57 protein-coding genes (1 of these 57 only partly in view) are annotated in these 55,863 nt (G+C 67.6%); 31 read left to right on the plus strand and 26 right to left on the minus strand.

Annotated features, from left to right (window positions below):
* Positions 1–124 precede the first annotated feature (124 nt).
* Positions 125–1,012, plus strand: coding sequence for a metallophosphoesterase (locus MUB46_RS00005; RefSeq protein WP_425256203.1), 888 nt, complete (start codon positions 125–127; stop codon positions 1,010–1,012).
* A gap of 353 nt (positions 1,013–1,365) precedes the next feature.
* Entirely contained in the window at positions 1,366–1,560 is a 195-nt protein-coding gene (locus MUB46_RS00010; protein ID WP_261613806.1) for a hypothetical protein, read from the plus strand.
* Positions 1,561–1,674: 114 nt separating this feature from the next.
* On the opposite strand, the gene MUB46_RS00015 is transcribed toward MUB46_RS00010, so the two are convergent.
* From MUB46_RS00015 to pdxH, 4 genes are all read right to left on the minus strand, one after another.
* The gene (locus MUB46_RS00015) at positions 1,675–2,526 is read right to left on the minus strand and encodes an FG-GAP repeat domain-containing protein (RefSeq protein ID WP_261613807.1); all 852 of its coding nucleotides are present in this window, start codon (positions 2,524–2,526) and stop codon (positions 1,675–1,677) included.
* Positions 2,523–2,987 carry a hypothetical protein gene (locus MUB46_RS00020; RefSeq protein WP_261613808.1) on the minus strand — a complete coding sequence of 155 codons (465 nt, stop codon included), beginning with the start codon at positions 2,985–2,987 and terminating at the stop codon, positions 2,523–2,525. The genes MUB46_RS00015 and MUB46_RS00020 overlap by 4 nt, the downstream gene beginning before the upstream one ends.
* Before the next feature lie 104 nt (positions 2,988–3,091).
* Entirely contained in the window at positions 3,092–3,844 is a 753-nt protein-coding gene (locus tag MUB46_RS00025) for an SDR family NAD(P)-dependent oxidoreductase (protein ID WP_261613809.1), read from the minus strand.
* A 24-nt stretch (positions 3,845–3,868) separates the two neighbouring features.
* The gene (gene pdxH / locus MUB46_RS00030) at positions 3,869–4,495 is read right to left on the minus strand and encodes a pyridoxamine 5'-phosphate oxidase (RefSeq protein WP_261614420.1); all 627 of its coding nucleotides are present in this window, start codon (positions 4,493–4,495) and stop codon (positions 3,869–3,871) included.
* A 195-nt stretch (positions 4,496–4,690) separates the two neighbouring features.
* Here pdxH and MUB46_RS00035 point away from each other — a divergent pair, with 195 nt between their 5' ends.
* The gene (locus MUB46_RS00035) at positions 4,691–5,074 is read left to right on the plus strand and encodes an RT0821/Lpp0805 family surface protein (protein WP_261613810.1); all 384 of its coding nucleotides are present in this window, start codon (positions 4,691–4,693) and stop codon (positions 5,072–5,074) included.
* Positions 5,075–5,185: 111 nt separating this feature from the next.
* Positions 5,186–6,202, plus strand: a complete 1,017-nt coding sequence (locus MUB46_RS00040) for a J domain-containing protein (protein WP_261613811.1) — start codon at positions 5,186–5,188, stop codon at positions 6,200–6,202.
* 73 nt (positions 6,203–6,275) lie between these two features.
* Here MUB46_RS00040 and MUB46_RS00045 read toward each other — a convergent pair whose 3' ends face one another.
* Both MUB46_RS00045 and MUB46_RS00050 read right to left on the minus strand, forming a co-directional pair.
* Entirely contained in the window at positions 6,276–7,151 is an 876-nt protein-coding gene (locus tag MUB46_RS00045) for an anti-sigma factor family protein (RefSeq protein WP_261613812.1), read from the minus strand.
* Positions 7,148–7,648, minus strand: coding sequence for a sigma-70 family RNA polymerase sigma factor (locus tag MUB46_RS00050; protein WP_261613813.1), 501 nt, complete (start codon positions 7,646–7,648; stop codon positions 7,148–7,150). Before MUB46_RS00050 ends, MUB46_RS00045 begins: the two co-directional genes overlap by 4 nt.
* Before the next feature lie 210 nt (positions 7,649–7,858).
* Here MUB46_RS00050 and MUB46_RS00055 point away from each other — a divergent pair, with 210 nt between their 5' ends.
* The 5 genes from MUB46_RS00055 to MUB46_RS00075 all read left to right on the plus strand — a co-directional run bounded on the left by MUB46_RS00055 (position 7,859) and on the right by MUB46_RS00075 (position 13,914).
* On the plus strand, positions 7,859–8,821 hold the full coding sequence (locus tag MUB46_RS00055) for an ABC transporter substrate-binding protein (RefSeq protein WP_261613814.1): 963 nt from the start codon (positions 7,859–7,861) through the stop codon (positions 8,819–8,821).
* Positions 8,822–8,864: 43 nt separating this feature from the next.
* Positions 8,865–9,560 carry a L,D-transpeptidase gene (locus MUB46_RS00060; RefSeq protein WP_425256210.1) on the plus strand — a complete coding sequence of 232 codons (696 nt, stop codon included), beginning with the start codon at positions 8,865–8,867 and terminating at the stop codon, positions 9,558–9,560.
* Positions 9,561–9,597: 37 nt separating this feature from the next.
* A complete protein-coding gene (locus MUB46_RS00065) occupies positions 9,598–9,924 on the plus strand; it encodes a hypothetical protein (RefSeq protein WP_261613816.1) in 327 nt (108 codons plus the stop codon).
* A 150-nt stretch (positions 9,925–10,074) separates the two neighbouring features.
* A complete protein-coding gene (gene dxs, locus MUB46_RS00070; RefSeq protein ID WP_261613817.1) occupies positions 10,075–11,994 on the plus strand; it encodes a 1-deoxy-D-xylulose-5-phosphate synthase in 1,920 nt (639 codons plus the stop codon).
* 219 nt (positions 11,995–12,213) lie between these two features.
* Positions 12,214–13,914 (plus strand): TadE/TadG family type IV pilus assembly protein, encoded by a 1,701-nt coding sequence (locus MUB46_RS00075; RefSeq protein ID WP_261613818.1) that lies wholly within the window; start codon positions 12,214–12,216, stop codon positions 13,912–13,914.
* Between the two features lie 75 nt (positions 13,915–13,989).
* Here the strand turns inward: MUB46_RS00075 and MUB46_RS00080 are convergent, their stop codons facing one another.
* Positions 13,990–14,658: an RBBP9/YdeN family alpha/beta hydrolase gene (locus MUB46_RS00080; protein WP_261613819.1), complete on the minus strand. Its 669-nt coding sequence runs from the start codon at positions 14,656–14,658 to the stop codon at positions 13,990–13,992.
* Between the two features lie 226 nt (positions 14,659–14,884).
* Between MUB46_RS00080 and MUB46_RS00085 the strand changes: the two genes are divergently transcribed.
* The 8 genes from MUB46_RS00085 (at position 14,885) to MUB46_RS00120 (ending at position 22,833) form a co-directional block, all read left to right on the plus strand.
* Positions 14,885–16,129, plus strand: coding sequence for a hypothetical protein (locus tag MUB46_RS00085; protein ID WP_261613820.1), 1,245 nt, complete (start codon positions 14,885–14,887; stop codon positions 16,127–16,129).
* Positions 16,126–16,710: a protein-S-isoprenylcysteine O-methyltransferase gene (locus tag MUB46_RS00090; RefSeq protein WP_261613821.1), complete on the plus strand. Its 585-nt coding sequence runs from the start codon at positions 16,126–16,128 to the stop codon at positions 16,708–16,710. The genes MUB46_RS00085 and MUB46_RS00090 overlap by 4 nt, the downstream gene beginning before the upstream one ends.
* A gap of 21 nt (positions 16,711–16,731) precedes the next feature.
* Positions 16,732–17,478, plus strand: coding sequence for a TlyA family RNA methyltransferase (locus MUB46_RS00095; RefSeq protein WP_261613822.1), 747 nt, complete (start codon positions 16,732–16,734; stop codon positions 17,476–17,478).
* Positions 17,471–18,715, plus strand: coding sequence for a class I SAM-dependent RNA methyltransferase (locus tag MUB46_RS00100; protein WP_261613823.1), 1,245 nt, complete (start codon positions 17,471–17,473; stop codon positions 18,713–18,715). Before MUB46_RS00095 ends, MUB46_RS00100 begins: the two co-directional genes overlap by 8 nt.
* 17 nt (positions 18,716–18,732) lie before the next feature.
* Entirely contained in the window at positions 18,733–19,797 is a 1,065-nt protein-coding gene (locus MUB46_RS00105) for a class I SAM-dependent methyltransferase (RefSeq protein WP_261613824.1), read from the plus strand.
* A gap of 86 nt (positions 19,798–19,883) precedes the next feature.
* Positions 19,884–20,186, plus strand: a complete 303-nt coding sequence (locus tag MUB46_RS00110; RefSeq protein WP_261613825.1) for a hypothetical protein — start codon at positions 19,884–19,886, stop codon at positions 20,184–20,186.
* Between the two features lie 53 nt (positions 20,187–20,239).
* Entirely contained in the window at positions 20,240–20,776 is a 537-nt protein-coding gene (locus tag MUB46_RS00115; protein WP_261613826.1) for an RNA polymerase sigma factor, read from the plus strand.
* Entirely contained in the window at positions 20,773–22,833 is a 2,061-nt protein-coding gene (locus tag MUB46_RS00120; protein WP_261613827.1) for a vWA domain-containing protein, read from the plus strand. The genes MUB46_RS00115 and MUB46_RS00120 overlap by 4 nt, the downstream gene beginning before the upstream one ends.
* 62 nt (positions 22,834–22,895) lie before the next feature.
* On the opposite strand, the gene ald is transcribed toward MUB46_RS00120, so the two are convergent.
* Positions 22,896–24,014 carry an alanine dehydrogenase gene (ald, locus tag MUB46_RS00125; protein WP_261613828.1) on the minus strand — a complete coding sequence of 373 codons (1,119 nt, stop codon included), beginning with the start codon at positions 24,012–24,014 and terminating at the stop codon, positions 22,896–22,898.
* Between the two features lie 180 nt (positions 24,015–24,194).
* Here ald and MUB46_RS00130 point away from each other — a divergent pair, with 180 nt between their 5' ends.
* Positions 24,195–24,662 carry an Lrp/AsnC family transcriptional regulator gene (locus MUB46_RS00130; RefSeq protein ID WP_261613829.1) on the plus strand — a complete coding sequence of 156 codons (468 nt, stop codon included), beginning with the start codon at positions 24,195–24,197 and terminating at the stop codon, positions 24,660–24,662.
* 17 nt (positions 24,663–24,679) lie between these two features.
* Here MUB46_RS00130 and ribB read toward each other — a convergent pair whose 3' ends face one another.
* The 9 genes from ribB to MUB46_RS00175 all read right to left on the minus strand — a co-directional run bounded on the left by ribB (position 24,680) and on the right by MUB46_RS00175 (position 33,754).
* Positions 24,680–25,786 carry a 3,4-dihydroxy-2-butanone-4-phosphate synthase gene (ribB, locus tag MUB46_RS00135; protein WP_261613830.1) on the minus strand — a complete coding sequence of 369 codons (1,107 nt, stop codon included), beginning with the start codon at positions 25,784–25,786 and terminating at the stop codon, positions 24,680–24,682.
* A 16-nt stretch (positions 25,787–25,802) separates the two neighbouring features.
* The gene (aroC, locus tag MUB46_RS00140; RefSeq protein WP_261613831.1) at positions 25,803–26,891 is read right to left on the minus strand and encodes a chorismate synthase; all 1,089 of its coding nucleotides are present in this window, start codon (positions 26,889–26,891) and stop codon (positions 25,803–25,805) included.
* Between the two features lie 74 nt (positions 26,892–26,965).
* Positions 26,966–27,568 carry a histidine phosphatase family protein gene (locus MUB46_RS00145; protein ID WP_261613832.1) on the minus strand — a complete coding sequence of 201 codons (603 nt, stop codon included), beginning with the start codon at positions 27,566–27,568 and terminating at the stop codon, positions 26,966–26,968.
* Positions 27,565–28,566 (minus strand): NADP-dependent oxidoreductase, encoded by a 1,002-nt coding sequence (locus MUB46_RS00150; protein ID WP_261613833.1) that lies wholly within the window; start codon positions 28,564–28,566, stop codon positions 27,565–27,567. Before MUB46_RS00150 ends, MUB46_RS00145 begins: the two co-directional genes overlap by 4 nt.
* A 4-nt stretch (positions 28,567–28,570) precedes the next feature.
* Positions 28,571–29,392, minus strand: coding sequence for an enoyl-ACP reductase FabI (gene fabI / locus MUB46_RS00155; RefSeq protein WP_261613834.1), 822 nt, complete (start codon positions 29,390–29,392; stop codon positions 28,571–28,573).
* 327 nt (positions 29,393–29,719) lie between these two features.
* A complete protein-coding gene (locus MUB46_RS00160) occupies positions 29,720–29,977 on the minus strand; it encodes an exodeoxyribonuclease VII small subunit (protein WP_261613835.1) in 258 nt (85 codons plus the stop codon).
* Positions 29,978–30,014: 37 nt separating this feature from the next.
* A complete protein-coding gene (locus MUB46_RS00165) occupies positions 30,015–30,941 on the minus strand; it encodes a histone deacetylase family protein (protein WP_261613836.1) in 927 nt (308 codons plus the stop codon).
* 87 nt (positions 30,942–31,028) lie between these two features.
* Entirely contained in the window at positions 31,029–31,895 is an 867-nt protein-coding gene (locus MUB46_RS00170) for an SDR family oxidoreductase (RefSeq protein ID WP_261613837.1), read from the minus strand.
* A gap of 77 nt (positions 31,896–31,972) precedes the next feature.
* Positions 31,973–33,754 (minus strand): acyl-CoA dehydrogenase, encoded by a 1,782-nt coding sequence (locus MUB46_RS00175; RefSeq protein WP_261613838.1) that lies wholly within the window; start codon positions 33,752–33,754, stop codon positions 31,973–31,975.
* Positions 33,755–33,889: 135 nt separating this feature from the next.
* Here MUB46_RS00175 and MUB46_RS00180 point away from each other — a divergent pair, with 135 nt between their 5' ends.
* Positions 33,890–34,885: an L-threonylcarbamoyladenylate synthase gene (locus MUB46_RS00180; protein WP_261613839.1), complete on the plus strand. Its 996-nt coding sequence runs from the start codon at positions 33,890–33,892 to the stop codon at positions 34,883–34,885.
* A gap of 50 nt (positions 34,886–34,935) precedes the next feature.
* On the opposite strand, the gene MUB46_RS00185 is transcribed toward MUB46_RS00180, so the two are convergent.
* The 3 genes from MUB46_RS00185 to MUB46_RS00195 form a co-directional block, all read right to left on the minus strand.
* Entirely contained in the window at positions 34,936–36,750 is a 1,815-nt protein-coding gene (locus tag MUB46_RS00185) for an adenylate/guanylate cyclase domain-containing protein (protein WP_261613840.1), read from the minus strand.
* Between the two features lie 116 nt (positions 36,751–36,866).
* Positions 36,867–38,597, minus strand: coding sequence for an adenylate/guanylate cyclase domain-containing protein (locus tag MUB46_RS00190; RefSeq protein ID WP_261613841.1), 1,731 nt, complete (start codon positions 38,595–38,597; stop codon positions 36,867–36,869).
* A 155-nt stretch (positions 38,598–38,752) separates the two neighbouring features.
* Positions 38,753–39,604 carry a sulfotransferase gene (locus MUB46_RS00195; protein ID WP_261613842.1) on the minus strand — a complete coding sequence of 284 codons (852 nt, stop codon included), beginning with the start codon at positions 39,602–39,604 and terminating at the stop codon, positions 38,753–38,755.
* Positions 39,605–40,062: 458 nt separating this feature from the next.
* Here MUB46_RS00195 and MUB46_RS00200 point away from each other — a divergent pair, with 458 nt between their 5' ends.
* From MUB46_RS00200 to MUB46_RS00210, 3 genes are all read left to right on the plus strand, one after another.
* A complete protein-coding gene (locus MUB46_RS00200; RefSeq protein WP_261613843.1) occupies positions 40,063–41,478 on the plus strand; it encodes an FAD-binding oxidoreductase in 1,416 nt (471 codons plus the stop codon).
* A 232-nt stretch (positions 41,479–41,710) separates the two neighbouring features.
* Positions 41,711–43,054, plus strand: a complete 1,344-nt coding sequence (locus MUB46_RS00205) for a ferredoxin reductase family protein (protein WP_315902695.1) — start codon at positions 41,711–41,713, stop codon at positions 43,052–43,054.
* A gap of 137 nt (positions 43,055–43,191) precedes the next feature.
* The gene (locus MUB46_RS00210; protein WP_261613844.1) at positions 43,192–43,629 is read left to right on the plus strand and encodes a GNAT family acetyltransferase; all 438 of its coding nucleotides are present in this window, start codon (positions 43,192–43,194) and stop codon (positions 43,627–43,629) included.
* A gap of 82 nt (positions 43,630–43,711) precedes the next feature.
* On the opposite strand, the gene MUB46_RS00215 is transcribed toward MUB46_RS00210, so the two are convergent.
* Complete coding sequence (locus tag MUB46_RS00215) at positions 43,712–44,470, minus strand: SOS response-associated peptidase (RefSeq protein ID WP_261613845.1); 759 nt, start codon at positions 44,468–44,470, stop codon at positions 43,712–43,714.
* 26 nt (positions 44,471–44,496) lie between these two features.
* Between MUB46_RS00215 and MUB46_RS00220 the strand changes: the two genes are divergently transcribed.
* The gene (locus tag MUB46_RS00220) at positions 44,497–45,012 is read left to right on the plus strand and encodes an NUDIX hydrolase (RefSeq protein ID WP_261613846.1); all 516 of its coding nucleotides are present in this window, start codon (positions 44,497–44,499) and stop codon (positions 45,010–45,012) included.
* Between the two features lie 54 nt (positions 45,013–45,066).
* Positions 45,067–45,492 carry a TIGR02301 family protein gene (locus MUB46_RS00225; protein WP_261613847.1) on the plus strand — a complete coding sequence of 142 codons (426 nt, stop codon included), beginning with the start codon at positions 45,067–45,069 and terminating at the stop codon, positions 45,490–45,492.
* Positions 45,493–45,496: 4 nt separating this feature from the next.
* Here the strand turns inward: MUB46_RS00225 and MUB46_RS00230 are convergent, their stop codons facing one another.
* Entirely contained in the window at positions 45,497–46,144 is a 648-nt protein-coding gene (locus MUB46_RS00230) for a LysE family translocator (protein WP_261613848.1), read from the minus strand.
* A 175-nt stretch (positions 46,145–46,319) separates the two neighbouring features.
* On the opposite strand from MUB46_RS00230, the gene MUB46_RS00235 reads away from it, so the two are divergent.
* Entirely contained in the window at positions 46,320–47,045 is a 726-nt protein-coding gene (locus MUB46_RS00235; RefSeq protein WP_261613849.1) for a hypothetical protein, read from the plus strand.
* 221 nt (positions 47,046–47,266) lie between these two features.
* On the plus strand, positions 47,267–48,826 hold the full coding sequence (locus MUB46_RS00240) for a hypothetical protein (RefSeq protein ID WP_261613850.1): 1,560 nt from the start codon (positions 47,267–47,269) through the stop codon (positions 48,824–48,826).
* Between the two features lie 21 nt (positions 48,827–48,847).
* On the opposite strand, the gene MUB46_RS00245 is transcribed toward MUB46_RS00240, so the two are convergent.
* Together MUB46_RS00245 and MUB46_RS00250 are read right to left on the minus strand one after the other, a co-directional pair.
* The gene (locus MUB46_RS00245) at positions 48,848–49,330 is read right to left on the minus strand and encodes a GNAT family N-acetyltransferase (protein WP_261613851.1); all 483 of its coding nucleotides are present in this window, start codon (positions 49,328–49,330) and stop codon (positions 48,848–48,850) included.
* Between the two features lie 27 nt (positions 49,331–49,357).
* On the minus strand, positions 49,358–50,692 hold the full coding sequence (locus MUB46_RS00250) for a dihydroorotase (protein ID WP_261614422.1): 1,335 nt from the start codon (positions 50,690–50,692) through the stop codon (positions 49,358–49,360).
* 137 nt (positions 50,693–50,829) lie between these two features.
* Here MUB46_RS00250 and ygfZ point away from each other — a divergent pair, with 137 nt between their 5' ends.
* The 3 genes from ygfZ (at position 50,830) to MUB46_RS00265 (ending at position 52,999) form a co-directional block, all read left to right on the plus strand.
* Positions 50,830–51,762, plus strand: a complete 933-nt coding sequence (ygfZ, locus tag MUB46_RS00255) for a CAF17-like 4Fe-4S cluster assembly/insertion protein YgfZ (RefSeq protein WP_261613852.1) — start codon at positions 50,830–50,832, stop codon at positions 51,760–51,762.
* A complete protein-coding gene (locus MUB46_RS00260) occupies positions 51,759–52,358 on the plus strand; it encodes an HD family hydrolase (RefSeq protein ID WP_261613853.1) in 600 nt (199 codons plus the stop codon). Before ygfZ ends, MUB46_RS00260 begins: the two co-directional genes overlap by 4 nt.
* Before the next feature lie 116 nt (positions 52,359–52,474).
* Entirely contained in the window at positions 52,475–52,999 is a 525-nt protein-coding gene (locus MUB46_RS00265; protein ID WP_261613854.1) for a tyrosine phosphatase family protein, read from the plus strand.
* Between the two features lie 13 nt (positions 53,000–53,012).
* Here MUB46_RS00265 and MUB46_RS00270 read toward each other — a convergent pair whose 3' ends face one another.
* Positions 53,013–53,459 (minus strand): MarR family winged helix-turn-helix transcriptional regulator, encoded by a 447-nt coding sequence (locus MUB46_RS00270; RefSeq protein WP_261613855.1) that lies wholly within the window; start codon positions 53,457–53,459, stop codon positions 53,013–53,015.
* A 118-nt stretch (positions 53,460–53,577) separates the two neighbouring features.
* Here MUB46_RS00270 and MUB46_RS00275 point away from each other — a divergent pair, with 118 nt between their 5' ends.
* The gene (locus tag MUB46_RS00275; RefSeq protein WP_261613856.1) at positions 53,578–54,081 is read left to right on the plus strand and encodes a PaaI family thioesterase; all 504 of its coding nucleotides are present in this window, start codon (positions 53,578–53,580) and stop codon (positions 54,079–54,081) included.
* 149 nt (positions 54,082–54,230) lie between these two features.
* Here MUB46_RS00275 and acuI read toward each other — a convergent pair whose 3' ends face one another.
* Positions 54,231–55,223: an acrylyl-CoA reductase (NADPH) gene (acuI, locus tag MUB46_RS00280; RefSeq protein ID WP_261613857.1), complete on the minus strand. Its 993-nt coding sequence runs from the start codon at positions 55,221–55,223 to the stop codon at positions 54,231–54,233.
* Positions 55,224–55,445: 222 nt separating this feature from the next.
* Between acuI and MUB46_RS00285 the strand changes: the two genes are divergently transcribed.
* A protein-coding gene (locus tag MUB46_RS00285) for a 2-keto-4-pentenoate hydratase (RefSeq protein ID WP_261613858.1) crosses the window boundary here: on the plus strand, positions 55,446–55,863 show its 5' portion. It continues 377 nt past the right edge of the window; the window shows 418 of its 795 coding nt (coding positions 1–418); its start codon is at positions 55,446–55,448; its stop codon lies beyond the right edge, outside the window.

Here is a 55,863-nt window from a genome sequence, read left to right on the forward strand (position 1 = left end):
ATTCGCCGGCCGGCCACACATCCGCCCAACCGCCCGTTAATCCTGTGGCGCTAAGGGTCGATTTCAGTCCGGCATTTCATGATATGGACCCGCCGACCGGGGGCTGGTCGATGGAGGTTTCTGCATGCGGATGACCCGCAGGCAATTGCTGATCGGCGCCGGAACCACCGCCGCCGCCGGCGTCGGACTGTCGAGCTACGCTTTCGCGATCGAGCCCGGCTTCCGGCTGGTCGTTGCAAAACACACCGTGCGCAGCCCTGCCTGGCCGGCGCGGCACCCGCCGATCCGCATCGCGATCCTCTCCGACCTGCACGCCTGCGAGCCGTGGATGTCGGTGAACCGCATCGAGCAGATCGTGGCGCGCACCATGAAACACGAACCCGATGCGATCGTCATACTCGGCGATTTCGCGGCGGGTCTGCGCAATTTTCGCACCCGTGCAATCGAGCCGGAGGAATGGGCGATCCCTCTGTCGCGCCTGCGCGCGCCGCTCGGCGTGCATGCGGTGCTCGGGAATCACGACTGGTGGACCGATGTCGATGCCGTGCGCTTCGGCCTGTCGCGCGCCGGCATTCCGCTGTTCGAAAACGACGCGATCCGTCTGAAGAACCGCCGGCGCGAATTCTGGTTCGCCGGAATCGGCGACCAGATCGCCCATCGCACCGACAGCGGATTCCGTGGCGTCGACGACCTGCCCGGCACGCTCGATCTGGTCCATGACGACGCGCCGGTGATCCTGCTTGCCCACGAGCCGGACATCTTCGTCAACGTTCCCGACCGGGTGGCGCTGACGCTTGCAGGGCACACCCACGGCGGCCAGATCCGCCTGCCGGGGATCGGCAGCCCCGTGGTGCCGTCGGCCTACGGCCAGCGCTTCGCCTACGGCCATATCGTCGAGGACGACCGGCACATGGTCGTCTCCGGCGGGCTGGGGTGCTCGATCCTGCCGGTGCGTTTCGGCGTGCCGCCGGAGATCACCCTGGTGACGCTGCGCTCGGCCGCCGAAGCCTGACATTACTTTTTCGGATGATCCCTGTCCGAATGGCGGAGACCGGCGCCGTTCGGAACCTGTGGCTTGCGCCTTAGCCTTCGGGCGGGGCTTTGTCCCGGACTGCGCGTCAATCCGTCGCGCCCGCAACGCCGCGATTTATCGGGCGTTAACCTTTTGAGCGCTGCAATTGACGAATGGATTGTGGTTTCGGCGTCATCTGCGTCGCGACTCCGTTGTCGAACTGTCGTGAACGCGCAACAGATGTCGCAAACTCGGCCTTTCAGTCCGAATATCGGATTGCGATCGCCGTAGATACGCCACAGTCTCTCACGATATGCCGCGCTCATGGAGACAGCGGTGCATAGAGAGTGATCATGATGCCCAGGAATTCGTCAGAAGACCCGGTCGAAGGACAATCGAAACCGCTCGCGGAAGCGAACTGGTGCGGTATCGGCATCAACGCGGTCGCTGCCGCGCAGATGTGCAAGCCCCACGATCACGACCGTCGCGAACGGGAAACGGAGCCTTGCTGCTTCCCGTTCGTGGAGACCGAGTTCGCGACCGACTGAGGTCGCCGTCGAGTAGGTTCGCGTATCGGGCGCCCCGGTGACGGGACGCCCGCGAAGGCGATGGCCGATCGCGCCGGCGATGATCAGTCCCGGCGATGGCCAGTCCCGGGATGGTCAATCGCGGAAGGCCGCGAACGAGACCGTGCCGCGTCGGCCGCCGGCCAGGCTGGCCGAGACGCGCTCCCCCGAAATCGACACCGTCCCGACGACCGGCGCCGGCATCGCGGCCCGGCCGATGATCCGCGCGCGACCGCCGGCAAGCGTGACGGCCACCAGCGCGGTGCGGCGCGCATCCGGCAGGACGAGATCGGCGACGCCGTCGCCATCGACGTCGCCGACCGCGGCAAGGCCCAGGGTCCGCGAGCCGATAACGTGGTTGGAAAAACCGTCCAGCGCGGCGAGACGGGACAGGCCGCCGGCCCGCAGCCGCCAGACCTCGAGCCGCCCGCCGATATGCGGCGTCCGGACGATGGCGACCTCGAGCCGGCCGTCGCCGGTGAGGTCGGCGATCGCCGCCGGATTGAGCCAGCGCCCCGGCCGGCCGATCGGCGCCGTCTCGGCGATGTGCACGAACGCATCCCCGCGCATCCCGTACACCGCCAGCGCCGAGCCGCGCGCGAGATAGCTGCGCACCGCGATCACTTCGGCACCGCCGTCGCCGTCGAGATCGGCGAGCCGGGGCGTGATGTCCTCGAAGACGGAGTCCCCGGACAGCATGAGGACATGCCGCCGGCCCGCCGCGTCGCGCACCGCAAGGCCGCCGGCCTCGATCGCGTCGCCGAGCACGCCGTGCGCGTAGCGAGCCGTCGGCGCGACATAGTGGGCCTCGACGACGCCCGAACCGCCGGCCCGCGCGGTGCCGCCGTCGGGCAGGCGCGCCTGGGCGTGGGCCGCCTGGGCATAGACTGTTGCGGCGCCCGCCAGGAGCGCCGCCAGAGCCGCGACGGGGGCCAGGCGGCGCGTCATACCGCCCTCCCCAGGATCAAAAGCGCGGCGCCGGCGAAGGCGCAGAGGCCGCCGAGCAGCCGGTCGGTCTGACAGGCCCACGCTCCACCGCGCAGGGAGGCCCACAGCGTGAGAAGCATCGGGGCGGCAAGCGCGAGGAGCAGAAGGAAAAAGGCCCCCGAGCGCCAATCGGACGCAAAGAGCGACGGCCCGAACGCCAGCCCGAGGATGAAGGCGCTCACGGCGATGACGAGCTGGCTCACCAGACCGCCGGGCCGCGCACCGGAATAAACGACCACGCCAACTCCAAGCGCAGCGGCCGGAGCCCCCCACCACGGCAAGGAGATCGCCCGGATCGAGGCCGCTATGGCGACAATGAGCGGCACCGGCAGGGCGAGCGCAAGCCACCGCGACGCCGGCGACTTGCCCGCCAGAGCGCCGAGCGCGACGGCCAGGGCGATGACATCGATCGGCAACAGCAACGGCAGCCCCCCTTTATCGGGCCGCTTCCACGGCTCAGGGTTTTCTGCCGGAAAACCAGCGCCGCACGCCAGTCAAAGCTTCGTGTGACGCGAACGACCGTGCGTCACACGTGCTGGCCGCCGTTGATGTGGATCTCGGCGCCATTCACGTAGGACGAGGTCTCGGTGCACAGGACATAGATGATCTTCGCGACCTCCTCGGGCGTGCCGAGACGGCGCATCGGGATCTGCTCGACGATCTTCTCGGTGCCGGGCGAAAGGATCGACGTATCGATCTCGCCGGGCGCGATCGCGTTGACGCGCACGCCGAGCGGGCCGAAATCGTTCGCCATCTCGCGGGTAAGCGCGGCGAGCGCCGCCTTCGACGTGGCATAGGCGGAGCCGGCGAAGGGGTGGACGCGGCTACCGGCGATGGAGGTCACGTTGAGGACCGCCCCCCGCGCCGCGGTGAGCTCGTCCAAAAGGCCGCGCGCCAGCATGATCGGCGCGAAGAAATTGACGTTGAACACCGTCTTCCAGTCGTCGGCGTCTGTGTCGAGCGTGCCCATGCGGCCGCCGCCGGCCTGCTTCGGCGATATGGCCGCGTTGTTGACGAGCGCATTCAGGCGCGAGCCGTCGGCCTTCAGACGCTCCTTCATCTCGGCGATCGCCGCGACGGTGTTGTGCTGGTCGGCGAGATCCACCTGGATGTGGTCCTCGGGGCCGGCCTCCCAGGGGCAATCCTCGGGGAAGGAATGGCGCGAACAGGTGATCACCCGCCAGCCGGCGGACGAGAAGCGCTTCACCGTTGCGTGGCCGATACCGCGGCTGGCGCCGGTCAGGATCAGTGTCTTGCGCGGTTCGTTGGATAGCGTCATGTCGGTTTCCTCTGGCGCCCTTGGCTACGGATAGAGCCGGTCAACGGACCACGGCCCCTCGGGCGCGGGGCGACGGTAGACGTGCCGATCGTGCAGGCGGAACGCGCCGTCGCGCCAGAATTCGATCTCGACGGGGCGAATGCGGAAGCCGGACCAATAGGCCGGACGCGGGATCTCGCTGACGCCGAACTTCGCGGTATAGCGCGCCACCGCCTTCTCCAGCGCCATCCGGCTTTCCAGCGGTCGCGACTGCTGCGACGCCCAGGCACCGATTCGGCTGCCGCGCGGACGCGAGGTGAAATACGCGTCGGCTTCCTCGTCCGAAACCGTCTCGACCGGGCCGCGAACGCGCACCTGGCGGCGCAGGCTCTTCCAGTGAAACCCCATCGCCGCCTTGCCGGCCGACAGGATCTCGCGCCCCTTGGCACTTTCGAAATTGGTGAAGAACACGAACCCGGCCTCGTCGTAACCGCGCATCAGCACCATGCGCACGTTGGGCAGGCCGTCTTCGTCGACGGTCGCCAGCGCCACGGCGGTCGGATCGTTGGGTTCGCTCTTTTCGGCCTCCGCCAGCCATTCGCCGAAGCGCTTGAACGGCTCGCCGACATCGGCAGCGTTACCGGAATTTAACCCTTCCACGGTCGAATCCATAACCAAGATCGCACTCCCGCCGGCTCTTGCCGGCTGCAAAATGGCGTTTCGGCATCAATGCCTGGTAAATCGATATATCGGACGAACCCCTGCTTGACGAGATCAAGCGGATCCCGCCGTCTCCGAAACGCGGCCTTCGCACGCATCGCAGCCATTGCGCTGGCCGCAAGCCTGTCCGCGGCGTGCTCGCTTCCCGTGGAGTTGCCCCTGGCATCACTCACTGAGAGCAACGAGCCGCTCGAAATCACCGGATCGGTCCCCACCGAGGTGGTCGACGACGGCGTGGAGGAGCGCGTGGGAACCAGGGCCTGGGCCGCGCTGAAGGCGGCGCTGGTCTCGGCAGCCGAAAACGGCGAGGATGGCGAAGCCTTCGCCTGGAAGAGCCCCGCAGCCGGCGAGGAACTGCAAATGGAGGGCACCGTGACCGCCGTCGATGCCTTCTTCGACGACGACGGCGCCGTCTGCCGCCGACTCGCCATCACCGCGATCGCCTATGCCCGGGAACAGGCCATCGCCGCCAAGGCGTGCCAGCGCGACGGCGGCGGTTGGAACGTGAAGCCGATCGGCGACGGGCGCTGACGGACTGGTCGTCTGGCCCCCGGGCCATTCGCAGGGCTTGCGTTTTCGCTATAAATCCCCACATGGCATGGGAATAAATTCTTCCAATGTCCGAATCCCCGGTAGCGATAGATGGCGCGTGATCCTTACGAGATTCTTGGCGTGTCCCGCTCGGCGAGCGCCGGCGAGATCAAGAAGGCGTATCGCAAGCTCGCCAAGCAATACCATCCCGACACCAATGCCGACGATCCGAAGGCCAAGGAACGCTTTTCCGAGGCAACGGCGGCCTATGACCTCCTGAACGACACGGACAAGCGGGCCCAGTTCGACCGCGGCGAAATCGACGCGGACGGCAATCCGCGCTTCGCCGGTTTCGAGGGTGTCCACCCCGGCGGCGGGGCGCGTCGCGGCCCGGGCGGCTTCAGCTGGAGCTATACGAGCGGCGGGCCCGGCGGTACGGGCGCGGGCGGCATCGATCCCGACGACCTGCTCAGCGAGATCTTCGGCATGGGCGGAGGCGGCCGCGGCGGTTTTGGCCCGGGAATGGGTGGTGCCGGAATGGGGGGCCCCGGAATGGGCGGCGCGGGAACGCGCCAGCGCGCGCGGCGCGGCACCAAGGGCGAGGACGTCACGCTGGCGGTTTCGATCGACCTAGCCGACGCGGCCACAGGCGCGACGCGCCGGGTGCGGCTGCCAAGCGGCAAGGACGTCGACGTCAAGATCCCCGCGGGTATCGAGGATGGCAAGCAGATCCGCCTGCGCGGCCAGGGCCATCCGGGCCAGTTCGGCGGAAAGGACGGAGACGCCCTCGTCACCGTCAAGATCAAGCCGCATCCCCTGTTCAAGGTCGACGGTCACGATCTCAGGCAAGAATTGCCCGTGTCGCTCTACGAGGCGGTGCTGGGCGGGATCGTGCGCGTGCCAACGCTCGGCGGAGCCGTGGAGCTGAAGATCCCGCCGAACTCGTCGGGCGGCCGGACGCTGCGGCTGAAGGGCAAGGGCCTGCCGAAGCCGGGCCATACCGATGGGCACGGCCACGGCGACCTTTACGTGACGTTGCGCATCGTGTTGCCGGAGACGCCCGACCCGGATCTCGAGGCGCTGATGACGGCGTGGCGCGAAGGCAAGCCCTACGACCCGCGCAAGTAGGCGGCGTTTACACGCCCCCGAAGATCCCTACTCCGGAAGTCCATTCCCAGAATGTCCATTCCAGGGATGTCGATCACCCTGCGTGATCGGTGTCGCGCGCGCCCTCGTAGGCGTCGTAGACCCGGTTGGCGATCGCCTGCAGGCGATCGCGATCGGCCGGTCCGTTGACGACCACCGCCACGCCCCTGTCGAGCCAGTAGCACGCGCCGATATCGCCGTTCAGGTCGAAACGGAACGCCGTTTCGTCCGCACGCGCCGCCCGGGTCACGTAGACGGTGTAGCGGTCGCCATTGCCGGCTTCGAACATGAACAGGGCCGCGGGGCCGCGACCGCCCGTCGTCAGCCGGCCTCCCACCAGCGTCAGGCCTTCCGCTTCGAGATCCGGCAAGGCGAGCCGGGTCTCGAGCCGGTTCGACAGCCACTTGACCAGATGCTCGCGTTCGTCCGGGCCGACCTCGACGGGATGGCGCTTCTCGACGGTGTAGACGCGGTAGGCCGTCTCGGCCTGGGCGGCGATCGTCGGCGCCTCGGGGCGTAGGCCAGGCGCGTATGTACCGATGCCGATGCCCGCGCCCAGGCCGATGGCGAAGGTCGCGATCGACGCGGCAATCGCCATGCGCCAACGCGGGCGGCCCGCGGCCGGAACCGGGCCGGTGTCGGCCGCATCCGGCGAAAGGGCGTCGACGTCCGCTTCCCTCTCCCGGGCGACGGCGTCGGGGGCGCGCGCCTCTCGAGCGCCCTCCTCCGGTCTGCCTTCTGCCGGGCTGCCCTTTTCCGGGGCGAATACCGCGCGGATCAGCGCATTCTGACGGAGCCAGGCGGCAACGGCAGCGGCCTCCTCGGGATGGCCCGCCAGCCAGGCCTCGACACGCGCGACGTCCTCGGGCGCCAAGGCGCCGTCGACATAGGCGTGCAGCATGTCCTCCGAGACGGTCTTCTCGTCCGTCACTTCACTCTCCTCAATTGCGGCCGGGGCCCGCCCTCGAGCGCCACCCTGAGCGCCGCGCGGGCGCGCGACAGCCGCGACATCACCGTACCGATCGGAACATCCTGCACCTGCGCCACCTCGCGGTAGCTCAGACCTTCGAGCGCAACGAGCAGCAGGACCTCGCGCTGCTCCGCCGGCAGCGCGGCGACACCGCGCTCGATGGCGCGCCGGGCCAGCGCATCGCCCGCCGGCGTGCCGAACCGGCGCTCGTCGAACTCGTCGGTCCCCGGCCTCGCCGCCAGCGCCCTGCGCCGGTTGCGGTCTAGGTTGGTCAGAATGGTGAACAACCAGGCCCGCAGGGAACCGCCGCGCCACAGGTGTTCGCGCGAAAACGCCCGCGCCAGCGTGTCCTGAACAAGATCATCGGCGAGGTCGCGGTCGCGGGTGAGCGCCAGCGCATAGCGCCTGAGCGACGGCGCCTGCGCCGCCACGTCCGCCTTGAATGCGTCGCTCGACACGCCCGCTCCCGCTCCTTTCGCCGGGATTCCCGGCCGTCAGCCAGACTTCACGCGAATGTGAACACCGACGACTTGGTGTTTATTCCGCAAAATATTTCACTGCGAACTCTTGAACCGTTTAACTAAGATAGCGCTGCGGGGATGCTTTCGCACGGTAAGCGCGGAGCGTCGCGATCATGGGGTGACCATCGTCTTCGGGGTACGGGACGGATGAACAGGTTGAGGAAACTACTCGCGGTTTCGGCACTGCTGGCCTCGTGGACCGGCTCGGCAGCGGCCTCCGACGTCGTCATCGGGGTGCCCGACTGGTCGTCGGCAACCGTCACCGCCCATATGCTGGGGGCGCTTCTCAAAGACGAGTTCGATCTCGACGTCGACCTCGCGGAGGGCACCAACGAAGCGATCTTCGCGGCCATGGATGCCGGAACCGAGGATGTTCATCCCGAAGTCTGGCTACCCAACCACACCGCCCTCAACGCCGAGTACGTTCTGCGACGCAAGTCCGTGGTCATGAGCCCGAAGGGCGTGCCCGCCCGGCAGGGCATCTGCGTGACGCAGGCGACCCGCGAACGCGGCATCCGGTCTGTCACCGACCTCGCCGACCCGGAGAAAGCAGCCCTGTTCGACACCGACGGCAACGGCAAGGGCGAGATCTGGATCGGGGCGCCGGACTGGTCGTCGACTCGGATCGAGAGAATTCGTGCGCGCAGCTACGGCTACGACCAGACCATGGACCTGCTCGAAGCCGATGAAGAGGTGGCGGTGACCGCGATCGACGCGGCGATGGCCTCCGACAAGCCGCTCGTGTTCTTCTGCTACGAGCCGCATCACACCTTCGAACTGCACGATATCGTGTTTCTGGACGAGCCGGCCTACGACCCGCGCAAGTGGACCGTCGTGACTCCGGAACAGGACCCGGACTGGCTGGAGAAGTCGAGCGCCGCCGTCGCCTGGCCGCCGTCCTTCTTCCACATCAACTATTCCGCCAAGCTGGCGCAGGAGCGGCCCGACGTCGCCGCGTTTCTCGACGCGATCCGGCTCGACGTCGATACGGTGTCGGAGATGACCTACGCCCTGATCGTGGAGCGGCGCGACCCGGACGATTTCGCGGCGGAATGGATCGCGCAGAACGAGGACCGGATTTCCGGCTGGCGTAACGCGGCCAAGCAGTAGGGAGTGGCATATGCAGGGGACGACCAAGGGGACGACCAAGCGGATGGGGCTTCTTTCGCGACTCCTCCGGACGCGCATCTTTGGGGCGCGGGCCGGCCGCTACGCCCTGGCCGGGCTGGTGTTCGCGGCGGGATCGGCGGCCGCGCTCAACGTCAATACGCAGATCTACAATCCCGATACCCGCAAATGGGAAGACTACGATCCGCGCCGGGCGATCCTGTATTTTCAGCGCCATGGCCAGACGCCGGCCGCCTTCCAGCGCAAGATCGTCACCTTCCGCACCGCCGAGAAGCCCGGCACCATCGTCATCGACGGCGACAAGCACTTCCTGTACCTGGTGCTGCCCGACTTCCAGGCCGTGCGCTACGGCATCGGCGTGGGCCGCGAGGGCTTCGGCTGGGCGGGCATCGTCAATGTCGGGCGCAAGGCGGAATGGCCGGTGTGGACGCCGCCGGCGGAGATGGTGGCGCGCGATCCCAAGGCCGCGCAGTACGCCAACGGCATGCCCGGCGGCCCCGACAATCCGTTGGGCCCCAGGGCGCTCTATCTCTACGAGGGGAACCGGGATTCAATCTATCGCATCCACGGCACCACGGAACCCTGGTCGATCGGCCTCAACGTGTCGTCCGGCTGCATCCGCCTCAACAACGACGACATCATCGACCTATACGGGCGCGTCGAGGTCGGCGCGAAGGTCATCGTCCTGATGCAGGGCGCGGCTCTCTACAAGGGCGTCTGAGGCGCCATAACCGGACAGCGCGGGGGGAGAAACCAGCATGAACGAAGCCTATCCCAGGGCCGGGGCGTGGATCGCGCTCGCCGGCGTCGCCTTGTTGAGCCTCGGTTGCTCGCAGGGACAGCAGGTCGCCGCACCGCAGGCGAACAGCGTGCGGGCCGCGGTGGAGACCGCGCCGGCCGACCTGCAGCTTCTGTGCGCGGCGGAAGCGGCGAACGTCTATTCGACGCCGGCGGAGAAGATACTCCCGGTGTCCTCCGCCCGGTCCGGCCAGAGCAGCTACGACGTCGAGCTCGACGTCGCCGGCAAGCGGGCCCGCTGCACCATCGACGAGAGCGGAACGCTGGTCACGGTGGTCGACGCCTGACGTTCCGGCGACCCGGATCGCGACCGTTCGCCACGGGCAAGCCCGGTTTCGGACGTTGCGGCCTTGGCACCCTATATAAAGCTGGTGTAACGCTTGGGGTCCTGGCGTAACCTCAACGGACCCCATTCAACACCGGACCCCTTCGCTGTCATGACGTCTCCGAACACGCCGTTGCTCGACACAGTCCACCTGCCGGAAGACCTGCGCAGGCTCGATGAGTCGCAGCTGACCCAGCTGGCCGACGAACTGCGCAAGGAGATGGTCGACGCGGTTTCGGTAACCGGCGGGCATCTGGGCGCGGGGCTCGGCGTCATCGAGCTGACGGTGGCGCTGCACTACGTGTTCAACACGCCCGACGACCGGCTGGTGTGGGACGTCGGCCACCAGGCCTATCCGCACAAGATCCTCACCGGGCGGCGCGACCGCATCCGCACGCTGCGGCAGGGCGGCGGCCTGTCCGGCTTCACCAAGCGGGCGGAAAGCGAATACGACCCGTTCGGCACCGCGCATTCGTCGACCTCGATCTCGGCGGGCCTGGGCATGGCGGTGGCGCGCGACCTCGGCGGGCGCGACAACAACGTCATCGCCGTGATCGGCGACGGGGCGATGTCGGCCGGCATGGCCTACGAGGCCATGAACAACGCCGGCGCCATGGACAAGCGCCTGATCGTCATCCTCAACGACAACGACATGTCGATCGCCCCGCCGGTGGGGGCGATGAGCGCCTATCTGGCCCGCTCGATCACCGGCCATACCTACATGACGATCCGGCGGCGCGGCAAAAAGCTGACCTCGCACCTGCCCAAGCAGGTCGACCGGTTCATCACCCGCTGGGTCGAGCACATGCGCGGCTTCGTGACCGGCGGAACCTTGTTCGAGGAACTTGGCTTCTACTATGTCGGTCCGATCGACGGGCACAATTTCGACCATCTGCTGCCGGTCCTGAAGAACGTGCGCGACGCCGAGGAGGGACCGATCCTCGTCCACGTCGTCACCAAGAAGGGCAAGGGCTACGAGCCGGCCGAGAAGTCCGACGACAAGTATCACGGCGTCTCCCGCTTCAACGTCGTCACCGGCGAGCAGGCCAAGGGCGCGGCCAAGGCGCCGAGCTACACCAAGGTCTTCGCCGAAAGCCTGGTCGAGGAGGCGCGCAAGGACGACAAGATATGTGCCATTACCGCGGCGATGCCGTCCGGCACCGGCCTGGACCTTTTCGGCAAGGCGTTCCCGGACCGCACCTTTGACGTCGGCATCGCCGAACAGCACGGCGTCACCTTCGCGGCGGGGCTATCGACGGAAGGCTACAAGCCGTTCGCGGCGATCTACTCGACGTTCCTGCAGCGCGGCTACGACCAGGTCGTCCACGATGTGGCGATCCAGTCGCTGCCGGTCCGCTTCGCCATCGATCGCGCAGGCCTGGTGGGTGCCGACGGGCCGACCCACGCCGGCGCCTTCGATGTCGCCTATCTCGGCTGCCTGCCCGGCTTCGTCATCATGGCGGCGGCCGACGAGGCGGAACTGAAGCACATGGTGGCGACCGCGGTCACAATCGACGACCGCCCCTCGGCCTTGCGTTACCCGCGGGGCGAAGGCGTCGGCGCGGAGATGCCCGCGGCCGGCGTGCCGCTCGAGATCGGCAAGGGCCGGATTTTGCGCGAAGGCGGCAAGGTGGCGATCCTGTCGCTGGGCACGCGCCTTGGCGAGGCGCTGAAGGCGGCAGACGAGCTTGGCTCCTACGGCCTGCCGGCGACCGTGGCCGACGCCCGTTTCGCCAAACCGCTGGATCACGCCCTGATCCGCCAGCTGGCCAACAACCACGAAGTGCTGATTACCGTGGAAGAAGGCTCGATCGGCGGATTCGGCAGTCATGTCCTGCAGTTCCTTGCAGAGGACGGACAGCTCGACCGGGGGCTGAAGGTACGGGCGATGGTGCTGCCCGATACCTTCATCGATCAGGACAGTCCGGCCGCGATGTACGCCAAGGCCGGACTCGATGCGCAGGGCATCGTCGCGAAGGCCCTTGAAGCGCTCGGCCGCGACGCAGCCAGCGAAACGACCCGGCTGGCCTGAGTTCCTCTCCTGTCCCGTTGACGATAGTCCGGCGTTTCGCGACGGCCGGAAAGGCAAGCATTGCGTGCTCAAACGACACTATCGGCACAGTGCGCGACGGGCCCGGTAGCGTAAAGCCCGATAGATCAATTTGAAATCAAATCGACAGGACCGATTAGTCCCCCGTTGAGACGACGTACCTATCTTGCTTCCAAATCTGGGAGCAGTGAGGCAACAACCGTGTTCACGTCGTTAAGCCGCAGATTTCTGCACGACCGTCGGGGCAATGTCGCGATCATCTTCGCGATGGTGCTTCTCCCCATCGTCGCAATGATAGGCGCCGCAATCGACTACAAGCGCACGACTTCGGCGCGCGCACAGCTGCTCTCGTCGCTCGACGCCGCGCTGTTGGCGCTAGGCAGTTCGCCGCCGCGCGGCGACGCCGCTGCCCAGCAGTTCCTGAAGTCGTTTATCGACGCGCAACTGGAGAAACTCGGCTTTCAGGGCACCTGGACCATCACCGGTTTCAAGCAGTCCGGCAGCCGTATCTCCGCCGATCTCGCCGGCAGCCTGCCGACGACCCTGATGGGTCTGCTCGGCATCGAGCTGGTCAGCTTCGACACGTCGAGCGCGGTGGTTCGGGAACAGAAAAAGGTCGAACTGGCCCTCGTCCTCGACAATACCGGCTCGATGGGCAGCAAGGGCAAGATGGAAGCGTTGCGCGCCGCCGCCTCGTCCCTGGTCGATATCATGTATGAAGGCGAGCGTGCCGCAGAGCGGGTCAAGATCGCTCTCGTTCCCTTCGTTACCGGGGTGAACATCAAGGCGCCGGGCAAGTTCTCCTCGACCTGGATGGATGAGAAGGGCCAGTCGCGTTATCACGGCATCAACTTCGACGAAACGCTCACCAGCAACGGCGACGGGAACGGCTACAGCGGCGGCAACGGCGGCTGGGGCAGCGGCGGATCCGGTGGCGGTGGATCCGGTGGTGGATCCGGCGGCGTCGGCTGGTGGGGCGGCGGCTGGGGCGGCGGCGGCGGATCCGGTGGCGGTGACGACGGCGGCGGCACCAGCGGCGGCTCAGGCCCCGAACCCCTCCCGGCCAATCATTTCAAACTGTTCGAAGGCATGCCGAACGTCGATTGGAAAGGCTGCGTGGAAGCGCGTCCCGAACCCTATGACACGAACGATACGCCTCCGAGCAGCGCCAACCCGGATACTCTCTGGGTGCCGTGGTTCTGGCCGGACGAACCCGATCTTTCGTCGAACTTCCACAACGACTATCTGGCCGACCAGATCGCCGGCAACGACGAGCGCCAGCTCTTCACCGGCAAGTACAACGGCTTCAATGCCGATATCGACGATACGCCACCGGAGACAACCGGCCCCAACAAGTCCTGCGGCCAGCCGATCCTTCCGCTGACCAACGACACGCAGGCGCTGCAAAGCGATATCGCCGACATGTCGCACTGGAGCGGATCGGGCACGAATATCGCGCAAGGCCTGGTCTGGGGCTGGCGGGTGCTTTCACCGTCCGTGCCCTTCACCGAGGGTGTCGGCTACGAAGAGAAGGACACGCTAAAGGCCATCGTGCTCCTGTCGGACGGCGAGAACATCGTCTCAAAACAGTCGAACAACCTGAACTATTCGGACTACAATCCGTACAACTATCTCTCTCGCAACCGGCTCGGCACGACGCATCACCTGCGCGCGGCCGACGAGGTCGACAACAAGGTCGCGGAAATCTGCCGGGCGGTGAAGGACAAGGAAATTCGGGTTTACACGATCCTGTTCGACCTGAAATCGCAGAGCCTGCAGACCCTGTTCCGCGATTGCGCGACAAGCCCGAACCTGTACTTCGACAACCCCTCGCCCAGCGAGCTGGAGACGGTATTCGCCGAGATCGCCTACGACCTCAGCAAACTTCGCCTCGAACGATAGACTATATCCGGTAGCCCCAGCACCCCGCGCCGTCGAAAGGCGGTGTGGGGCGCTGTCAAAACCGATCGAGGCAGGTCAACCTGCACTCCCGCGCCGGATCGGCCGTGACAGCCGCATCATCTCGGTGATGACCTTGTCGTGAAGGAAGCTGGCCTTGTCCAGGCTGACATGGCCGAGATCCCTTCGATCCTTCAGGTCCATATTGACGAGAGCGGATCGAAAGCCGGGGCCGGGCTTGATGGCAGCTCCGAAGCCGTTGTCCGATTGAAAGAAATTCACGCAACGCCGGATGTTGGCCGGTGCCGGCCGCGGATGGACCGGATCGAATGTCACGGCCAGTGCGACGGGAATTTCATGATCCTTCAGCCGCTCGGCGACAAGGATCACCGCGTCGGCGCCGAGCGAATGACCGATCAGGAACACCGGCTCGGGGTTGCGGACGTCCTTTCGACGCGCGGCGATCTCTGCGGCCACCGTGCTCCAGCTCGAGTGGTTCAGCACCCTGACCTGAAACCCCTGGTCTCGAAGACGCGCGCCGAGCCTGTCCATTCCCTGCGAAAACACGTTCAGGATTCCGCGGAACAGATAGACCTCCCCGGTGCGGTCGCTGGCCTTGGCCATCCGCGGTTGCGTCTGTGTCGCCCCGGCCGCCGCCGTATTCGGAAGCGGTGCGACCGCGCCAAATGCGAGACCGACGGCCAACACGGTTGCCGGCAACGGAGATTTCAGGATACCAAGCAACATGTTCAGTCGCTCCGACGTTGGACACCCGGTATAGTCAGTCTCCTACCCGACTCGGCGAGCAGTACCCGGTGCACATGGGGCCCGTCTATTTTTAACGTGACCGTCAGCGATTCGATCCCGCATGCCTTGGCCCCAGCACTTTCCTTTCGCGGTACGTGAACGATTGCGCCAGTCCGGTTCGGCATTTATCGATTGGGCCCGGTAACCCACGTTAGTTTGCGAAGCCATGGCAGCGACCTCCGACACCGTCAGCAAACGCTGCGTCATATTCCTTGGCGGATACGAGCACGTTTCGGCGAGTGGGCAGTATAACCGGTTCGCCCGGGAGATCGGACGATTCGATCGTACCTGGAATTTCGCGACGACCGTCGGAGAGCCGATTGTCCACTCCGATCCCGCTGTTCAGGTTTGGCCGGTGGTCGCACAGGGGCCGAACTGGCGCGTCGAGACCGAGCTTCGCTACTATTCCTGGAACGATCTGATCGAGGAGGACTTCGCCCGGCCCGACTGGCGCGCGATCCCCGCCGGCATCCTCGCCCTCGCCGACTTCATCGTGACCGGCACCGCCCTTCGCTACATCGTCGTCGCCTGGCGATACTGGCTGTTTTCCTTCTACCCGTTCGCGCTGTCGGTGCTGTTTGCCGCCATCGCCGCGTCGATCGTCTACGGTATCTCCAGGCTTGGCGTGCCGATGCCGTGGTTCGCGGGCATAGTGCTCGGCATCGCCATCTTCTGGGGGCTGGCGCGATGGCCCGGCGACAGGCTGCGCTATCGCTACATGCTGAACGACTGGAGCTTTGCCAGCGCCATCGCCTGGGGGCGGCGGCGCAGCTACCGCGCGCGGCTCCGGGTCTTCGCCGAGGACTTCGGCAGAACCGTCCGGGAGACCGATGCCGACGAGGTGCTCATCGTCGGGCACAGTCTCGGCGCGGTGCTGGCGGCGGAGACGCTGTCGGCGGCGCTGAAGCGCGATCCCGGTCTCGCCAGGGCGGGGCCGCCGATCACGCTGATGACCGTCGGCTCGTCTCTTCTGAAGGTCGCGCTGCACCCGGCCGCGCGCGGCCTGCGCCGGTCGATCGAGCGCGTACTGAACGCCGTCGACATCGCCTGGATCGACTACACCGCGCTGGTTGATCCGCTCAATTTCTACCGGACCGACCCGGGCAAGGTTCTCGGGCTGAAGGCGCCGCGCGCGCCCGTGATCCGCACAGCCAGGATCCGATCGATGCTGGGCGAGGCGTCCTACAAGCTCTTCAAGGGTAATTTCCTGCGGCTACACCGCCAGTTCGTCATGGGCAACGGGGCACGCTACCACTATGACTTCTTCATGGCCTGCTGCGGGCCGATGACCCAGGCTGCGCGCATCGACGACATGACCGCCTCGATCGACAACTTCGCCGAAGACGGCCGTTATCTTCCGAACGCGGAGGGCCCCGCGAGCGATTCCAGGACCGTGAGGCCGGCACCATGACCCCGGACATCGCCGAAATCATCTGGGTGGTCGGGGCCGTGGGCTGGTACGTGATCCGGTACCCGCACGAACGCCGCTCGCGACGGACCGCCGTCAGCCGCGACCGGGCCGACCGGGTCGAGCTTCTGTTGATGACGATCTCGGCGACCGGCCTCGGCGTCGTGCCCTTCGTCTACGTCCTGTTCGGCTTCGGCGGGGTCGCGGACTACGGCTTCAGCCCGGCGCAGGGTTGGATCGGGACCGCCCTTTTCGCCGGCTCGCTCTATCTGTTCTACCGCACGCATCGCGATCTCGGCCGCAACTGGTCGGTGACACTCAAGGTGCGCGAGGCACATCGGCTGATCACGCAGGGCGTCTACGCCTATGTGCGCCATCCGATGTACACCGCCTTCTTCCTGTGGGCCCTGGCGCAGGCGTTCCTGCTGCCCAACTGGATCGCGGGCCTGTCGGGGCTCGCCGGATTCGGTACGCTCTATCTGTTCCGCATCAAACGCGAGGAAGCGATGATGCTGGAAACCTTCGGCGACGACTATCGCCGCTACAGCGAGCGGACGAAGCGGCTCGTCCCGTGGATTTACTGATCAGCTGAAGGGATCACCGCCATGCCTCGCGTTCGGCTGGACGAGGTTCTGGTGCGGCGCGGGCTGGCGCCGAGCCGGGCGCGCGCGCGCGACGCGATCCTGCGCGGGCGGGTCAGCGTCGACGGCCGCCCGGCCGTCAAGCCCGGATCGGCGGTCCCCGACGACGCGGCCATCCACGTCGACGACCCCGCCCTCGAATGGGTCTCGCGCGCCGCGCTGAAGCTGGTTTCGGGTCTCGACGCCTTCGCCTTCGATGTCGCCGGCAAGACCTGCCTCGATATCGGCGCGTCGACCGGCGGCTTCACCCAGGTCCTGCTGGCGCGCGGGGCGGCGCGTATCCACGCCATCGACGTCGGCCACGGCCAGCTCGCCCCCGAGGTCGGCGAGGATCCGCGCGTGGTCAGCCACGAGGGCGTGAACGCGCGGGCGCTGACGGCCGCCGATATCGCCGATCCGATCGCCGTCGTCGTCTGCGACGTCAGTTTCATCTCGCTGCGGCTGGCCCTGCCCCCCGCGCTGGCGCTCGCCGAGCCCGGCGCGATGCTGGTGGCGCTTGTCAAGCCGCAGTTCGAGGTCGGCCGCGAGGCACTCGGCAAGGGCGGCATCGTCCGCGATCCGGCCGAGGGCAAGCGGGTCGCGCACGCGATCGCCGACTGGCTGGCCGCGCAGGGCTGGACCGTCCTCGGCCTGATCGCCTCGCCGATCGCGGGCGGAGACGGCAACCAGGAGTTCCTGCTCGGTGCGCGGAAGGGAGCAGGCCATGGCTAAATCGACTGTCGAAACGGTCACGATCACCCGGCTCGGCCATCTCGGCGACGGGATCGCCGAGACGGAGACGGGCACGGTCTTCGTGCCGTTCACGCTGCCCGGCGAGCGCGTCGAGATCGAGCGCACGGGCGACCGCGGCAGGCCGCTGAAGATCCTGGAGACAAGCCCGGCGCGCACCGCGCCGACCTGCAGGCATTTCGGCGCCTGCGGCGGCTGCGCCCTGCAGCACATGAAGCCGGAGGCCTATCTCGCCTGGAAGCGCGAGCAACTCCGCGTGCCGCTGGCCCAGCGCGGCGTCGAGGCCCCCGTCGCGCCGGTGGTGCCGGTGTCAACCGGGTCGCGGCGGCGCGCGGTCTTCGCGGCGCGCCGCGTCGGCAAGCAGGCGGTCTTCGGCTATCACGCGCGCCACAGCCATCGCATCGTCGCCATCGAGGAATGCCCGATCCTGCGGCCGGAGATCGCCAATGTGCTGCCGGGGCTCGCCAAGCTCGCCGGCCCGCTGACGCCGTTCAAGGGCGAGATCCGCATCGGTGTCACCGCGACCGATACCGGCCTGGACGTCGCCTTCGAAGGCCCGCGCCCACGCCCGCCCGCGCTGGCGCCGCTCGCCGCACCGTTGCTGCAGCAACTGGGGATCGCACGGCTCTCGATCGCGGGCGAGCCGGTCATGACCTTCGCCGAGCCGACGGTGACCGTCGACGGGATGCAGATCGCCCTGCCACCGCTCGCCTTCCTTCAGGCTGCCGCCAGCGCCGAGACGGTCATGGGCCGGCTGGTGGGCGACGCGGTCGCCGGCGCCGGCCGCATCGCCGATCTCTATGCCGGCATCGGCACCTTCGCGCTCAGGCTGGCGCGGCAGGTGCGCGTGCTGGCCGTCGAGGGCGACGGTCCGGCGCTGACGGCGCTCGCCGAGGCGGCCCGGCGCGCCAGGGGCGTGAAACCGATGGAAACGCTCAAGCGCGATCTTGCCCGCATGCCGATGAGCGCGGGGGAACTGTCGGCGTTCGACGCGGTGGTGTTCGACCCGCCGCGTGCCGGCGCCGACGCGCAGGCGCGCGAGATCGCCGCCGCGAACGTCGCGAAGGTCGTCGCCGTGTCCTGCAATCCCGCGACGCTGGCGCGCGACCTCAAGACCCTGGTCGACGGCGGCTATCGGGTCGACCGGATCACACCGGTGGATCAATTCCTGTACTCACCCCATATTGAGGCCGTAGCAGAACTGTCGCGCGATACCTGAACATCAGGAGCACAGGCATGGCGACCGCGATCGAACGGATTGGGCTGCGGGCCGGCTACGGCCTTCGTCAGGGCCCGCGCATCGCCTGGTATCTGGCCCACGGCTATGCCATGGGGCGGCTCAGGCGAATGGCCGAGGAGAAACACCCGGACGCCCGGCGACAGAGCAGCGCGACGAAGCCGACACCGAACCGCGACCGGCTGTGGCGCGACCTCGCGGCCCTGTTCGCCCGCGATCTCGCCAATGTCGAGGCCGGTATCTATCCGATGCCGAACGACCATGACGGCGCACTGCCGGAGCGGTTCGACCGCAGCCGCGCATTCTTCCTCGACCTGCCGGAGATTTTCACGCGCCGCCGCGAGGAGGCACACCAGGAGGTGTTCTCGGAGGAATTCCGCGGCCGCTTCCCGCGCTACTACCTGCAGAACTTCCATTACCAGTCGGGCGGCTACCTCTCGGAAGGGTCGGCGAAGATCTACGACCTGCAGGTCGAGGTGCTGTTCAACGGCACGGCCAACGCCATGCGCCGCCAGGCGCTGGTGCCGATCCACGCCGCGCTGAAGGGCCGCGACCAGCGCACCGTCGCCCTGACCGACGTGGCGTGCGGCACCGGGCGCTTCCTGCGCGCGCTGACCGACGCCTTTCCCGGCGTGCGGCCGACAGGCTTCGACCTGTCGGAGCCCTATGTCGAGGAGGCCCGCCGCCACTTCAGGCGCCGCGGACGCGCCCGCTTCGCCGTCGCCAACGCCGAGGCGCTGCCGCTGCCCGACGACAGCCAGGACGTGGTGACGACCATCTTCCTGTACCACGAACTGCCGCCGAAGGTCCGCCGCATCGTGGCGCGCGAGTTTGCCCGCGTGCTCAAGCCCGGTGGCACGCTGGTCTTCATGGATTCGCTGCAACTGGGCGACGTGGCCGACTACGACGGCCTGCTGGAGATGTTCCCGAGCGGCTTCCACGAGCCGTTCTACGAGAGCTATACGCGGGAAGACCTCACCGCCCTGTTCGGCGAGGCTGGCCTGGAGCCGGTCTCCGCGACCCCGGCCTTCGTGTCGAAGGTCATGGCGTTCAAGAAGCCGTAACAGAACGGCCGCACGGCCTTCACATTGCCGACGCATAGTCCGCAAATCGCCAACGAGATCTCCGATATGGCGAACGCGGTCACACGATGCTCTACGCGCTCGTCCTCAAGCCATTCGCCATCCTGGCGCTGATCGCCGGCGCCATCACCGTGCCGACCCCGCTGCCGACGGGCGCGCCGCTGATGGCGCTCGGGCTGGCCCTTCTCGTCGCGACCAGCTCGACGGCGCGTCGCTGGCTCAGATCCGTCCGACGACGATCAAACCACCTCGACAGGCTGATCCGTATCGCCGAACCGCGGTTCGGGCGGCGGCTCGGGGTCGCGCTCAGGCGGACACGGCCGATCGTTCCGGCGGCTGCGAGGCGGGACCGGTCCACGGCGCCGGAATAAATTCGCCCCGCCCGCCAAGGATTTGCCAAACGCCGTCGTCTAATACTGTCGAGATGGCCGAAACGAGCGACGCGACTCTGGTGGAACAGGCGGCGCAGGGCGACCGCGACGCGTTCGCGGCGCTGCTGGCGCGGCACTATCCGTTCATCTTCCGCGTCGCCTACAAATGGTGCCGAAACGTCGGCGAGGCCGAGGACCACGCCCAGGACGTCTGCGTCAAGCTCGGCAAGGCGATCCGCTCGTTCGACGGGCGCTCGGCGTTCACGAGCTGGCTCTACCGGGTGACGCTGAACACGGTGCGGGACGCCGCGAAGTCGCGCGCCCGGCGCGAGAAACGGGCAGCGGACTTCGCCATCATGGCCGAGACGCAGGCGCAAGCCGCCGATTGCGACGCGCCCGCCGATGCCCTCTGGGACGCCGTGGACCGGCTGCCGGACGCGGAGCGCGACGTGGTGCTGCTCGTCTATTCGGAGGGGCTGAGCCACGCGGAGGCCGCCGGCGTGCTCGGCTGCGCGGAAGGCACCATCGCCTGGCGCATCTCGAAAGCGAAGGGGCGCCTGAAAACGTTGCTCGAAGGCGAACTGCAATGACCGACGACCTCGACAAGCTGAAACACGTGACCGTGCCGGAGCCGTCGGCGGACGCCCGTTCGGCAGCGATTCAGGCCGGTCTTGCCGCATTCGACGCTTCGCGTGCGGACGAAAAATCGCGCGAGCGCCAAGGCGCGGGCGACAGGCGTCGTCTCAAGGGTGGGGCTTGGAGCAACCCTTGGAGATGGCTCATGGACCACACCCGCATTTCCGCGCCCGTCGCGGCCTCGCTACTGATCCTGCCGGCAGCGGCGCTGCTCGCCTATCAGGTCTTCGAAAACTATCCCTTCGCCCCGACGGGGCCGCACACGATCGTCAGCGGAGACCGCGACGCCGGGGGTCGGGTCTCGGAACGCAAATCGGCGCCGACCGTCGGGCAGCCGAGCCCGCCGCCGGCGCCGGACAGGACCGACCAGCTCGCCGATGTCGGCGTCCCCGCCCCGGAGCCGGGGCAGCTGCGGGCCGTCACCGCGAACGAAGCGGCCCACCCGGCTCTCACCGGCAGGCCGGCGCCGGCCGGCGGATCGGTGCAGGCCGAGAAGCGGGCACCCGGCATCCTGCCGCAGGCGCCGGCGGACCAGGTGATCGCCACGCAGGACGCCGCGCGCGACAGCTTTACGGCCTTCGAGTCCAATCCGGTGAAATCGGTCAAGGCCGAGCCGGTCTCGACCTTCTCCGTCGACGTCGACACGGCAGCCTATTCGTTCGTGCGGCGCATGCTGACCGAGGGACGGATGCCGCCGCGCGACGCGGTGCGGGTCGAGGAGATGATCAACTACTTCCCCTACGACTATCCGCTGCCGGCGGACGCGGAGACGCCGTTCTCCACCAACATCGCGGTCTATCCCACGCCCTGGAACGCCGACACCAAGCTCCTGCATGTCGGGCTGAAGGCCTATGACGTCGTGCCGACGGCACGGCCGGCCACGAACCTGGTGTTCCTGATCGACGTGTCGGGCTCGATGAACGCGCCGGACAAGCTGCCGCTGCTCAAGACCGCCTTCCGCATGTTGCTCGACCAGCTCGGGGCCGACGACACCGTGTCGATCGTCACCTATGCCGGCGAGGCCGGGACGGTGCTGGAGCCGACGTCCGCGAGCGAGAAGACCAAGATCCTCGACGCCATCGACACGTTGCAGCCCGGCGGCTCGACGGCCGGCGCGGCCGGTATCGAGGCGGCCTACAGGCTGGCCGAAGAGGCCAGGCGCGAAGGCAGCGTCAATCGCGTGCTTCTGGCCACCGACGGCGATTTCAATGTCGGCCTGTCCGACCCCGAGGCGCTGAAGACCTTCATCGCGCAGAAGCGCCAGAGCGGCATCTTTCTGTCGGTGCTCGGGTTCGGTCAGGGCAACTACCAGGACAGCCTGATGCAGACGCTGGCGCAGAACGGCAACGGCGTGGCGGCCTATATCGATACGCTCAACGAGGCGCGGAAGGTGCTGGTCGAGGAAGCCGGGGCGGCGCTGTTCACCGTCGCCAAGGACGTCAAGGTGCAGATCGAGTTCAATCCGGCGACCGTCAGCGAGTACCGGCTGATCGGTTACGAGACCCGGGCGCTCGCCACCCAGGACTTCAACAACGACCGGATCGACGCCGGCGACATCGGATCGGGCCACACGGTGACGGCGATCTACGAGATCACGCCGGCGGGCAGCCCGGCCCAGCTCGTCGACGACCTGCGCTATGGCCCGGCCGGCGAACCCGCCCCGGACGCGGCGACGGCCGCCTCACCCGACACGTCCGGCGACACCTCCGGCGAGTACGCCTTCCTGAAGCTGCGCTACAAGCTGCCGGACGAAGACACCTCCACACGGATCACCGTGCCGGTGACGACGGCGATGGAGCGCGACTCGATCGGTGCGCTGTCCGACGACTATCGTTTTGCGGCGAGCGTCGCGGCCTTCGGCCAGGCGCTGCGCCACGACCGGTTCGTCGACGACTATGGCTACGACGCGATTGCCGACCTGGCGGCCGGTGCGCGCGGCGCCGATCCGTTCGGCTATCGCAGCGAGTTCGTCGGCCTCGTGCGGCTGGCCAAGACGCTCGACCGGAACTGATCGCACTTACGAAAGGGCGGCCCTGTCGGCCGCCCTTCGGATCGCCGCGCTCAAAAAGCCCGTCAGAGCTTCAGCGCGGCTTCCGGCTTCACATATTCGCGGCCCTGGGCATCGGCGACCGGCTTGCAGGTCACCATGCCCTCGATGACGTTGAGGCCGTCGCGCAGGTACTGGTCCTCGGCCAGCGCGACCCGATAGCCCTTGTCGGCGATGGCGAGCGCGAAGGGCAGCGTCACGTTGTTGAGCGCGAAGGTTGAGGTGCGCGCAAGCGCGCCCGGCATGTTGGTGACGCAATAGTGCACCACGCCGTCGACCACGTAGGTCGGCTCGGAATGGGTGGTAGGCCGGCTGGTCTCGCAGCAGCCGCCCTGGTCGATCGCGACGTCGACGATGACCGAGCCGGTCTTCATGCCGGCGACCATCTCGCGGGTCACCAGCTTCGGCGCCTCGGCGCCCGGCACCAGCACCGTTCCGATCACCAGGTCGGCGCCGGTGACGAGCGTCTCGATGGCGTCGCGGGTGGAGAACATGGTGCGGATCGAGGTGCCGAACTCGGCGACCAGACGGCGCAGCACGTCGGCGGAGCGGTCGACTACGGTCACCGTCGCGCCCATGCCCAACGCGATCAGCGCGGCGTTGGTGCCCGCGACGCCGCCGCCGAGGATCACCACGTCGCCCGCCGGCACGCCCGGCACACCGCCGAGCAGGACGCCACGGCCGCCGGCCTCCTTCTCCAGGCAGCGGGCGCCGACCTGCACCGACATGCGGCCGGCGACCTCCGACATCGGGGTCAGCAGCGGCAGCGTGCGGTTCGGGCTGGTCACGGTCTCGTAGGCGATGCAGATCGCGCCGGACGCGATCAGGTCCTCGGTCTGTTCGACATCGGGCGCCAGATGCAGATAGGTGAACAGGACCTGGCCGGGCCGCAGCTTCTTGCGCTCCACCGCCAGCGGCTCCTTCACCTTCACGATCATGTCGGCCCGGGCGAAGATCTCGTCTGCGGATCCGGCGATCGTCGCGCCCGCGGCGACATAATCCTCGTCGGACTGGCCGGCGCCGACGCCGGCACCGGTCTCGACGACGACGTCGTGACCATGATGAACGAGTTCGCGAACGGACGAGGGAACGAGACCCACGCGATATTCGTGGTTCTTTATCTCCTTCGGCACACCGACCAGCATTGCGGATTCTCCCGAAATTGGTTGTCACGACGCCGATGCGCTGCCCAACGGGCGGGCGGCCTGTCCGTCGCTATTGAAAAAAGCATGCCACGGGCGTTACGCAAGGTGATTGAAATATCACCCGTGGATTGTTTATTTTGCGCAACGTTCCGCCACGTTTAGAGAGAAGGCTCGAATAATATGCCACATATCGAGCTCGACGCCCGCGACCGTGCGATCCTGCACGCCCTGCAGGAGAACGGCCGGCTGACCAACGCGGAACTGGCCGACCGGGTCGGCCTGTCGCCGTCCGCCTGCCTGCGACGGGTGCGCCTTCTCGAGGACTCCGGCCTCGTCGCCGGCTACGCGATGATCCTGGACCAGAAGGCCTGCGGCCTGCCCGGGACGGCCTTCGTGTTCATCACGCTGGACCAGCAGGGCCGGCAGGCGCTCGATGCCTTCGAAGCCGCGGTCAGGGCCGTACCGGAGATCCCGGAGTGCCACCTGCTCGCCGGCCAGTCGGACTTTCTGGTCCGCGTCGTCTATCGCGACGCCGCCGACCTCGAGCGGATCCACACGGACGTCCTCACCCGCCTGCCCGGCGTCATGCGGGTGAACTCGACGCTGGCGCTGCGCGAGGTCAAGCGCACGACGGCGCTGCCGGTCTAGGGCGCCGACCGGCCGCCCTAGCCCTCGAAGATCTCGGTGTCCTCGATCTCGATGCCGAAGCCGCCGAGGCCGACATAGTGGCGGGCACGGGTGGCGGTGACCAGGCGAATGGTGGAGATGCCGAGGTCGCGCAGGATCTGCGCGCCGAGCCCGACTTCAAGCCATTGCTCCTCGCGGGACTGGGCGGTGGCGTGCGCCTCGTCCTCGTGGCGGGATCGCAGGCTGCGGCCGCGGGCCACGCCCACCGATCCCTCGCGCAGGTAGACGACGACGCCCCTGCCGCCTTCGGCGATGTGCTTGACCATGTCGTCGAACTGGGAGTGGGCGCCGAACACGTCGTCGAGCACCGTCTCCAGATGCAGGCGCACCGGAACGCTGCGGCCATCTCGGATATCGCCGAAGACGACGGCCAGATGCTGCATCGGATCCCACGGCGTCGCATAGGTGATCGCGGTCGCCGGGCCGGCGAAGGTGTCGATATGGACTTCCTCGATGCGCTCGACCAGCCGCTCCTGGCGCTGGCGGTAGGAGATCAGGTCGGCGACGGAGACGAGCTTCAGGCCATGCGTCTCGGCGAAGGCGGAAACCTGCTCGCCGCGGGTCACCGAGCCGTCGTCGTTGACGAGCTCGCAGATGACGCCGACCTGCGGAAGTTCGGCAAGCCGACACAGGTCGACGGCCGCCTCGGTGTGGCCGGAGCGCATGAGAACGCCGCCTTCCTTTGCGATCAGCGGGAAGATGTGCCCGGGGCGGACGAAATCCGCCGGACCGGCGTTCGGATTGGCGAGCGCGCGCACGGTGGCGCAGCGGTCCTCTGCCGAAATTCCGGTGGTGGTGCCGAATTTGTAGTCGACAGAGACCGTGAACGCCGTACCATGCGGAGCGTCGTTGTCGGAGACCATCGGGTCCAGCCGCAGCTTGCGGGCTTCTTCGCGCACCATCGGCGTGCAGACGATGCCGGAGGTGTGGCGCACGATGAAGGCCATCTTCTCCGGTGTCGCATGGACGGCGGCCACGACCAGATCGCCCTCGTTCTCGCGGTCGTTGTCGTCGGTGACGACGACGATCTCGCCCCGCTCGAAGGCGCGGATCGCTTCAGCGACGCGGCGCATGTCTTCTGTCATTTACGCTCCTCGAAACTCAGGCGCCGACCTGCGCCCTATGACGCAGATAGTGGTCGGCAATCGTTATGGCCAGCATCGCCTCGCCGACGGGCACGGCGCGAATGCCGACACAGGGATCGTGACGGCCCTTGGTGGAAATCTCGGCGTCCGTGCCCGCACGGGTCACGGTCCGGCGCGGGGTCAGGATCGACGAGGTCGGCTTGACGGCGAAGCGGGCGACGACGGGCTGGCCCGTCGAGATGCCGCCGAGTATCCCGCCGGCGTTGTTGGACATGAAGCGGACCGATCCATCGTTGCCCATCCGCATCTCGTCGGCGTTCTCCTCGCCCGACAGCGCGGCGGAGGCAAAGCCCGCGCCGATCTCGACGCCCTTCACCGCGTTGATCGACATCAGCGCGGAGGCGACGTCCTGGTCGAGCTTGGCATAGATCGGCGCGCCCAGGCCGGACGGCAGGCCCTCGGCGACAACCTCGATCACCGCGCCGGTGGAGGAACCCGCCTTGCGGACGGCGTCGAGATAATCGGCCCAGATCGCGGCGGTGCCGGCGTCGGGACAGAAGAAATCGTTGTTGTCGACCTCGTCCCAGTCCCAGCGCGCGCGATCGATGGCATGGGGGCCGACCTGCACCAGCGCGCCGCGCACCGTCAGCCCCGGCACGACCTTGCGCGCAACGGCGCCGGCGGCGACCCGCATCGCGGTTTCGCGGGCCGAAGACCGGCCGCCGCCGCGCGGATCGCGGATGCCGTACTTCGCCTCGTAGGCGAAATCGGCGTGGCCGGGCCGGTAGCTCTCGGCGATCGCCGAATAGTCCTTGGAGCGCTGATCGACATTCTCGATCATCAGCGAGATCGGCGTGCCGGTCGTCACCTGCTCGCCGTCGGCGTCGGTGAAGACGCCCGAAAGGATCTTCACCGCGTCGGGTTCGCGGCGCTGGGTCGTGTATTTCGACTGGCCGGGCCGGCGCTTGTCCAGCCACGGCTGGATATCGGCCTCGGTCAGCGGAATCCGCGGCGGGCAGCCATCGACCACGCAGCCGATCGCGGGCCCGTGGCTTTCGCCCCAGGTGGTAACGCGGAAGAGATGGCCGAACGTGTTGTGTGACATTGCCGAAGCGGTCCGAATGTGGCCGAAACGTTCTAGAAGGCGGCCGCGGCGGCGTCAAACGACCCGGCCACGGCTCAAATCCACTCCGCCCGGCCGTCGCGCCAGACGTAAATCTTGTCCTGCGGAATGAGCGTGACCGGAATCTCCGTGCTCGGGATACCTTCCAGCATACCGCGGACGACGCGGGTGATGCCGCCATGGGCGACGCAGACCGTGTCGCGGCTCAGACCGTAGAGCCAGGGCCGGATGCGCGCCGACAGCATCTCGTAGCTCTCGCCGCCGGCGGGCACATAGGCCCATTTGTCGGCCTTGCGGGCGGCATGGCCTTCCGGGTCGCGGACCTTCACTTCCTTCAGGGTCTCGCCCTCCCATTCGCCGAACGACACCTCGCGCAGGGTCGGATCGGCGCGGTAGTCGGCGGGATCGAGGCCCATCTCCCGGCGGAGGATCTCCATGGTGTCGCGGGCGCGCCTGAGCGGGCTCGCCACCCAGTCGACATCGGTCTCCCCAAGCCCGTCGGTCTCCAACAGCCCGGCGAGCACCGTGCCATTGCGGGCTGCCTGGGCGCGGCCGCGGGCGTTCAGGTCGATATCCTTGGTGCCCTGCAGTCGGCCCTCGACGTTCCAGTCCGTCTCGCCGTGGCGGATCAGGTAGAGAGACGCCTTCAGTTCGCTCACAGCTTGAGGACCAGCTTTCCGAAATTGCCGCCGGTGTAGAGCAGGTTGAGCACGTCCGGAAAGGCTTCGATACCGCCCTCCCGCACGTCCTCGCGCATCCTCAGCCGCCCTTCGGCGTGCCACTGGCCCAGCTTCTCGTTGGCCTCGGCCATCCTGTCCTGGAAGTCGAAGACGATCAGGCCGCGCATCGTCAGGCGGTTGACCAGGATCGAGCGCAGGTTCTTCGGGCCAGGCTGTGGTTCGGTGGCGTTGTAGGCCGAGATCAGCCCGCAGACCGGGATGCGTCCGAACAGGTTCATCATCGGCAGCACGGTATCGAGGATCTCGCCGCCGACATTCTCGTAATAGACGTCGACGCCGTCCGGGCAGGCCGCCTTCAACTCCTCGGCGAGGTTACCGCCCTTGTAGTCGGCGCAGGCGTCGAAGCCGAGCTCCTCGACCACGTAGCGGCATTTCTCCGGTCCGCCGGCGATACCGACGGCACGGCAGCCGACGATCTTGGCGATCTGGCCGACGATCGAACCGACCGCGCCCGACGCCGCGGAGACGACGACGGTCTCGCCGGGCTTCGGCTTGCCGACCTCGAGCAGGCCGAAATAGGCGGTCTGGCCGGGCATGCCCAGGCCGCCGATCCAACGCTCGAGCGGCGCCTTGGTGGGATCGACCTTGAAGCAGCGCTCGCCCTTCGACACCGCATAGTGCTGCACCCCGAGCAGGCCGGCGACGGCATCGCCCACCTTGTAGTCGGGATGGTTGGACTGATCGACGTGGCCGGCGGCGAACCCGCGCATCACCGCGCCGATCTCGACCGGCGGCACGTAGGACTTGCCGGCGGCGATCCAGCCGCGCATGGCCGGATCGAGCGACACGTACTCGATCCTGACGCGGAACTCGCCCTCGCCGGCGTCGCGTGCGGGCTCGTCGACGATCTCGAAATCGTCGCGCCTGACCATCCCGACGGGACGGCTCCTCAGCCGGACGAGGCGGTTCGTTGTCATGGCGTCATTCGTCCTTGACGACCGAGATATCCGGGGCGTCGACCGACTTCATGCCGACGACGTGGTAGCCGGAATCGACGTGATGGACCTCGCCGGTCACCGCGCGGCCCATGTCGGACAACAGATATAGGGCGGACTGGCCGACCTCGTCGATGGTAACGGTGCGCTTCAGCGGCGCGTTGTATTCGTTCCACTTGAGGATATAGCGGAAGTCGCCGATGCCCGAGGCGGCGAGCGTCTTGATCGGGCCGGCGGACAGGGCATTGACGCGGATGTTCCTGGCGCCGAGGTCGACGGCGAGATAGCGCACGCTGGCCTCCAGCGCCGCCTTGGCGACGCCCATGACGTTGTAGTGCGGCATCACCTTCTCGGCGCCGTAGTAGGTCAACGTCAGCATCGAGCCGCCATCTCCCATCAGCTTCTCCGCGCGCTGCGCGATCGAGGTGAAGGAGTAGCAGGAGATGAACATCGTCTTGTTGAAATTGTCGGCAGTGGTGTCGACGTAACGGCCGTCGAGCTGCTCCTTGTCGGAGAAGGCGATGGCGTGAACCAGGAAGTCGAGGCCGCCCCACAGCTTGCGGCATTCCTCGAAAACGGCGTCCAGGCTCGCCTCGTCGGTGACGTCGCAATGGCCGACAACGGTCGCGCCGAGCTCCTGGCTGAGCGGATCGACGCGCTTCTTCAGCGCCTCGCCCTGATAGGTCAGCGCCAGGCTCGCGCCTTCCGACGCGCACGCCTTGGCGATGCCCCAGGCGATCGAACGGTTGTTGGCGATCCCCATGATGAGACCACGCTTGCCGGCCATCAGACCCCGGGATTCGCTCATATTCTGCCCTCTACTCAAAAATCGTGCCGCCGCGCCGGTTCCTATGGCATGGCGGTCGGAATACCGCAAGGCGCAGGCGGGTGCCCGCGCCTGCGCGTGGGGACAGGATCACGTCCGGCCCCATTTCCGCCGACGCAGGCTTAGACCGCACCGGATTTCAGCTAAGAAACTGAGAAAATAGGCGTAATCCGGGCGATGGCAGGAGATGCCCGGTGCCGGTCCGGGCCAGACGGGAAACGGCGAGGCCCTGCCATGCGCCCCCGGGCCCTGGATCAGGTCCAGGGCACGCGGGTCGGGGCGCCCAGCTCCGGCCCCCGGGACGCGCGGCTAGTCGACGTCGAGCGGCTCGGTGCCGGCGGCCCCGCCGTCCTTGACGACGATCTTCTCGACCTTCGCTTCCGCCGACTTCAGCAGCCCCTCGCAATGCTTCCGCAGCGCATCGCCGCGCGTATACATCTCGATGGACCTCTCCAGCGGAACGTTGCCGCCTTCGAGCTGCTCGACGATTTCCTCGAGCTTCTTCAGCGCGTCCTCGAAGGACAGATCGGCAATATCCTGCGGTACCGGGGCTACTCGCGACGTCATTCTTTTCCTCTTCTACCTCTTGTCGACACTTGCCCCGTCACGCTCTCATCAGCGCGCGCACATGCGCGGCGGCCGAAAGCGCAAGCCCCTGGAGATCGTAGCCGCCTTCGAGCAGCGAAACGACCCTGCCGTTGCAGGAGGTGTCGGCGATTTCCATCAATCGCTTGGTTATCCACGCGAAATCCTGCTCCACCAGATTGAGGTTGGCGAGCGGATCGCGGGCATGGGCGTCGAATCCCGCCGACACGATCACGAGATCGGGCGCGAATCGCTCCAGCGCCGGCAGGATCACGGCCTCCATCGCCTCGCGGAACTCGGAGCCGCCGTCGCCGGGCTGCAGCGGCGCGTTGACGATGTTGCCGGCGCCGGTCTCCGAAATCGCGCCGGTGCCGGGATATAGCGGCATCTGGTGCGTCGAGCCGTAGAACATGTCCTTGTCGTCCCAGAAAATATCCTGGGTGCCGTTACCGTGGTGGACGTCGAAATCGACGACGGCGACCCGCTCGGCGCCGTGCTTTTGCCTGGCGTGGTAGGCGGCGACGGCCGCGTTTCCGAACAGGCAGAACCCCATCGCCTTGACCTTCTCGGCGTGATGGCCGGGCGGGCGGACGCCGCAGAAGGCATTGCGGACCTTGCCTTCCATCACCTCGTCGACGGCCGTGGTCGCCGCGCCGACGGCCCTGAGCGCTGCCTGCAGGCTGCCCGGCGACATGGATGTGTCCGCATCAAGCTGGACGATACCCTCCGCCGGCGCAGCGGCCGCGATCCTCTCCACATAGGCCTGCGGATGGGCGAGAGCGGCCTGCTCCAGCGTGCCGAGCGGGGCCTGCTCGCGAATCAGGTTGTGGAACGCCTCGTGTTCCAGCGCCCGTTCGATCGCGCGCAACCGGTCCGGGCGCTCCGGATGGCCGAAGCCGTTGTCGTGGTCCAGGCAATCGGGATGGGTCAGATAGAGGGTCGACACGGGGCTGCTTGCTTTCTCGGCGTCATCAAGAGGTCAAACTAGAATTTCGCAGGACGTAGGTGAAGGGCGTGGAAAGCCGTTCGCGGCCTACGCGCCGACCTTCTTCAGGCTGGCCGGGGCGACGCTGTCGTCGGGGACGAAAAAGTCCTGTTGCAGGTCGACGGACGGATCGACGCGGTACTTGTCGAAATCGCGCTCGCCCGCCTCGTGGAGCAGCGAGTCGTCGATGCAGAAATTTCCGGTGAAGTCGCGGGAGGGCCGCGACAGGATGGCGTGCGCGGCGTCGCCCATGATGTCGGGCGTCCGGCTCGCCTGCATCAGCGCGTCGCCGCCGAGCAGGTTCCTGACGGCGGCGGTCGCGATCGTCGTGCGCGGCCACAGCGCGTTGACGGCGATGCCCCTGGCCTTCAGTTCGCCGGCAAGCCCCAGAACCACCATGCTCATGCCGAACTTCGCCATCGAATAGGCGGTGTGCGGGGCGAACCACTTGGTCTTCATGTCGAGCGGCGGCGACAGCATCAGGATATGCGGGTTCTCCGCCTGCTCCAGATGCGGAACGCAGTACTTGGAGACCATGAAGGTGCCGCGCGCGTTGATCTGGTGCATCAGGTCGAAGCGCTTCATGTCGGTCTCGAGGATGCCGGTCAGCGAGATGGCGCTGGCGTTGTTGACGCAGGCGTCGATGCCGCCGAAGCGATCGACGGCTTTCGCCACGGCGTCCTTGACCTGGTCTTCCTCGCGGATGTCGCAGACGACCGGCAGGGCCTTGCCGCCGGCGGCCTCGATCTCCTCGGCCGCGGTAAAGATCGTGCCGGGAAGCTTGGGATGCGGGTCGGCGGTCTTGGCCACCACGGCGACATTGGCCCCGTCGCGCGCCGCACGCAGGGCGATGGCGAGACCGATGCCGCGGCTCGCACCGGTGATGAAGAGGGTCTTGCCCTGAAGCGTCGTCATTGCGGTTCCTCCCGACCCGGCTTTTTCCTGCCAGGTTCTCCACCTGCTCCGCGAATCCCCGCGACTGCGGAACTTGCCTAGGACGCCAGCGCGGCGTCGGTATCGAGCACCGTGTCGGCACCGCCGACGACCGTTTCCGCCAGGCCGTCCGCCGCAGGGCAGACATTCTCGGCGAAAAATCGGGCGGTGGCGATGCGTGCCGCGTTGGCCGGGCTCGCGTCCAGCCCATGGGCGATCAGCGCGCCACGGGCAAGCGCGGCGCCGCCGCCGGCAAGCGAGATCAGCCGCAGATAGGGCGTCGCACCGGCGAGCGCGTGATCGGGATTGCTCTTCAGCGCCTCGAACATCCACGTCGTCGCCCGCTCCAGCGCGTCGATGGTCGCGTCGAGGCGATCGCCCATGCGGCCGAAGGCGGGGTGGTTGGCCTCGGCCACCTGACGGACGACCTCCCGCAGATCGCCGATAAAGGCCGTCACCGCCGCGCCGCCCGACATCGACAGCTTGCGCGTGACGAGATCGATCGCCTGGATACCGTTGGTGCCCTCGTAGATCGGGGCGATGCGGGCATCGCGCAGGTGCTGGGCCGCGCCCGTCTCCTCGATGAAGCCCATGCCGCCGTGGACCTGCACGCCCATTGAGGCGACCTCGACGCCGATATCGGTCGAGAACGCCTTGGCGAGCGGGGTCAGCAGATTGGCGCGCTCCTGCGCGGCCTTGCGCCCGGCCTCGTCGGCGGACCGATGGGCGAGATCGGTCGCCACCGCCGTCTCGTAGCAGATCGCGCGGGCGGCCGCCGTCAGCGCGCGCATGGTCATCAGCGTGCGCTTGATGTCCGGATGGGCGACGATCGGCACGGCCTCGTCCTGGCTCATGCCGGGCACCCGGCCCTGCTTGCGCTCGTGGGCATAGGCCAGCGCCTGCTGATAGGCGGTCTCCGCGATCGCGACGCCCTGGATGCCGACGGAAAGGCGGGCGTTGTTCATCATCGTGAACATGCAATTGAGGCCGCGGTTCTCCTCGCCGACCAGCCAGCCGACCGCCCCGTCGTTGTCGCCGAAGGCCATGACGCAGGTGGGGCTGGCGTGGATGCCGAGCTTGTGCTCGACGCTCTGGCACCAGACGTCGTTGCGCTCACCGAGCGAGCCGTCGTCGTTGACCAGGAACTTCGGCACCAGGAACAACGAGATACCACGCGTGCCGGTCGGCGCGTCGGGCAGGCGGGCGAGCACCAGATGGACGATATTGTCCGTCAGGTCGTGCTCGCCGTAGGTGATGAAGATCTTGGTGCCCTTGATCGAATAGGTGCCGTCGCCGCGCGGCTCGGCGCGGGCGCGCAGGAGGGCGAGATCCGAGCCGGCCTGCGGCTCGGTCAGGTTCATGGTACCCATCCATTCGCCGGAGACGAGCTTGGGCAGATAGGTTTGCTTCAGCTCATCCGACGCGTGGGTATGAAGCGCCTCGATGGCGCCGAAGGTCAGCGTCGGGCCGATGCCATAGGCCATCGAGCCGGAATTCCACATCTCCTGGGTGGCGATCGACAGGGCTATCGGCAACGCCTGACCGCCGAAGTCCTCCGGGCCCGTCAGGCTCGCCCAACCGCCCTCGATCCACTTGGCATAGGCCTCTTTCCAGCCGGGCGGCATGGTGACCGCGCCGTCCCGTAGCGGCGTGCCGAACTTGTCGCCGGGCGCATTCAGCGGGGCGATCTCCTCGCTCGCGAACCGGCCGGCCTCCTCGAGCACGGCGTCGACCAGGTCGGCGCTGAGATCGCCGAAGGTGCCGCGCTCCAGTTCGCCGTCGAGACCGGCGATATGGCGCAAGGTGAAGGCGATGTCGGACACCGGGGCGCGATAGCTCAAGCGAACCTCCCTGACATTCTACAAGCGAATTCCACGGTTCCGCGCGCTTGACGGCGCGCTCCCGGCCGGGCCTATAGCGAGCCCAGCGATCGAAGCGCACTTTAGGCTTGGCGGGCGCATCGTCAACGGCTCGATATGGAACTCTGGCACGTCAACGAGACTTCCCCTGAAGAATACGACACGCGGACGAGCGCCGCCGCGCGGCATCTCGCCGCCGGCGCGCTCGTCGTGGTGCCGACCGAGACGGTCTACGGGCTGGCGGCGGACGCCACCAACGGCGAGGCGGTCGCGCGACTCTACGCCGCCAAGGGCCGGCCGCGCTTCAACCCGCTGATTTCGCACGTTTGCGGCCGCGACATGGCCGAAACACACGGCATCTTCGACGAAACCGCATCGAAACTGGCCGACCGCTTCTGGCCGGGGCCGCTGACCCTGGTCGTGCCGAAACGCCCGGACTCCGGCATTTCCGATCTCGCCACGGCCGGGCTCGACACCGTCGCTCTCCGATGGCCGGACAGCCCGGTGACGCGCGCGATCATCGAGAAACTCGGCCGGCCGGTCGCCGCGCCGAGCGCCAACCGGTCGGGCCGGGTGAGCCCGACAACGGCGGAGGCGGCAAGCGCGGAAGTCGGCGACTCCGTCGCCCTGATCGTCGACGCGGGGTCGTGTCGCGTCGGCCTGGAGTCGACCATCGTCGCCTGTACGGGCGACCGGCCGACCCTGCTGCGGCCGGGCGGCATCCCGACCGGGGAGATCGAGGCCGTCCTCGGCGCCCCCCTCGCCCGCCATGCCGGCGATACGGGGCCCGATCCGGAGGCGCCGGCCGCGCCGGGGATGCTCGCGTCCCACTACGCGCCGCGGGCCAAGGTCCGGCTCGCCGCAGACCGCGTCGGCGCGGACGAGGCGCTGCTGGCCTTCGGCCCTGCCCTGCCCCAAGGCGCGGACGCGGCCAGGGCGGTGCTCAACCTGTCGGAGCGCGGCGATCTCGTCGACGCGGCGGCGAACCTGTTCACCTACCTGCGCGAACTGGACGCCTCGGGCGCCGGCACCATCGCGGTCATGCCGATCCCCGAAACGGGCCTGGGCGAAGCGATCAACGACCGGCTGCGGCGCGCCGCGGCGCCGCGGTGATAACCACGCAACCGGACAGTCGGCGCTCGGCTGCAACCGAGCGATAGCCATCACTCCGGCAGGCCGGCGGCGCGCATCAGATCGTGCATGCGGCGGCGATCGTCCGGCGAGCGGATGAGTTCGAAGAAATTCCAGTGTTCAAGCCGGAAGGCGGGAAACCTCTCGGCCAGCCGCGCCGCCACGCGCGCGGCCTCCTCGCGCCGGCCGAGCGCCCAATACGCCGTCGCCGCCCAGCACAGCACGGGCGGGCCGACCGGGCCATGGCGCGCGATATTTTGCTCGAAGGACGCAACGGCACCTTCGTAGTCCTGCCCGATCGCCTTGATCACGCAGCGCAGGTTCAGATACGGCCCGTTGACGAACTGCGGATTGAGCCGAAGCGCCTGATCGATCGGATCCACGCCGAGCTCGGGATGGCCGGACAGGGCCAGGAAGAAGGCCCGGTAGGCATGGGTGTCGGCATCGTTCGGCTGGAGGGCGTGGGCCTTGTCGATCGCGATCATCGCCTCGTCGTGGCGCCCCTGCAGCAACAGCGCCTGGGCAAGCGCCACGTAGGACCAGCCAAAGCTGTCGTCGCATTCGACCGCCTTGCGGGCCAGCGCCTCGGCGCGGGCCGCGGTTTCGGCCATGTCGACATGGCCGAAAATGGCGGAGAATCCGAGCATCCAGGAGACCCCGGCGTATCCACCGGCATAGTCCGGGGCCATCTCCATGACCTGCTCGAACATCTCCCGGGCGGCGTTGATGCGCTCGGGAATCGGGGGAAACGGCGTCGCCTTGGCGCGGACATAGAGCTCGTAGGCATCCAGGTTGTGGGTGTGGACCCGGTGCAGGCGTTCGGTCTCGTCGCCCCGCAACCGCACCGACAGGGCCGAGACCACCTTGGCGCCAACGTCGTCCTGCAGCTCGAAGACGTTGTCGACGCTGCCGTCGTACCGCTCGGCCCAGAGATGGCCGCCGCTGAGCGCGTCGATCAGCTGCACGTTGATACGGACATGCGCGCCGGCCTTGCGCACGCTGCCTTCCACCACGTAGCGCACCCCCAGCCGCTGCGCCGCCTCGCGGATATCCACCGACTTGCCCTTGAACACGAACGAGGAATTGCGCGCCACCACGAACAGGCCCGAGACCTTGGACAGGTCGGTGATCAGGTCCTCGGTCATGCCGTCAGCGAAATACTCCTGTTCCGGATCGCCCGACATGTTGTCGAAGGGCAGCACCGCGACCGACGGCTTCGACGGCAGTTCGAGCGGCTCGGCGCCATTCGGCGCCGGGGCCAATACGGGGGTCGGCGCAGGGGCCGGCCCGGAGCTCGGCCCAAGGGCCGCAGGTTGCCCGCGATGGTCCCGCCAGCGCCAGATCCGGATCGGCCTGGCGATGTTCTTGGCCTCGTGCTCGCCGCCGTCTTCCCACGCGACCTCGAGGCGGTCGCGGACCTGCCGGTAGGCATCGTCCGACAGGCTGATGCCGCCGGGCTCCGACAGGGGCTCGATGCGCGCGGCGATGTTGACGCCGTTGCCGAAGATATCGTCGCCCTCGATGATGATGTCGCCGACATGCACGCCGACCCGAAGGCGGATGGCCCGGTCGTCGGCGACGCCCTGGTTGCGCGCGGCGAGCCCCTGCTGGACGGCGATGGCGCACTCCACGGCGGCGACGACCGAGGGAAACTCCAAGAGCAAACCGTCGCCCGTCGTCTTGACGATGCGGCCGCCGTGCCTGCCGATCATGGGATCGACGAGTTCGGACCGACAGGCGCGCAGCGCGGCGAGCGTGCCGATCTCGTCCGCCCCCATCAGACGCGAATAGCCGACCACATCGGCCGCCACGATCGCTGCCAGCCTGCGTTGCGTTTCCTCCGCCATGGCGGAAGTTTACCGGCGCAGCATCCAGGAATCCACGCGTAACGTGGCGGCCGGAGCGCTGCCGCGAACACGGCGCCCCCGGGCGCCGCCGACAGGCCGGACCGAGGCACGGCGCCCTAGTCCTCCAGACCCGCCTTTCGCAGGCCGTCGAGCAGAAGATCCATATCCGCCTCGCGCCGGTACGCGACGATGGCGCGCGCCTTCGACAGCGAAAAATCCGGACTGATCCGACGGACCTCGGCCAGCGCCTCGTGGGCGCGCCCGGTCTCGCCGAGCTGGCCGCAGGCGGCGGCGAGAAAGAACTGGGAGGGCAGCGACTCCGGATTGTGCGCCACGGCCCGCGCGATCATTTCCACGGCTTCGCCGAAGCGGCGCATGGTGAACAGGGACTGGCCGACATAGAGCGTGTAGTAGAAGGGATAATAGGGGTTGAGCCGCTTGGCCTTCTCGATCAGCCCGGCGACCCGTTCGGGCTGGCCGCCGAAGTGCAACACGCCGGCAAGCCCGGCGTAGGCTTCGGCATTGCCGGGCTCGACCTCGACCCAGCGCACGGCATCGGCGATCGCCGCGTCGTGCCGCCTCTTGAAGAGATGGACGGAACTGAGCGCCTCGTAGACCAGCGGCAGCGTCGGATCGAGGTCCCTGGCTTTCCGCGCCAGCTCCTCGGCCCGGTCGAGCGCGCCGGGAACGCCCATGAACCACTCGTGCAGATAGGTCTCGGCCAGGGCCGCGTGCGCCGCGGCGTAGCCCGGGTCGAGCGCGATCGCCCTGTCGTAGAGCGTGCGGGCGGCGAGATTTCCGTCCCTCGAGAAGCGCCGATACTGCTCGCGCCCGCGAAGCAGGCAGTCATAGGCCTCGGCGACGGTCGTTTCGACGCGGGGCGGCATCGCCCCGGCGAGCCGGACCTCGAGGCTGCGCACGATCCTGTCCGTGACATCGTCCTGGACGGCGAAGATATCGTCGAGGCCGCGGTCGTAGCGCTCGGCCCACAGATGCCCGCCCGACGCGCCGTCGATGAGCTGCGCGGTGATCCTCACGCGGTCGCCCGCCTTGCGGACGCTGCCCTCCAGCACGTAGCGGACACCGAGATCGCGGCACACGTCCTGGATCTTCACCGCCTTGCCCTTGTAGGTGAAGGTCGAGTTGCGCGCGATGACCGTCAGCCCGGCGATCTTCGAGATCTCGGTGATGATGTCCTCGGTGATGCCGTCGGCGAAATACGCCTGCTCGCTGTCGCCGCTCATGTTGTCGAAGGGCAGGACCGCGATGGACGGCCTGGCGTCGACCGGCGGCGCCGAACCCTCGGCGGCAACGGCCGCGGCCGGGCGGACGCGGCCGGGATGCCACTGCCAGACCCGCAGGGGACGATCGATGTTCTTCAGGTCGCGGGGGCCCAGGTCCTCGAAGGCCAGGTCCGTACGGTCGCGCACCTGGTCGTGGACGGCATCGGAGATGCACAGCCCGCCCGGCGGCGCGAGGCTTTCCAGACGCGCGGCGACGTTGACCCCGTCGCCATGGATGTCGTCGCCGTCGACCACCACGTCGCCGAGATTGACCCCGCAACGCAGCGCGATACGCCGATCGGCCGGCAGCGCGGCGTTGTTCTCGGCCAGGCGGGCCTGAATCGCCGCGGCGGCGCGCACGGCGCCGACGGCACTGGCGAACTCGGCCAGGATGCCGTCGCCCATCAGCTTGACGACGCGGCCGCCGAATTCACCGAAGGCGGGATCGACGACCTCCGTCCGCAAGGCCTTGAACGCCACAAGGACAGCCTCCTCGTCGGCCCGGACCAGCCGCGAGTAGCCGACGACATCGGCGGCGAAGATGGCGGCGAGACGGCGTTGCATCGGCTCCCTCCGCGGCGAAGCCTAGAGCCGAAGCACGACAATAGCCATCGATTGCAGAGGCCGCAGGTCACCCAGACCCGATGGCCCCGCACGTGGCGGAAGGCGAGAAGGCCCGACGTGCGCCGCGCCATCCTGGTGACGCCGATCCCCGCAGGCTACGAACCGGCGGACTCGTTCGAAATGTCCTTGAGAAAATCCGCCCCGAATTCCGACTTTATGTAGTCATACTCAGGCTCGCAAACGGTCGCGATGTGCTTCTTGACCTTGTCGCTCAGAACGACCTTGCCTGACTTGGAATTGTTCTTATCTCTTATATTTTTGTATTCCATTTCATCAAGGCCGTATTTTATTTCAATATTACGCAAAATATCCTCTGGTCGAACAATTATATCCTTGAACGACACGACGTTCACGCCCTTGAAATACTTCTTAAGAAGCGGAATGGACCGAGAATACTTTCCCCTGAGCACCTGCCCCGCATCAATGTGACCGATAATATCGTTGTCCTCAACGCTCTTACGCCTGCCCTGAACGCGCCGGACCCACATGCTTGTTCCTGAAATCATCCTCCTGACCGGATCCCTGACGATCAAGACCGGCTCGATATCAGGCAGCAGTTTGGCCATATGCATGAAGCCGCGCTCCGGCATGGCCATATAGCTGGGAGAGGCCTCCATGAAGACGATATCGCCCCCCTTCCGCATCAATTGCCTGTTCTTCGGCTTTTTCAGAAAAATATTCTTATACCACTCATCCGTATATGCATTATTCGGATCCAAAACATATTCTATGTAATCCTTGTAGGCCTTAGTCTTCCCTTCTGTACTGACCCATTGCCCCGACAATATTGTCTTTTTTCGCTTCTCAAATGAAAAATTCTTACGACACACCCTATCGAAATAGTGAATTTCCTTCTGGAAGGCAAATCCAACCCGAGGCTGCTGCTTGATCATAGAAAACAACCATGTGGTGCCGGCCTTTTGCGCGCCAACGATGACCAGATCCATTACACGACTCTCTTCTTCTGATTTTTTGCGACAGACGCCATTCTGAATTGAAGCTTCTTACGCGCGGCCGCTACTTACATCTCTGGCGCCGAATAGGAGTGATTTGAACGCCTGCCCCGAACGGGGTTCGATTCGACAGCGTTCCGCCGCCCCTTCGATTCACCCCGTCCATGAAATTGAACGTCGTCGCAGTCAGAGTGCCGGAGACATCTCCCGGCGGCGCCTGCGGCGTGGGACGTGCCGATCATTTAACGTGACGCCGTGTAGGCCGTAAAGAGCGCATGTCCGCTAGCACCGGGCCTACAACGGCAACCGCTGCGATATGCTAGGCTAACGGAATTGTCGCCGCTAATAGTACGAACAGGCGAGCTTGACGGCTCCGCCGGTTCCGTGCCGCCCTTCCGTCCGGTCCCGACAAATCGACCTCCCTCAGGCGGGTGACTTCTGGAGAATGCCTCATGGCCCATGCGATTGCCCCGGAGCTCATCGCCCGGTTCGCGGCACTCGTCGGCGACAGATACGCCATCACCGACACGCACGAGATCGAGCCCTATCAGCGCGAGCGCCGCGACCTCTATCGCGGGCGCGCGCCGCTGGTGCTGCGGCCCGGCTCGGTCGCGGAGGTCTCGGCGATCCTGGCGCTCGCCAGCGAAACCGGCACCGCGGTCGTGCCGCAGGGCGGCAATACCGGGCTGGTCGGCGGACAGATCGCGCATGACGGCGAAATCGTGCTGTCGCTGTCGCGGCTGAACGCCATCCGCTCGGTCGATCCGGACAACGACACGATGACGGTCGAGGCCGGCGTCGTGCTCGACGACATCCACAAGGCGGCCGACTCGGCGGACCGGCTGTTCCCCTTGAGCCTCGGCTCGGAGGGCTCGTGCCAGATCGGCGGCAACCTGTCGACGAATGCCGGCGGAACCGCCGTACTGGCCTACGGCAACACCCGCGACCTGGTGCTCGGGCTCGAGGTGGTTCTCGCCGACGGGCGCGTGTGGAACGGGCTCAGGAGCCTTCGCAAGGACAATACCGGCTACGACCTGAAGGACCTGTTCGTCGGCGCCGAAGGCACGCTCGGTATCGTCACCGCGGCGGTGCTCAAGCTGTTCCCCAAGCCACGCGAGATGGCGACCGCGTTCGCCGCCGTCGCGAGCCCCGCCGCCGCGCTGGCGCTGTTCGCCACGGCGCGGGCCAAGGCCGGCACGCAGCTGACCGCCTGCGAGATCCTGCCGCGCGTCGGGCTCGACTTCGTGCTGCGCCACGCCGAGGGCTCCCGCGACCCGATGGCCGAGCCCCATCCCTGGTACGTGCTGCTGGAACTGTCCTCGCCGCTGAAGGGCGCGGATGTCGACGCGATGATGCAGGCGATCCTGGAGGACGCCTTCGAGGCCGGCACGGTGCGCGACGCGGCCGTGGCAGCGTCCGTCGCGCAGGCCGAGGCGTTCTGGCAGATCCGGCTGATGCTGTCGGAGGTGCAGCGCAAGGAAGGCGGCTCGATCAAGAACGACGTCTCGGTGCCGGTCGGCATGGTGCCGGAGATGCTGGAGCGCGGCATCACCACCGTCAGCGCGATGATCCCCGGCGTGCGGCCCGTGCCCTTCGGCCATATCGGCGACGGCAACCTGCACTTCAACTTCTCGCAGCCCGAGGACATGGCGCGCGACGACTTCATGGCGCAATGGGGCGCGGTCACCGACGCGATCGACGACATCGTGCTGGCGCTGAACGGCTCGATCTCGGCGGAGCACGGCATCGGCTTCATGAAGCGGAACCTGATGGAGCACATCAAGGACCCGGTCGAGCTGGAGATGATGCGCGCCATCAAGGCGACGCTCGATCCCAAGGGCATCCTCAATCCGGGCAAGGTCGTGTAGAAGCGCCGGCTTCTCCGCCGAATTCGCCCAACGCGGGCTCGACGACATCGGCGGCGAAGATGACCGGAGGGGACGAAAGCCATCGATTGCAGAGGCCGCGATGCGCCTCCGGTTTGACCTGGAACAAACCACGCCACCGGTTTTTCTGGTTTTGTAGCCACGCGGGCGGCTTTAAAGATTGCAGGATCATGCCCAGTGGTCCGGCGGTCGAAATCGAGACAGGTCGACGACAGTGAAAGCCATATCCCGCGTGTTCTGGGGCGCCCTGGCGCTCCTCATCGTTCTTTGGACGGCGTTCAACCTCCAGATATTCCAGGCACGGGGCTTCTTCGCCCTGCGCAGCGACATGGTGCAGCTCACCGGCATCCTCGCCGTCGCCGCCATGAGCTTCGCCATGGTGCTGGCGCTGAGGCCGCGCTGGCCGGAAGCCCGGTTCGGCGGCCTCGACAAGATGTACCGCCTGCACAAGTGGTTCGGCATCGCCGCGCTCGTCCTCGCGGTCGTCCACTGGCTCTGGGCCAAGGGACCGAAATGGGCGGTGGGATACGGCCTGCTGTCGCGGCCGGAACGCGGGCCGCGCCCGGAAATCACCAATCCGCTGGAACAGCTCCTGTCGAGCCAGCGCGGCACGGCGGAGGGCCTCGGCGAATGGGCCTTCTACGCGGCGGTGCTGCTGATCGTGCTGGCGCTCGTTCCGCGATTTCCCTACCGCCAGTTCTACAAGACCCACAAACTCATCGCGATCGCCTACCTGGTGCTGGTGTTCCACTCGGTCGTGCTGGTGCAGTTCTCTCACTGGACCACGCCGATCGGGATCGTGGTGGCGCTGCTTCTGATCCCGGGAACCTATGCGGCGCTCGTCGCGCTGACCGGCCGGATCGGCGCCGGCCGCCAGGTGCACGGCACGATCTGCCTGTTGCGCCGCTATCCCGGCGTACGCGCCCTGGAATCGGAAATCGCCATGGAACCGGGATGGCCGGGCCACAAGACCGGCCAGTTCGCCTTCGCCACGTCGGACGCGCACGAGGGCGCGCATCCCTACACCATCGCATCGGCCTGGGATCCGGCCGACCCGCGCATCACCTTCGTCACCAAGGCGCTCGGCGACCACACCAGCCTTCTGGCCGACAAGCTCAGCATCGGCCAGAGGGTGAAGGTCGAAGGTCCCTACGGCTGCTTCACCTTCGACGACGACCGGCCGAGGCAGATCTGGGTCGGCGGCGGCATCGGCATCACGCCGTTCATCTCCCGGATGAAGTATCTCGCGCGGGCGGAAACGGACCGCCGTGGCCAGGTCGTCGACCTCTTCCACACCACGGCGGACGTGGACGAGGACGCCCTGGCGCGGCTGGCGGAAGACGCCAAGGCCGCCGACGTTCGACTGCACATCCTGGTGGACGCGCGGCACGGCCGGCTCAGCGGCGCGCGCATTCGCGAGGCCGTGCCGGACTGGCGCGAGGCGAGCATCTGGTTCTGCGGGCCGACCGGCTTCGGCAAGGCGCTGCGAACGGACCTGGCCGCCCACGGGTTCGACGTGGAGGCCCGGTTCCATCAGGAGCTGTTCTCGATGCGGTGATCGGGGACGCGGGTCGGACCGGAGCCGATGCGCGCCATCAAGACCGACGCTCGCCCCCGATGCCCAATCCGAAGGGCATTCTCAATCCGGGCTAGGTCGTGTAGAAGCGCCGGCTTCTCCGCCGTCAGGAGGCGCCCATGCCCAAGCTCACCGTCACCGAAATCACCAACGCCGATGTCGAGGCCGTGGCCGACCTGTGGGCGCGCTGCGGCCTGACCCGGCCGTGGAACGATCCGCACACCGACATCGCCTTCGCCCGCGCGGCGCCGAGCGCCACGATCCTCGTCGGCCGCGCCGACGGGGCCATCGCCGCCAGCGCCATGGTCGGCCACGACGGCCACCGCGGCACCGTCTACTACGTCTGCGTCGATCCGCGACGCCAGGGCAGCGGGCTCGGCCGCGAGATCATGGCCGCAGCCGAGGACTGGCTGCGCGGCCAGGGCGTGTGGAAGCTCAACCTGATGGTGCGCACCGACAACACCAAGGTGATCGATTTCTACACATCGGTCGGCTACGACGTCGAGGAACGGGTCAACATGGCGAAATGGCTCGATCCGGCGAAGAAACCTGCGTGATATCCGGTCGCCGCATCAACACAGCGTCACCGCTGGGCCGGTCAGGGCATGCGGCCTGAGAACCGGGTGAAGCGGCCGCACCTCACAGCAGGTTCATCTGGCCGTCGTCCTTGTCGGTCTTTCTCGTCGGCTTTTTCGGCGCCTCGCGCGTTTCCGCCGGCGGTGTCGTCGCCTCGGCAAGCGGCGTCTGGATGGCCGGATCGTCGTTGGCCACCGAATTGACCCGCGTCGAGATCGGGAAGGCCTCGAAGAAATCCTCCGGCGCGGGCTCGAGGATATCGGCGACATCCTTCGGCGCGTTCGCCTCTGCGTCGAGCCAGCGGTCGAAATCGCGCGGCTGCACCACCACCGGCATGCGGTCGTGCAGCGGCATCAGCGTCTTGTTGGCGTCGGTGGTGACGATCGTGGCGGTGTCGAGCTCGCTGCCGTCGGCACCGAGCCAGGTTTCCCACAGCCCCGCGAAGGCGAAGGGCCCGCGATCGGGCCGGCGGATCAGGTGCGGCACCTTGCGCCCGAGATCGGTCTTCTGCCACTCGTAGAACCCGTCGGCGGGGATGAGGCAGCGGTGATGACGCATGGCGCCGCGAAAGGCGGGCTTGGTCGCCACCGTGTCGCCGCGCGCGTTGATCAGGGTCGGGAATCCCTTGGGATCCTTCAGCCAGGAGGGCAACAGCCCCCAGCGCATCAGCGCGAAGGAACGCTGGCCGTGGACGAGACGGACGACGGCGATCGGCTGGGTCGGCGCGATGTTGTAGCGCGGCGGATAGTTGGGCTGTTCGGGAAAGCCGAAAAAGGCGCGTATCTCCTGCGGCGGCAGGGACAGGCTGTAGCGGCCGCACATGCGCTTGCCTCCATGTCGATGCCGCTTTGAAGCACAGTCGACGGGATGGCATCAACGCCCGCTTCACCGTGCTAGTCTCGCCGGCAATGACGCGCTCGACCGATTCCGACCCCCGCGCCTATCCGAAGACGCCGCTTGTCGCCGTATCGGCCTCGGTGTTTCGCGAGGATAAGGTGCTGCTTGCCCGCCGCGGCCGGCCGCCGCTCGACGGCCTCTGGAGCCTGCCCGGCGGGCTGGTCGAGCCGGGCGAGGCCCTCAGCGCGGCCGCCGCGCGCGAGGTTTTCGAGGAGACGGGGGTAAGGGCGGAGATCCTCGGCGTCGCCGACGTGGTCGAGGTGATCCGGCATGACGCGGCCGGCGCGGTGGCGCGGCACTACGTCATCGTGTCGTTTGCCGCGCGCTGGCTCTCCGGCAACGGCGAAACCAGCCCGGAAGCCGCGGAAATCGCCTGGCGGCGTCCCGACGACCTGTCCGGGCTGCCCCTGACCGACGGCACGCCGGCGGTGGTCGACAAGGCGGCGGACCTGCTGGCGCGCGAATAGCCGCACGGGGAGAGCCGATTGAGATCGGCGGCGCGGCGGACTAGATATGGTCCCATGGAGAAACGGAAGCCCGCCATCGGCAAGGCCGCGCGCGCCGGTGTGATCGCCCTGGCGGCGGCACTGGTGCCGGCGCTTGCGCCCGTATCGGGCCCGGCGACCGCCCAGACTCTGCCGACGGCACCGCCCTACGAAAGGGAAATGCACCGGCTCGCCGAGATCCTCGGCGCCGTGCACTACCTGCGCCAGCTCTGCGACGCCGACGAGGGCCAGACCTGGCGCACGATGATGCAGCAACTCATCGACGCGGAGAATCCGTCCACGGAACGGCGCGCCAAGCTGGTCGACAGCTTCAATCGCGGCTATCGCGGCTTCGAGCAGACCTATCATACCTGCACCGAGACCGCCGTCTGGGTGATCAACAACTACATGGCCGAGGGCGCGGAGATCGCGCAACGCATCGCCACCCGCTACGGGCAGTAGCGGACTACGGAATGATGTGAGTCAGCAGGACGTCTAGGATCAGCGCGCCGCCGAAGGCGGCGAGCAGGATGCCGGAGACGATGTTGATGCGCCGCAGCGTCCTTTCCGACAGCAGATGGCGGATGCGCGAGACGAAGGCGGCGAGCCCGGCCCACCACAGCAGCGCTCCGCCGCTGACCGCCAGAACCATCAGTCCCGCCGCCGTATAGTCGCCCTCCGGCAGCAGGTCGTTGCCGATCATGCCGCCGAAGATGCCGATGAAACCGAGCAGCGCGCCGGGGTTCGTGATGGTGATCAGGAAGGTCGCCGGCACGATGCGCACCGCGGAATCGCCCATATGCGCGGCGGCGCGGGGCGAGCCGTGCGGCGGCGTCGCGATGATGAACCCGCCAAACACGATCAGGATGACGCCGCCGACAAGCTTGATGAACTCGCTGTGGCTGGTGACGGCCTCGGCCGCGGCGCTGATGCCGAACGCCGCGATCAGTGCCAGAAGCCCGTCGCCGAGCGCCGCGCCGACGCCGGCGAGAACCGCCGGCCAGAAGCCGAAATGCAGGGCGCGGCCGATGCAGATGACGTTGACGGGTCCGACCGGCGCCGAGACGACGATACCAATCAGGAGTCCGACCGGGATGACCAACAGGCTGTTCATATCCCTCGAGACTACCGGCGCGCCTTTAAGAAATCTCTCGTCTTTCGTTCTTATGGCGTCCGGGCCGCCGTCACAACAGGCTCATTGCCGCCAGGCCTGTCGCCGCGACGGGTCGAACCGGGCGCGTTGCGAACAGGCGACTTGACCGGGCCGCCCGCACGGCGATCATGGCGCCATGTATCCCGATCAGACCACGATCCTGGCCACCATGCTGTTCGCCGCCGCGATTGCGGCCGCGCCGGCCGCCGCCCCTACAGCGTTCGCGCAGACCCCAACGTTCGCGCAGAACCCAGCGTTGGCGCAGAACCCGGCGTTCGCACAGAACAAGGTGAAGACGGAAACGATCCAGGTCGCGCCCGTGGACGAAGACGCCGCGGAGGACGGCGCGCCGGAGGATGTCCCGCCGGGGGACGGCATACCGGCGGATGGGGACGCGCTGCCGCAGGTCCTCTACGACTGGTCTCTGCTGCCACCGCCGGTCAGGCGCATGCGCGAGCAGATCATGGAGGCGGCCCACAGCGGCGACCTCGAACGCATGCGCGTCGTGCTCGAATCCAACGAGCTGCCGCCGATCGTCTCCTTCGGCGGCGAGACCGATCCGATCGACTACTGGAGACAGGCCGGCGGCGACCCGGAGGGGCGCGAGATCCTGGCGATCATGATCGAGATCCTTGAAGCGGGCTTCGTCCATCTCGACGAGGGCACGCCGCAGGAAATGTACGTGTGGCCCTACTTCCAAGCCCTGCCTCTCGACTCGCTGACGCCCTCGCAGGAGGTCGAGCTCTACAAGCTGATCACGCCGCATGACCGGCAGGGCATGGAGGAATTCGGCGCCTACATGTTCTATCGGCTCGGCATCGGCCCGGACGGCACCTGGCATTTCTTCGTCGCCGGCGACTGAGCCCACGCGCCCGCCCTGCATTCCCGGCCCCGATCCGGGCCGCCCCGCCTTTACCACGTGGCGGCGAACGGCTTGCCAACCGGGAACGATTACGCCACGCTGCGAATCGTAGTCGGCTTTATTCCAGAAATCCCAGCGATTTCAAAGACTAACTTCTCGTGTCTTCCCGCACGGAGATCACGGTACCGGCGGGGGGCTATCGTGCCTGCAGGAGGAACCCGATGAGGATTTCGCGTCGCCGTTTGTCTTTCGCTGCCGCCGCTGCCTGCTTTGGCCTGATAGCCGCCTTCCCCGCCTTCGCGCCGCGCGCCGACGCGCAGCGTCTCGAACGCAGCATGCCGTGGATCATGCCGTTCGATGTCGGACAGCCGCTGCCGAGCAGTCCCGCGAAGGCCATCACCAGCCAGCGGCAGGTCTACGATTTCATGTGGGAGAGCTTCGTCGCCATCAACTGGCCGCAGCTGAACAGCGGCAATCGCGCCCAGCCCGACCGGAACGCCACGCTCGCGCACTGGGGCAGCGGCCTGGAATCCGAAGGGCCGGTCGTGTGGCAGAGCTACCGCAGGCCGAACGAGGTTTTCGTGAAGCCCAAGCAGTGGCCGATCAGGTGGAACGACACGCCGAACCTGCAGTCGCTCTGCACGACGCCGGGCATCGGCCAGCCGATGACGGTCAATTCGTTCTCGACCAACTACTCCGACTTCTCCGACGGGCTGAACCAGCCGTTCATCCAGGCCAACTATCCGACCGGCCCGGTGACCGACCAGAACGGCAACTACCTGCGCTACGAAGTCGGCATGAACCAGGCCTACTTCACGTATGTCGGCCGCTACCGCTACTACAACGCCAACAAGCAAGTGAGGGCGGTCGCCCGCTACATCGACTTCGTGGAGAAGCGCGGCAAGGCCCCAGCGCCGTCAAACAAGCGCAAGGCCAAACGCTTCCAGCCGCTGCCGAACGGCACGGAGGCTTATCTGAGCAGCTTGCCCGACTATGCCCGCCAGGGGATCGTCGAATGGAAGGCGGCCTGGAAGATCCTGGGCGGGGACGACGTTCCGGAGCGCTTCTACCGCCGCGCGGCGTATTTCCTGAATCCCGACGGCAGCTGCGTGGGGCCCTATATCGCCGGTCTCGTCGGCCTGCATATCCACCGCGTCACCAAGAACGGCGGCCATATCGGCGCCACCTTCGAACAGGTCGACAACACCAGCCTGCAGCCCGAGTACAGCTCACGCAGGGTGCCCGGCGCGGCCGGGCTTCCCCCGCACGCCTCGCTCAACCCGGGCGGCGAGACCCCGCCGGCCTATCCGAACGGCTACGCGATCTGCGGCCCGCTGGGGATCGGATGCCAGTCGGGCATCGGCGGCAACCTGCCGGCGCCGATCAAGGACGGCGCGGCCCTGCCGGGCGCCCCGCAGATCACCAATGTCGTTCGCGCGGTGCCGATTCCGGCCGAGGTGCAGGACGTCAACGCGAAGTGGCGGTCACGGCTCAAGGGAAGCGTCTGGTTCTACTACCAGATGATCGGTGCCCAGAACCGCAACATCGACGTGCCCAATCCCGATCTCGGTCCGGGCGTGCGCGGGGCGCAGGTCTCCAACACGACCAACCTGATCAACACCACGCTGGAGTCCTATACCCAGAAGGGCTGGAGCTGCGCGCAGTGCCACCAGAACGCGTTTCCGCTGGGCGTGAGCCAGCCGCTGCCGCCGTTCGGGCAGGCCTGGGACCCGCTCCACACGATCAGCTTCCTTTTGCAGAACGCCCAGACCAACAAGTGAGCGCCGGGAATTGAGCGCCGCTCACTCGGCCTCGTCGGCGAGGGCATCGAGCCCCTTGCCTAAGAGGGCGTGGGCGACCATGGGCTCGGACCGGCTACCGAGGCTCTCGTAGAAACCGGCCGCCTCCTCGTTGCCCGGCACCGCCGTCCACCAGACGAAGCCATGGCCGCGCCTGCGGCATTCGGCGGCGACGCGGGCGACGAGCCTGCGGGCCAGGCCGTGCCGGCGGAAGGCCGGGGCGACAAAGAGGTCGATCAGATAGAAGCCGGCGGCGGCATGCTCGGTCTCGTAGGTGTCGCACCAGGCGGCATAACCGGCGGCGACAGCATCGACCTCGGCGACGATCAGCTCGAAGCGCGGCGTCTCGCCGAACGCGTCGCGCAATAGGAGATCGCGGGTCATCTTGCCGGCGACGGCGCCGACATGTGCGTTGAGGCCGTCGATCATCGCCAGCAACCGGTCGGCGTCGGCCGGGGCGGCGGGGCGGACGAGGATCGATGCCATGAACGGCCCCAGCTTCCCTAGCTTCCCCTAGCTTCGGGGCAGGGTCTCGAGGAAGCGCACCGGCTCGCCGGTGGCGGGGGCGAGCAGATCGCCCTCCCACATGACGACGCGGCCGCGCACCATCGTGCCGACCGGCCAGGCCGACACGGTGTGGCCGGCATAGGGGGTCCAGGCGCATCGCGAGGCGATCCAGTCGTCGGTGATCTCCTGCCGGCGGCGCATGTCAACGATGGTGAAGTCGGCGTCGTAGCCTGCCGCGATGCGGCCCTTGCACGCGATCTGGAACAGCCGCGCGGGGCCCGCGCTGGTCATGTCGACGAAGCGCTCGATCGACAGGCAGCCCGCGTTGACCTGATCGAGCATGATCGGCACCAGCGTCTGCACGCCGGCCATGCCGGAGGGCGAGTCGGGATAGGGTTTGGCCTTCTCCTCCAGCGTGTGCGGGGCGTGGTCGGAGCCGAGAATGTCGGCGGTGCCGTTGGCGAGCCCCGCCCACAGTCCGATGCGATGGCGCGAATCGCGGACCGGCGGGTTCATCTGCAGCTTGGTGCCCAGGCTGGCGTAGCTGTCGGCGGTCAGGGTCAGATGGTGCGGCGTGACCTCGACGCTGGCGACGTCCTTGTGGTGGGCGAGGAAGGCCATCTCCTCGGCCGTCGAGACGTGCAGGATATGGATGCGCCGGCCGGCGGCGCGGGCGAGCCGCACCAGCCGCTGCGTGGCCAGCATCGCCGCCGTCTCGTCGCGCCAGACCGGATGGGTCTCCGGCCTGCCGGGCTCGCGCAGGCCGGCGCGCTCGCGCAGGCGCGGCTCGTCCTCGGCATGGAAGGCGGCGCGGCGGCGGATATGGCGCAGGACGACGTCGATGTCCTCGTCGTCCTCGAGCAGCAGCGTGCCTGTGGAGGAGCCGACGAACACCTTCACGCCGGCGCAGCCGGGCAGCATCTCCAGCTCGCCGAGCTCACGGGCGTTCTCGCGGGTGCCGCCCATGAAGAAGGCGTGGTCGCAATGCATGCGCCCGCGGGCGCGCTCCAGCTTGTCCTCGAGCGCGGCGGCGCTGACCGTCTGCGGATCGGTGTTGGGCATCTCGAACACGGCGGTGACGCCGCCGAGGACGGCGGCGCGGGAGCCCGATTCCAGGTCCTCCTTGTGCTCGGCGCCCGGCTCGCGGAAATGCACCTGGGTGTCGATGACGCCAGGCAGGATGGTGAGGCCGAAACAGTCGATGGTCTCGCCGGCCGAAGCCGATCCGAGATCGCCGATTGCCATGATGCGCCCGTCGCTGACGCCGATATCGCGAACGCCGACGCCATCATGGTTGACCACGACCCCGCCCTTGAGGATCACATCGAATGTCGCGCCCATGCCTTCCGCCCGGCCCTCCGCCTGCCTGCTTGCCTCGACCACCGTCGAGAAATACCTAATGTCCATGCCGGCCGATTGAAACCGGCGTACACGGTATCAACGCGAAACGGAAAACCAGCGCAAGGGGCAACGTTCACATGTCGGACCATCAGGCGACCGTTCTCGGCGGCCGCAGCGTGATCGCGGTTTCCGGGCCGGAAGCCCGCGATTTCCTGCAGGGCCTCGTCACTTCGGACGTGGAAACCCTGGCCGAGGGGACGGCGCGCAACGCCGCGCTTCTGACGCCGCAGGGCAAGATCCTGTTCGAATTCATGATCTTCCGGGCCGGCGCGGACCAGTTCCTGCTCGATTGCCCCGCCGACACGGTGGCAGAGCTCGCCAAGCGCCTGACCTTCTACAAGCTGCGGGCGAAGGTCGAGATCGCCGCGCAGCCGGACAAGGCGGTGGTGGCGCTGTGGGACAGCGACGCGCAGCCGCACCCCTCCGCCTTCGCCGATCCGCGGCTTGCCGCGCTCGGCTGGCGCGCGCTGCTTCCCGCGTCCGAGGCACAGACCGTCGCCGGGCAAGGCGGGAGCGTGCACGAAGCGGACTATCATGCGCGGCGCATCGCGCTCGGTGTCGCCGAACTGGGAGCGGACTACGCGAGCAGCGCCGCGTTCCCGCACGAGGCCAATCTGGATCAGCTCGGCGGCGTCGACTTCAAGAAGGGCTGCTATGTCGGCCAGGAGGTGGTGTCGCGCATGCAGCATCGCGGGACCGCCCGCAGCCGCTTCGTGCCGGTGGCGATTAGCGGCACCGCGCCGGATGCGGGGCCGACGGTGGAAGCGGGGACGACGGTGGAAGCGGGCGGCAAGGCGGTCGGCACCATGGGCTCCTCGTCCGGCGACACGGGACTGGCGCTGCTGCGGCTCGACCGGATCGGCGATGCGGTCGCGGCCGGCAACCCGATCACGGCCGGCGACGCGACGCTGACGCCGCACAAGCCCGACTGGGCCGGGTTCGACTGGCCAGTGGAAGACCAACAGGCGGGAGACCAACAGGCGGGGCAGCACTCCGGCGCGACCTCATGACCGACACCGCGCGCGCGTGGCAGCGCATGCTGTCGGGCCGGCGGCTCGACCTGCTCGACCCCTCCCCCCTCGACGTCGAGATCGCCGATATCGCGCTGGGCCTGGCCCGCGTCGCGCGCTGGAACGGCCAGACGGTCGGCAAGCATGCGTTCTCGGTCGCCGAGCACAGCCTGCTGGTCGAGGATCTGTTCGGACGGCTCAATGCCGACACCGAGCGGCGCTGGCGGCTGGCCGCGCTGCTGCACGATGCGCCGGAATACGTGATCGGCGACATGATCAGCCCGTTCAAGGCGGTGCTCGGCGGCGACTACAAGGCGGTGGAGCACCGCGTCCAGGAAGCCGTGCACCTGCGCTTCGGCCTGCCGGCGGTGCTGCCGGCCGCGGTCAAGAAAGCGATCAAGCGCGCCGATATCGCCGCCGCCTTCCTGGAGGCGACTCAGCTCGCCGGCTTCTCCCGTGCCGAGGCGACGAAGTTCTTCGGGCGGCCGGGCAAGATCGGCGGGGAGACACTGGAAAGCCTGTTCATGCTGGAGGCGCAGCCGGTCGCCAGGGCCGAGACGCGGTTCCTGGAGCGGTTCAAACAGCTTTCGGGCTAACGCCCCCGGCGCAGGGGCGGAAATCCGGCGAACCGACACCGTGTGGACTTCATGCGCTGGATTCTCGGGTCGCGCGGGCCCATATAGGGGACTTACCGCAACCAGAGCACCGAACCATGCCGGCCATCCACGTCTGTTCTCTCGCCAAGATCGCCAACGTCGTCGACAAGACGGGCGCAAGCCATCTGGTGACGCTGATCACCGAGGGCACAGAGGTACCGCGGCCGGCCGTGATCGCGCCGGAGCGGCATCTGTTCCTGGCCATGCACGACATCACCGAGGCGATGGAGGGCATGGTGCTGCCGTCGCAGAGGCACGTCGAGGACTACCTCGACTTCGTCGAGGCCTGGGAGCGCGACAGCCCGATGGTGGTGCACTGCTTCGCCGGCATCTCGCGCTCGACCGCGGCCGCGTTCATCGGCGCCTGCGCGCTCAATCCGAAGATGGACGAGGAAGACCTGGCCCTGCAGATCCGCGAGGCCTCTCCGACCGCGACGCCGAACGCCAGGCTGGTGGAGATCGGCGACGCCCTGCTCGGCCGCCAGGGGCGCATGAGCCGGGCCGTGAAACGGATCGGGCGCGGCGACTTCGCCTATGAGGGCGTGCCCTTCGCGCTGCATATCGGCCCGCGCGAGGACTGACCCGCGCGCCCCGTCAATTACCCGCCGCCGGCACCTCGTCCTCGTCCGGTTCGCGAATTCCCGAGACCGTCGTCAGCAGCGCGTGCAACTGGGCGATATCGCCGCCCAGCTCCTGAGCCACGCGTTTCTGTGCCGCGCGCCAGTGCGGCAAGGCGCGCGCGACCGTCTCCCGGCCCTTGTCGGTCAGCGCCACCTGCTTCACCCGCTTGTCCTCTCCCGCCGACACTGAAACATCGCCGCGTTCGACGAGCGGCCTGATCGTGCGCGTGAGCGTGGAAGCGTCCATGCCCAGCGCCTCGGCCATGCCCGACATCGGCAGCGGGCCGGTGGTGGCGATCATCGCGAGCACCGAGAACTGGGTCGCGGTCAGGCCGGCCTCGCCGAGGGCGTCGTCATAAAGCGCAGTGATGCGCCGCGTCGCCTTGCGCAGCCGGAAGAAGGTGCAGTTGAGGTCTGTCATGTGAGGTATGCCATGGCCAGCGCCGCTCGATCATAGTCTTGTCGGCGAAGATTTTATTGTATATGCATCTATTATCGATGTCCACACCCGGAATTTAGCTGCGAAGGAGCGCCCCAACATGTCGGAAGTCTACAGCCGGATCGCCGCGGTCCCCCGGTTCGACGTGTTGCCGCTCGCCGAGGTCAAGGACATGGACGGGCTCACGATGCTGCGCGCGATGCTGGCCGGCGACCTGCCGCCGCCGCCGATCGGCAAGACGCTCGGCTTCATCCTGACCGAGGTTGACGAGGGGCGCGCGGTGTTCAAGGGCATGCCGTCGTTCGACTACATGAACCCGCTGGGCACGGTGCATGGCGGCTGGACCGGTACCCTGCTCGACTCCGCCCTCGGCTGCGCGGTGCACACGACGATGAAGCCGAGCGAGGCCTACACGACGGTGGAATTCAAGGTGAACCTGGTCCGGCCGATCATGCCGGAGACCGGCGAAGTGACCTGCGAGGGCCTCATCGTCCATCGCGGCGGGCGCATCGCCACGTCGGAGGCGACGCTGAAGGACGCCGGCGGCAAGCTGCTCGCCCACGGCTCGGAGACCTGCATCATCTTCCCGATGAAGACGGGGTAAGGCGGGACGCGCCGAGCGATCCGCCCTGGAGTCCCGCTTTCGCGGGAATGAGCGGATCTAGTAAAGCCTCGTCCCTCCCCTCCAGGCCGTCATTGCCGGGCGTGACGTGCGGTGGGCTGGCCATGCCGGTGGCTGGCTAGCCGGCGGCCTCAGCCGATATTCACCACGACGCGGCCGCGGATCTTGCCGGCGAGGATATCGGCGGCGGCGGCCTGCACGCCGTCGAGGCCGATCATCGTCGTCATCGCGGCGATCTTGGCGTGGTCGAGGTCACGGACGAGGCGGGCATAGGCCTCGATGCGGCGGGCCTTCGGCGCCATCACCGAATCGACGCCGATCAGGCTGACGCCGCGCAGGATGAAGGGGGCGACCGAGGTCGGCAGGTCCATGCCGCCGGCCAGGCCGCAGGCGGCGACCGCGCCGCCGTATTTGGTCATCGACAGCACGTTGGCGAGCGTCTTGGAGCCGACCGCGTCGACGCCGCCGGCGAAGCGCTCCTTGCTCAGCGGGCGCGGATCGCCGGAGAGCTCGTCGCGCGGAATGATCTCGGAGGCGCCAAGGCCCTTCAGGTACTCCGCCTCTTCGGGGCGGCCGGTCGAGGCGACGACCTCGTAGCCAAGCTTCGACAGGATCGACACCGCCACAGAGCCAACGCCACCGGCGGCGCCCGTCACCACCACCGGGCCCTTGTCGGGCGTCACGTCCTGGCGTTCCAGCGCAAGCACGCAGAGCATGGCGGTGTAGCCGGCCGTGCCGATCGCCATCGCCTCGGCGCCGCTCAGGCCGTCGGGCAGGTGGATCAGCCAATCACCCTTCACCCGGGCCTTGCCGGCGAAGCCGCCATAATGGGTCTCGCCGACGCCCCAGCCGTTGAGCACGACCTTGTCGCCGGGCTTGAAGTCGGGATTGTCGGAGGATTCCACGGTGCCGGCGAAGTCGATGCCGGGGATCATCGGCCAGCGGCGCACCACCGGCGCCTTGCCGGTGACGGCGAGGCCGTCCTTGTAGTTGACGGTCGAGTGATCGACAGCGACGACGACATCGCCGTCCATCAGATCGTCGAGCCCGAGCGTGACCTGCTCTACCTTCTGCCCCTTCTCGCCTTCCCTGGAGACGAGGATCGCCGGAAACCGGTCTGACATATCGGAACTTCCCTGCTGACCTGCCGTTGGTGCTGCCGTAGTAGCGCGTCGGAGCGCGGCGGGGCAAGGGCGAGGCAGCGCGGGACTCGATTCGGGCGGCTTTGAAATTGCCACCGTCCGTCGGCGCGGTTAAATCATACCGATCATCGCATCCATCAGATCCGCCGAACCTTGTTTGTATCTGCAATATAATCGGCGGACGGCATAGGAAAGGACAGGCCGATGACAGCGGAAACCGAGAACGCGCTGGGTCTGGCGCTCGCCGACGCGCGCCTTGAGGGGCAGCCGATCGATCCGGGCGCCGTGGCGGCGGCCGGCGACTGGCCGCCGGCGGATGCCGAGACCGCAGAGCGCATCGGCGAGATTGCGACGCAGGCAATGGGCGAGCCGGTCGCCGGCTGGAAGATCGGCGCGACCAGCCCGGAGGCGCAGGCGATCATGGGCTGCGACGGGCCTTTCCTCGGGCCGCTGTTCGCCCCGCGCATCCACGCCGACGGCACGACGATCCCCTACGCGCCCGGCACGCTCGGCGTCGAATGCGAGTTCGCCTTCCGGATCGGCACGAAACAGCCGACGGGCAAAGCCGACTACGACGCGACCTCCGTTGCCGCCCTCGTCATGTCGTGTCATCCCGCGCTGG

The sequence above is a fragment of the Microbaculum marinisediminis genome (assembly GCF_025397915.1).
Classification (GTDB): Bacteria; Pseudomonadota; Alphaproteobacteria; order Rhizobiales; family Tepidamorphaceae; genus Microbaculum; species Microbaculum marinisediminis.

Excerpts from the sequence above, each read along its gene's own strand:
- MUB46_RS00060 (WP_425256210.1), top strand. The coding sequence starts at position 8,865 with ATGGGGCTTCTTTCGCGACTCCTCCGGACGCGCATCTTTGGGGCGCGG.
- MUB46_RS00245 (WP_261613851.1), bottom strand. The coding sequence starts at position 49,330 with ATGGCATCGATCCTCGTCCGCCCCGCCGCCCCGGCCGACGCCGACCGG.
- MUB46_RS00200 (WP_261613843.1), top strand. The coding sequence starts at position 40,063 with ATGGCCCATGCGATTGCCCCGGAGCTCATCGCCCGGTTCGCGGCACTC.
- MUB46_RS00115 (WP_261613826.1), top strand. The coding sequence starts at position 20,240 with ATGGCCGAAACGAGCGACGCGACTCTGGTGGAACAGGCGGCGCAGGGC.
- MUB46_RS00240 (WP_261613850.1), top strand. The coding sequence starts at position 47,267 with ATGAGGATTTCGCGTCGCCGTTTGTCTTTCGCTGCCGCCGCTGCCTGC.
- MUB46_RS00260 (WP_261613853.1), top strand. The coding sequence starts at position 51,759 with ATGACCGACACCGCGCGCGCGTGGCAGCGCATGCTGTCGGGCCGGCGG.
- MUB46_RS00055 (WP_261613814.1), top strand. The coding sequence starts at position 7,859 with ATGAACAGGTTGAGGAAACTACTCGCGGTTTCGGCACTGCTGGCCTCG.
- MUB46_RS00080 (WP_261613819.1), bottom strand. The coding sequence starts at position 14,658 with ATGTTGCTTGGTATCCTGAAATCTCCGTTGCCGGCAACCGTGTTGGCC.
- MUB46_RS00230 (WP_261613848.1), bottom strand. The coding sequence starts at position 46,144 with ATGAACAGCCTGTTGGTCATCCCGGTCGGACTCCTGATTGGTATCGTC.
- MUB46_RS00265 (WP_261613854.1), top strand. The coding sequence starts at position 52,475 with ATGCCGGCCATCCACGTCTGTTCTCTCGCCAAGATCGCCAACGTCGTC.
- MUB46_RS00215 (WP_261613845.1), bottom strand. The coding sequence starts at position 44,470 with ATGTGCGGCCGCTACAGCCTGTCCCTGCCGCCGCAGGAGATACGCGCC.
- MUB46_RS00110 (WP_261613825.1), top strand. The coding sequence starts at position 19,884 with ATGCTCTACGCGCTCGTCCTCAAGCCATTCGCCATCCTGGCGCTGATC.
- MUB46_RS00210 (WP_261613844.1), top strand. The coding sequence starts at position 43,192 with ATGCCCAAGCTCACCGTCACCGAAATCACCAACGCCGATGTCGAGGCC.
- MUB46_RS00015 (WP_261613807.1), bottom strand. The coding sequence starts at position 2,526 with ATGACGCGCCGCCTGGCCCCCGTCGCGGCTCTGGCGGCGCTCCTGGCG.
- MUB46_RS00170 (WP_261613837.1), bottom strand. The coding sequence starts at position 31,895 with ATGACGACGCTTCAGGGCAAGACCCTCTTCATCACCGGTGCGAGCCGC.
- pdxH (WP_261614420.1), bottom strand. The coding sequence starts at position 4,495 with ATGGATTCGACCGTGGAAGGGTTAAATTCCGGTAACGCTGCCGATGTC.
- MUB46_RS00180 (WP_261613839.1), top strand. The coding sequence starts at position 33,890 with ATGGAACTCTGGCACGTCAACGAGACTTCCCCTGAAGAATACGACACG.
- MUB46_RS00160 (WP_261613835.1), bottom strand. The coding sequence starts at position 29,977 with ATGACGTCGCGAGTAGCCCCGGTACCGCAGGATATTGCCGATCTGTCC.
- MUB46_RS00025 (WP_261613809.1), bottom strand. The coding sequence starts at position 3,844 with ATGACGCTATCCAACGAACCGCGCAAGACACTGATCCTGACCGGCGCC.
- dxs (WP_261613817.1), top strand. The coding sequence starts at position 10,075 with ATGACGTCTCCGAACACGCCGTTGCTCGACACAGTCCACCTGCCGGAA.
- MUB46_RS00095 (WP_261613822.1), top strand. The coding sequence starts at position 16,732 with ATGCCTCGCGTTCGGCTGGACGAGGTTCTGGTGCGGCGCGGGCTGGCG.
- MUB46_RS00005 (WP_425256203.1), top strand. The coding sequence starts at position 125 with ATGCGGATGACCCGCAGGCAATTGCTGATCGGCGCCGGAACCACCGCC.
- MUB46_RS00105 (WP_261613824.1), top strand. The coding sequence starts at position 18,733 with ATGGCGACCGCGATCGAACGGATTGGGCTGCGGGCCGGCTACGGCCTT.
- MUB46_RS00185 (WP_261613840.1), bottom strand. The coding sequence starts at position 36,750 with ATGGCGGAGGAAACGCAACGCAGGCTGGCAGCGATCGTGGCGGCCGAT.
- MUB46_RS00130 (WP_261613829.1), top strand. The coding sequence starts at position 24,195 with ATGCCACATATCGAGCTCGACGCCCGCGACCGTGCGATCCTGCACGCC.
- MUB46_RS00250 (WP_261614422.1), bottom strand. The coding sequence starts at position 50,692 with ATGGGCGCGACATTCGATGTGATCCTCAAGGGCGGGGTCGTGGTCAAC.
- acuI (WP_261613857.1), bottom strand. The coding sequence starts at position 55,223 with ATGTCAGACCGGTTTCCGGCGATCCTCGTCTCCAGGGAAGGCGAGAAG.
- MUB46_RS00010 (WP_261613806.1), top strand. The coding sequence starts at position 1,366 with ATGATGCCCAGGAATTCGTCAGAAGACCCGGTCGAAGGACAATCGAAA.
- MUB46_RS00065 (WP_261613816.1), top strand. The coding sequence starts at position 9,598 with ATGAACGAAGCCTATCCCAGGGCCGGGGCGTGGATCGCGCTCGCCGGC.
- MUB46_RS00085 (WP_261613820.1), top strand. The coding sequence starts at position 14,885 with ATGGCAGCGACCTCCGACACCGTCAGCAAACGCTGCGTCATATTCCTT.
- MUB46_RS00040 (WP_261613811.1), top strand. The coding sequence starts at position 5,186 with ATGGCGCGTGATCCTTACGAGATTCTTGGCGTGTCCCGCTCGGCGAGC.
- ribB (WP_261613830.1), bottom strand. The coding sequence starts at position 25,786 with ATGACAGAAGACATGCGCCGCGTCGCTGAAGCGATCCGCGCCTTCGAG.
- MUB46_RS00195 (WP_261613842.1), bottom strand. The coding sequence starts at position 39,604 with ATGGATCTGGTCATCGTTGGCGCGCAAAAGGCCGGCACCACATGGTTG.
- ygfZ (WP_261613852.1), top strand. The coding sequence starts at position 50,830 with ATGTCGGACCATCAGGCGACCGTTCTCGGCGGCCGCAGCGTGATCGCG.
- MUB46_RS00150 (WP_261613833.1), bottom strand. The coding sequence starts at position 28,566 with ATGACAACGAACCGCCTCGTCCGGCTGAGGAGCCGTCCCGTCGGGATG.
- MUB46_RS00190 (WP_261613841.1), bottom strand. The coding sequence starts at position 38,597 with ATGCAACGCCGTCTCGCCGCCATCTTCGCCGCCGATGTCGTCGGCTAC.
- fabI (WP_261613834.1), bottom strand. The coding sequence starts at position 29,392 with ATGAGCGAATCCCGGGGTCTGATGGCCGGCAAGCGTGGTCTCATCATG.
- MUB46_RS00090 (WP_261613821.1), top strand. The coding sequence starts at position 16,126 with ATGACCCCGGACATCGCCGAAATCATCTGGGTGGTCGGGGCCGTGGGC.
- MUB46_RS00235 (WP_261613849.1), top strand. The coding sequence starts at position 46,320 with ATGTATCCCGATCAGACCACGATCCTGGCCACCATGCTGTTCGCCGCC.
- MUB46_RS00100 (WP_261613823.1), top strand. The coding sequence starts at position 17,471 with ATGGCTAAATCGACTGTCGAAACGGTCACGATCACCCGGCTCGGCCAT.
- aroC (WP_261613831.1), bottom strand. The coding sequence starts at position 26,891 with ATGTCACACAACACGTTCGGCCATCTCTTCCGCGTTACCACCTGGGGC.
- MUB46_RS00120 (WP_261613827.1), top strand. The coding sequence starts at position 20,773 with ATGACCGACGACCTCGACAAGCTGAAACACGTGACCGTGCCGGAGCCG.
- MUB46_RS00225 (WP_261613847.1), top strand. The coding sequence starts at position 45,067 with ATGGAGAAACGGAAGCCCGCCATCGGCAAGGCCGCGCGCGCCGGTGTG.
- MUB46_RS00275 (WP_261613856.1), top strand. The coding sequence starts at position 53,578 with ATGTCGGAAGTCTACAGCCGGATCGCCGCGGTCCCCCGGTTCGACGTG.
- MUB46_RS00270 (WP_261613855.1), bottom strand. The coding sequence starts at position 53,459 with ATGACAGACCTCAACTGCACCTTCTTCCGGCTGCGCAAGGCGACGCGG.
- ald (WP_261613828.1), bottom strand. The coding sequence starts at position 24,014 with ATGCTGGTCGGTGTGCCGAAGGAGATAAAGAACCACGAATATCGCGTG.